At 71.1% G+C, this 55,419-nt stretch carries 54 protein-coding genes, 2 tRNA genes, 1 rRNA gene and 1 other RNA gene (1 of these 58 only partly in view); 25 read left to right on the top strand and 33 right to left on the bottom strand.

Annotated elements, in window-relative coordinates; all coding sequences use genetic code 11:
• Positions 1-96, bottom strand: partial view of a helix-turn-helix domain-containing protein gene (locus AB0A95_RS06105; RefSeq protein ID WP_357525148.1) — the 5' end (the start) only. 246 nt of this gene lie to the left of the window's left edge; only the first 96 of its 342 coding nucleotides appear in the window; the start codon lies at positions 94-96; its stop codon lies beyond the left edge, outside the window.
• A 206-nt stretch (positions 97-302) separates the two neighbouring features.
• Here AB0A95_RS06105 and AB0A95_RS06100 point away from each other — a divergent pair, with 206 nt between their 5' ends.
• A complete protein-coding gene (locus AB0A95_RS06100) occupies positions 303-1,712 on the top strand; it encodes a sensor domain-containing diguanylate cyclase (protein WP_357554553.1) in 1,410 nt (469 codons plus the stop codon).
• Between the two features lie 159 nt (positions 1,713-1,871).
• On the opposite strand, the gene AB0A95_RS06095 is transcribed toward AB0A95_RS06100, so the two are convergent.
• The gene (locus AB0A95_RS06095; RefSeq protein WP_357554552.1) at positions 1,872-2,933 is read right to left on the bottom strand and encodes an aspartate-semialdehyde dehydrogenase; all 1,062 of its coding nucleotides are present in this window, start codon (positions 2,931-2,933) and stop codon (positions 1,872-1,874) included.
• 5 nt (positions 2,934-2,938) lie between these two features.
• Positions 2,939-4,204 carry an aspartate kinase gene (locus tag AB0A95_RS06090; RefSeq protein ID WP_357075403.1) on the bottom strand — a complete coding sequence of 422 codons (1,266 nt, stop codon included), beginning with the start codon at positions 4,202-4,204 and terminating at the stop codon, positions 2,939-2,941.
• A gap of 258 nt (positions 4,205-4,462) precedes the next feature.
• Here AB0A95_RS06090 and AB0A95_RS06085 point away from each other — a divergent pair, with 258 nt between their 5' ends.
• Both AB0A95_RS06085 and AB0A95_RS06080 read left to right on the top strand, forming a co-directional pair.
• The gene (locus AB0A95_RS06085) at positions 4,463-5,251 is read left to right on the top strand and encodes a hypothetical protein (protein WP_357554551.1); all 789 of its coding nucleotides are present in this window, start codon (positions 4,463-4,465) and stop codon (positions 5,249-5,251) included.
• Between the two features lie 83 nt (positions 5,252-5,334).
• Positions 5,335-5,865, top strand: coding sequence for a nitroreductase family protein (locus tag AB0A95_RS06080; protein ID WP_357554550.1), 531 nt, complete (start codon positions 5,335-5,337; stop codon positions 5,863-5,865).
• Between the two features lie 12 nt (positions 5,866-5,877).
• On the opposite strand, the gene AB0A95_RS06075 is transcribed toward AB0A95_RS06080, so the two are convergent.
• Positions 5,878-6,861 carry an ArsR family transcriptional regulator gene (locus AB0A95_RS06075; protein ID WP_357554549.1) on the bottom strand — a complete coding sequence of 328 codons (984 nt, stop codon included), beginning with the start codon at positions 6,859-6,861 and terminating at the stop codon, positions 5,878-5,880.
• A gap of 77 nt (positions 6,862-6,938) precedes the next feature.
• Here AB0A95_RS06075 and AB0A95_RS06070 point away from each other — a divergent pair, with 77 nt between their 5' ends.
• Both AB0A95_RS06070 and leuA read left to right on the top strand, forming a co-directional pair.
• The gene (locus AB0A95_RS06070) at positions 6,939-8,210 is read left to right on the top strand and encodes an MFS transporter (protein ID WP_357554548.1); all 1,272 of its coding nucleotides are present in this window, start codon (positions 6,939-6,941) and stop codon (positions 8,208-8,210) included.
• Between the two features lie 237 nt (positions 8,211-8,447).
• A complete protein-coding gene (gene leuA / locus AB0A95_RS06065; RefSeq protein ID WP_357554547.1) occupies positions 8,448-10,199 on the top strand; it encodes a 2-isopropylmalate synthase in 1,752 nt (583 codons plus the stop codon).
• 30 nt (positions 10,200-10,229) lie between these two features.
• Here leuA and AB0A95_RS06060 read toward each other — a convergent pair whose 3' ends face one another.
• Positions 10,230-11,723 (bottom strand): MFS transporter, encoded by a 1,494-nt coding sequence (locus AB0A95_RS06060; RefSeq protein WP_357554546.1) that lies wholly within the window; start codon positions 11,721-11,723, stop codon positions 10,230-10,232.
• Between the two features lie 107 nt (positions 11,724-11,830).
• Between AB0A95_RS06060 and AB0A95_RS06055 the strand changes: the two genes are divergently transcribed.
• Both AB0A95_RS06055 and AB0A95_RS06050 read left to right on the top strand, forming a co-directional pair.
• Positions 11,831-12,487 (top strand): HNH endonuclease family protein, encoded by a 657-nt coding sequence (locus tag AB0A95_RS06055; RefSeq protein WP_357554545.1) that lies wholly within the window; start codon positions 11,831-11,833, stop codon positions 12,485-12,487.
• Entirely contained in the window at positions 12,484-12,852 is a 369-nt protein-coding gene (locus tag AB0A95_RS06050) for a hypothetical protein (RefSeq protein WP_357554544.1), read from the top strand. Before AB0A95_RS06055 ends, AB0A95_RS06050 begins: the two co-directional genes overlap by 4 nt.
• A 60-nt stretch (positions 12,853-12,912) precedes the next feature.
• On the opposite strand, the gene AB0A95_RS06045 is transcribed toward AB0A95_RS06050, so the two are convergent.
• From AB0A95_RS06045 to AB0A95_RS06015, 7 genes are all read right to left on the bottom strand, one after another.
• Entirely contained in the window at positions 12,913-14,013 is a 1,101-nt protein-coding gene (locus AB0A95_RS06045; RefSeq protein WP_357554543.1) for an oligopeptide/dipeptide ABC transporter ATP-binding protein, read from the bottom strand.
• On the bottom strand, positions 14,010-14,996 hold the full coding sequence (locus AB0A95_RS06040; RefSeq protein ID WP_357554542.1) for an ABC transporter ATP-binding protein: 987 nt from the start codon (positions 14,994-14,996) through the stop codon (positions 14,010-14,012). The genes AB0A95_RS06045 and AB0A95_RS06040 overlap by 4 nt, the downstream gene beginning before the upstream one ends.
• A gap of 55 nt (positions 14,997-15,051) precedes the next feature.
• Positions 15,052-16,011, bottom strand: coding sequence for an ABC transporter permease (locus AB0A95_RS06035; RefSeq protein ID WP_357554740.1), 960 nt, complete (start codon positions 16,009-16,011; stop codon positions 15,052-15,054).
• 74 nt (positions 16,012-16,085) lie between these two features.
• Positions 16,086-17,093 (bottom strand): ABC transporter permease, encoded by a 1,008-nt coding sequence (locus AB0A95_RS06030; RefSeq protein WP_357554541.1) that lies wholly within the window; start codon positions 17,091-17,093, stop codon positions 16,086-16,088.
• Positions 17,094-17,192: 99 nt separating this feature from the next.
• The gene (locus AB0A95_RS06025; RefSeq protein ID WP_357554540.1) at positions 17,193-18,866 is read right to left on the bottom strand and encodes an ABC transporter substrate-binding protein; all 1,674 of its coding nucleotides are present in this window, start codon (positions 18,864-18,866) and stop codon (positions 17,193-17,195) included.
• 244 nt (positions 18,867-19,110) lie between these two features.
• Positions 19,111-19,704 carry a recombination mediator RecR gene (gene recR, locus AB0A95_RS06020; protein WP_278149514.1) on the bottom strand — a complete coding sequence of 198 codons (594 nt, stop codon included), beginning with the start codon at positions 19,702-19,704 and terminating at the stop codon, positions 19,111-19,113.
• 8 nt (positions 19,705-19,712) lie between these two features.
• On the bottom strand, positions 19,713-20,021 hold the full coding sequence (locus AB0A95_RS06015; RefSeq protein WP_007466279.1) for a YbaB/EbfC family nucleoid-associated protein: 309 nt from the start codon (positions 20,019-20,021) through the stop codon (positions 19,713-19,715).
• Between the two features lie 201 nt (positions 20,022-20,222).
• On the opposite strand from AB0A95_RS06015, the gene AB0A95_RS06010 reads away from it, so the two are divergent.
• Positions 20,223-20,951 (top strand): DUF998 domain-containing protein, encoded by a 729-nt coding sequence (locus tag AB0A95_RS06010; protein WP_357554539.1) that lies wholly within the window; start codon positions 20,223-20,225, stop codon positions 20,949-20,951.
• 72 nt (positions 20,952-21,023) lie between these two features.
• Here AB0A95_RS06010 and AB0A95_RS06005 read toward each other — a convergent pair whose 3' ends face one another.
• Both AB0A95_RS06005 and ffs read right to left on the bottom strand, forming a co-directional pair.
• The gene (locus AB0A95_RS06005) at positions 21,024-24,245 is read right to left on the bottom strand and encodes a DNA polymerase III subunit gamma and tau (protein WP_357554538.1); all 3,222 of its coding nucleotides are present in this window, start codon (positions 24,243-24,245) and stop codon (positions 21,024-21,026) included.
• A 236-nt stretch (positions 24,246-24,481) separates the two neighbouring features.
• An RNA gene (ffs, locus tag AB0A95_RS06000) (signal recognition particle sRNA small type) lies at positions 24,482-24,571 on the bottom strand.
• A gap of 82 nt (positions 24,572-24,653) precedes the next feature.
• Here ffs and AB0A95_RS05995 point away from each other — a divergent pair.
• A tRNA-Ser gene (locus AB0A95_RS05995) sits at positions 24,654-24,738 on the top strand.
• 258 nt (positions 24,739-24,996) lie between these two features.
• Here AB0A95_RS05995 and AB0A95_RS05990 read toward each other — a convergent pair.
• Positions 24,997-25,434: a YbaB/EbfC family nucleoid-associated protein gene (locus AB0A95_RS05990; protein WP_357554537.1), complete on the bottom strand. Its 438-nt coding sequence runs from the start codon at positions 25,432-25,434 to the stop codon at positions 24,997-24,999.
• Between the two features lie 106 nt (positions 25,435-25,540).
• Here AB0A95_RS05990 and AB0A95_RS05985 point away from each other — a divergent pair, with 106 nt between their 5' ends.
• Entirely contained in the window at positions 25,541-26,377 is an 837-nt protein-coding gene (locus tag AB0A95_RS05985; RefSeq protein WP_357554536.1) for a class I SAM-dependent methyltransferase, read from the top strand.
• Between the two features lie 46 nt (positions 26,378-26,423).
• Here AB0A95_RS05985 and AB0A95_RS05980 read toward each other — a convergent pair whose 3' ends face one another.
• The gene (locus tag AB0A95_RS05980; RefSeq protein ID WP_357554535.1) at positions 26,424-26,666 is read right to left on the bottom strand and encodes a flavin reductase; all 243 of its coding nucleotides are present in this window, start codon (positions 26,664-26,666) and stop codon (positions 26,424-26,426) included.
• 200 nt (positions 26,667-26,866) lie between these two features.
• Here AB0A95_RS05980 and AB0A95_RS05975 point away from each other — a divergent pair, with 200 nt between their 5' ends.
• The 4 genes from AB0A95_RS05975 (at position 26,867) to AB0A95_RS05960 (ending at position 29,300) form a co-directional block, all read left to right on the top strand.
• Complete coding sequence (locus AB0A95_RS05975; protein ID WP_357554534.1) at positions 26,867-27,634, top strand: helix-turn-helix transcriptional regulator; 768 nt, start codon at positions 26,867-26,869, stop codon at positions 27,632-27,634.
• Positions 27,625-27,816: a DUF397 domain-containing protein gene (locus AB0A95_RS05970; RefSeq protein WP_357554533.1), complete on the top strand. Its 192-nt coding sequence runs from the start codon at positions 27,625-27,627 to the stop codon at positions 27,814-27,816. Before AB0A95_RS05975 ends, AB0A95_RS05970 begins: the two co-directional genes overlap by 10 nt.
• A gap of 139 nt (positions 27,817-27,955) precedes the next feature.
• Positions 27,956-28,651 (top strand): alpha/beta hydrolase, encoded by a 696-nt coding sequence (locus AB0A95_RS05965; RefSeq protein ID WP_357554532.1) that lies wholly within the window; start codon positions 27,956-27,958, stop codon positions 28,649-28,651.
• Positions 28,652-28,742: 91 nt separating this feature from the next.
• Positions 28,743-29,300: a hypothetical protein gene (locus tag AB0A95_RS05960; protein ID WP_357554531.1), complete on the top strand. Its 558-nt coding sequence runs from the start codon at positions 28,743-28,745 to the stop codon at positions 29,298-29,300.
• Here AB0A95_RS05960 and AB0A95_RS05955 read toward each other — a convergent pair whose 3' ends face one another.
• Entirely contained in the window at positions 29,301-30,182 is an 882-nt protein-coding gene (locus AB0A95_RS05955; RefSeq protein WP_357554530.1) for an SDR family NAD(P)-dependent oxidoreductase, read from the bottom strand.
• Between the two features lie 146 nt (positions 30,183-30,328).
• On the opposite strand from AB0A95_RS05955, the gene AB0A95_RS05950 reads away from it, so the two are divergent.
• Positions 30,329-30,928 (top strand): TetR family transcriptional regulator, encoded by a 600-nt coding sequence (locus AB0A95_RS05950; protein ID WP_357554529.1) that lies wholly within the window; start codon positions 30,329-30,331, stop codon positions 30,926-30,928.
• Between the two features lie 69 nt (positions 30,929-30,997).
• A complete protein-coding gene (locus tag AB0A95_RS05945; protein WP_357554528.1) occupies positions 30,998-31,492 on the top strand; it encodes a hypothetical protein in 495 nt (164 codons plus the stop codon).
• Positions 31,493-31,518: 26 nt separating this feature from the next.
• On the opposite strand, the gene AB0A95_RS05940 is transcribed toward AB0A95_RS05945, so the two are convergent.
• Positions 31,519-33,126, bottom strand: coding sequence for a carboxylesterase family protein (locus AB0A95_RS05940; RefSeq protein ID WP_357554527.1), 1,608 nt, complete (start codon positions 33,124-33,126; stop codon positions 31,519-31,521).
• A gap of 182 nt (positions 33,127-33,308) precedes the next feature.
• Here AB0A95_RS05940 and AB0A95_RS05935 point away from each other — a divergent pair, with 182 nt between their 5' ends.
• Positions 33,309-34,244 carry a TetR/AcrR family transcriptional regulator C-terminal domain-containing protein gene (locus tag AB0A95_RS05935; RefSeq protein ID WP_357554526.1) on the top strand — a complete coding sequence of 312 codons (936 nt, stop codon included), beginning with the start codon at positions 33,309-33,311 and terminating at the stop codon, positions 34,242-34,244.
• A gap of 79 nt (positions 34,245-34,323) precedes the next feature.
• Complete coding sequence (locus AB0A95_RS05930; protein WP_357554525.1) at positions 34,324-35,505, top strand: ice-binding family protein; 1,182 nt, start codon at positions 34,324-34,326, stop codon at positions 35,503-35,505.
• An 89-nt stretch (positions 35,506-35,594) separates the two neighbouring features.
• Here the strand turns inward: AB0A95_RS05930 and AB0A95_RS05925 are convergent.
• Positions 35,595-35,681 (bottom strand) — tRNA-Ser (locus AB0A95_RS05925).
• 75 nt (positions 35,682-35,756) lie between these two features.
• On the opposite strand from AB0A95_RS05925, the gene deoD reads away from it, so the two are divergent.
• Positions 35,757-36,464 carry a purine-nucleoside phosphorylase gene (gene deoD / locus AB0A95_RS05920; protein WP_357525095.1) on the top strand — a complete coding sequence of 236 codons (708 nt, stop codon included), beginning with the start codon at positions 35,757-35,759 and terminating at the stop codon, positions 36,462-36,464.
• A gap of 257 nt (positions 36,465-36,721) precedes the next feature.
• Here deoD and AB0A95_RS05915 read toward each other — a convergent pair whose 3' ends face one another.
• Genes AB0A95_RS05915 through AB0A95_RS05900 form a run of 4 tightly spaced genes read right to left on the bottom strand, consistent with a single transcriptional unit; the run spans position 36,722 to position 40,225 of the window.
• A complete protein-coding gene (locus tag AB0A95_RS05915) occupies positions 36,722-37,927 on the bottom strand; it encodes an ABC transporter permease (protein WP_357554524.1) in 1,206 nt (401 codons plus the stop codon).
• Positions 37,927-38,622 carry an ABC transporter ATP-binding protein gene (locus AB0A95_RS05910; RefSeq protein WP_357554523.1) on the bottom strand — a complete coding sequence of 232 codons (696 nt, stop codon included), beginning with the start codon at positions 38,620-38,622 and terminating at the stop codon, positions 37,927-37,929. Before AB0A95_RS05910 ends, AB0A95_RS05915 begins: the two co-directional genes overlap by 1 nt.
• On the bottom strand, positions 38,619-39,704 hold the full coding sequence (locus tag AB0A95_RS05905; RefSeq protein ID WP_357554522.1) for a peptidoglycan-binding protein: 1,086 nt from the start codon (positions 39,702-39,704) through the stop codon (positions 38,619-38,621). Before AB0A95_RS05905 ends, AB0A95_RS05910 begins: the two co-directional genes overlap by 4 nt.
• Positions 39,701-40,225: a hypothetical protein gene (locus AB0A95_RS05900; RefSeq protein ID WP_357554521.1), complete on the bottom strand. Its 525-nt coding sequence runs from the start codon at positions 40,223-40,225 to the stop codon at positions 39,701-39,703. Before AB0A95_RS05900 ends, AB0A95_RS05905 begins: the two co-directional genes overlap by 4 nt.
• Positions 40,226-40,356: 131 nt before the next feature.
• Here AB0A95_RS05900 and AB0A95_RS05895 point away from each other — a divergent pair, with 131 nt between their 5' ends.
• On the top strand, positions 40,357-41,013 hold the full coding sequence (locus AB0A95_RS05895) for a response regulator transcription factor (RefSeq protein ID WP_357554520.1): 657 nt from the start codon (positions 40,357-40,359) through the stop codon (positions 41,011-41,013).
• Positions 41,010-42,167 (top strand): ATP-binding protein, encoded by a 1,158-nt coding sequence (locus AB0A95_RS05890; RefSeq protein WP_357554519.1) that lies wholly within the window; start codon positions 41,010-41,012, stop codon positions 42,165-42,167. The genes AB0A95_RS05895 and AB0A95_RS05890 overlap by 4 nt, the downstream gene beginning before the upstream one ends.
• A gap of 45 nt (positions 42,168-42,212) precedes the next feature.
• On the opposite strand, the gene AB0A95_RS05885 is transcribed toward AB0A95_RS05890, so the two are convergent.
• From AB0A95_RS05885 to AB0A95_RS05870, 4 genes are all read right to left on the bottom strand, one after another.
• On the bottom strand, positions 42,213-42,659 hold the full coding sequence (locus AB0A95_RS05885; RefSeq protein WP_357554739.1) for a nucleoside deaminase: 447 nt from the start codon (positions 42,657-42,659) through the stop codon (positions 42,213-42,215).
• A 145-nt stretch (positions 42,660-42,804) separates the two neighbouring features.
• Positions 42,805-43,332, bottom strand: coding sequence for a tRNA adenosine deaminase-associated protein (locus AB0A95_RS05880; protein ID WP_357525093.1), 528 nt, complete (start codon positions 43,330-43,332; stop codon positions 42,805-42,807).
• A gap of 117 nt (positions 43,333-43,449) precedes the next feature.
• Entirely contained in the window at positions 43,450-43,617 is a 168-nt protein-coding gene (locus tag AB0A95_RS05875; RefSeq protein WP_165435851.1) for a hypothetical protein, read from the bottom strand.
• A 111-nt stretch (positions 43,618-43,728) separates the two neighbouring features.
• Complete coding sequence (locus AB0A95_RS05870) at positions 43,729-44,115, bottom strand: hypothetical protein (protein ID WP_357554738.1); 387 nt, start codon at positions 44,113-44,115, stop codon at positions 43,729-43,731.
• A 69-nt stretch (positions 44,116-44,184) separates the two neighbouring features.
• Here AB0A95_RS05870 and AB0A95_RS05865 point away from each other — a divergent pair, with 69 nt between their 5' ends.
• Entirely contained in the window at positions 44,185-44,955 is a 771-nt protein-coding gene (locus AB0A95_RS05865; protein WP_357554518.1) for a peptidoglycan DD-metalloendopeptidase family protein, read from the top strand.
• Between the two features lies 1 nt (position 44,956).
• Entirely contained in the window at positions 44,957-46,030 is a 1,074-nt protein-coding gene (locus AB0A95_RS05860) for a PHP domain-containing protein (RefSeq protein WP_357554517.1), read from the top strand.
• Positions 46,031-46,199: 169 nt separating this feature from the next.
• On the opposite strand, the gene AB0A95_RS05855 is transcribed toward AB0A95_RS05860, so the two are convergent.
• The gene (locus AB0A95_RS05855) at positions 46,200-47,363 is read right to left on the bottom strand and encodes a DMT family transporter (protein WP_357554516.1); all 1,164 of its coding nucleotides are present in this window, start codon (positions 47,361-47,363) and stop codon (positions 46,200-46,202) included.
• Positions 47,364-47,494: 131 nt separating this feature from the next.
• On the opposite strand from AB0A95_RS05855, the gene AB0A95_RS05850 reads away from it, so the two are divergent.
• Positions 47,495-49,165: a DUF885 domain-containing protein gene (locus AB0A95_RS05850; protein WP_357554515.1), complete on the top strand. Its 1,671-nt coding sequence runs from the start codon at positions 47,495-47,497 to the stop codon at positions 49,163-49,165.
• A 55-nt stretch (positions 49,166-49,220) separates the two neighbouring features.
• Here the strand turns inward: AB0A95_RS05850 and AB0A95_RS05845 are convergent, their stop codons facing one another.
• From AB0A95_RS05845 to nudC, 3 genes are all read right to left on the bottom strand, one after another.
• Entirely contained in the window at positions 49,221-50,801 is a 1,581-nt protein-coding gene (locus AB0A95_RS05845; RefSeq protein WP_357554514.1) for a DUF6114 domain-containing protein, read from the bottom strand.
• 77 nt (positions 50,802-50,878) lie between these two features.
• Positions 50,879-51,502, bottom strand: a complete 624-nt coding sequence (locus AB0A95_RS05840) for a DUF6230 family protein (protein WP_357554513.1) — start codon at positions 51,500-51,502, stop codon at positions 50,879-50,881.
• 327 nt (positions 51,503-51,829) lie between these two features.
• A complete protein-coding gene (nudC, locus tag AB0A95_RS05835; protein WP_357554512.1) occupies positions 51,830-52,750 on the bottom strand; it encodes an NAD(+) diphosphatase in 921 nt (306 codons plus the stop codon).
• A gap of 204 nt (positions 52,751-52,954) precedes the next feature.
• Here nudC and AB0A95_RS05830 point away from each other — a divergent pair, with 204 nt between their 5' ends.
• Positions 52,955-54,769, top strand: a complete 1,815-nt coding sequence (locus AB0A95_RS05830; protein ID WP_357554511.1) for a VanW family protein — start codon at positions 52,955-52,957, stop codon at positions 54,767-54,769.
• 18 nt (positions 54,770-54,787) lie between these two features.
• Here the strand turns inward: AB0A95_RS05830 and AB0A95_RS05825 are convergent, their stop codons facing one another.
• Both AB0A95_RS05825 and rrf read right to left on the bottom strand, forming a co-directional pair.
• Positions 54,788-55,039, bottom strand: a complete 252-nt coding sequence (locus tag AB0A95_RS05825) for a hypothetical protein (RefSeq protein WP_357554510.1) — start codon at positions 55,037-55,039, stop codon at positions 54,788-54,790.
• Positions 55,040-55,330: 291 nt separating this feature from the next.
• A 5S ribosomal RNA gene (gene rrf, locus AB0A95_RS05820) occupies positions 55,331-55,419 on the bottom strand; the annotation flags it as partial.

Below are 55,419 nucleotides of genomic sequence, written 5' to 3'. Positions count from 1 at the left end.
ACGTCCGCCGGTCAGCGCGGCGAGCACCCGCAGTCGGTGCGGGCTGGCCAGCGCGGCGAGGACCTCGACCAGCCGATCACCGCTCAGCTCACCCATAGCTCACCTTGGCTCATGCCAACCATTATTGGCAGGCGCAAAGACAATCGTCAACTGCGGCGCCCGATGATGCCGCCCACAGGCTGTGTCCACAGCCTGTGGATAGCACGTGTGTACGAAGTCCAGCCGCTCCCGCCACCGTGAGTACGCTTGATCGCGCGGTTCGGCGCCGGCCGGGCCCCTCCCCTACCTGGAACGACGTGCGAGTGGATCATCAGCGAGTCGTCCGTGACGTCACCGTCCACCTCCCGATGGCGTCGAGCGTGGCGGAAGCCTGTCGGTGGACGGTCACCGCGCTGTCCCGCCACACCCCCGCGACCATCTCCGTGCTGCTCGCGGTCCACGACCGCCTGCGGTGCGTCGCGGCGACCGGGGCGTGGCAGGTCTTCGCGACAGTGCCGGCGCGAAGCGGCATCGTCGGGCGGGTGTACGCCACCGGCAGCCCCGCCGTCGTTCCGGACGTGACAGTCGACCCGGACTACCTCCCGGTACGCCCCGACGTGACCACCGAGCTGTGCGTACCGGTGCTGGACCCGACGGGCCGGGCGATCGGCGTGCTCGACCTGCAATGGAGTGCGCCCACCGACCTGGAGCTGTGGCGCGAGACGACGCAGCGGCTGGCCGACCGGCTCGGCGCGCGGATCACCGCACTCGGCGGTCCGCCCGCGGAGAGCCGCAGCGAGAAGCTGCTCCGGCACACCTCCGCACTCGCCACCGCGCTCAGCGAGGGAGAGCTGATGGGCGCGGCGGCAAGCGCCGCCCGGGAGGTCTCCACCCTCTCCACCGCGGTGCTCCTGCTCGCCGGCCAACTCGGCCCACCTCCGGTGACGCCCGACGACCTGGAGACCCGGATCCGCGCCGAGCTGACCGAGGCCGGGCCGGCGGCCCTGCACCGGATGGTCGACCGGGCACACCGGTACGGGGCCGGGTACACGCTGGGCGAGGCGGGGCACCCCCCGACCGAGGACTACCGGCCGCTGACCCGGGCGGGGGCGCAGACGCTTGTCGCCGTACCGGTCGGGCCCCCGGAGGCCGGCGGGGTGCTGCTGGTCGCCGACGAACGCGCCCTCCGCCCGGACCCGACCACTGTCAGCCTGATGGAACTGCTCGCCGGGCAGGCCTGGACGAACCTCGACCGGCTCCGCACGCTGGCCCGACTACGGGAGCAGGCCAGCTCCGACCCGCTGACCGGGTTGCGGCACACCGGCCCGTTCGGGCAGCGGATCGCGGCGGCGACCCCGGGGCGTACGGCGCTGCTGGCGATCGACGTGGACGGCTTCAAGATCGTCAACGACACGTACGGCCACCAGGCCGGCGACCGGGTGCTTGTCGGGTTGGCCCGCGCTCTGGAGGAGGCGCTCCGGCACGGCGACGAGCTGTACCGGATCGGCGGTGACGAGTTCGTCGCGGTGATCGAGGTGAGCCGCCCCGAGGAGGCGGTCCGGATCGCCGAACGGCTGACCGAGGCGGCCCGACGCATCGGCCGCACGATCAGCGTGGGCGTGGCACTACCCCGTCCCGGCGAAACCCCCGACCGCACCCTGAGAAGAGCCGACCAGGCCCTGTACGCGGTGAAACGCCAAGGCCGAGACGGAGTCCTCCTCTCCGCCGCCTAACCCCACCCCACACCCCCGCCCCCGCCGCCCCCGCCGCCCCCGCCGGCGTCGATCAAGGAGTTGTGGTGCCCCGCAAAAGGCTTAGAGCTGGATAATTCGCCCACCACAACTCCATGATCGACCGCGATAGCGGGGCGGGGCGGGGCGGGGCGGGGCGGGTTAGGGGGTTCTTAGTTCTTTTGCTACTAGTTCGGCTATTTGGGCTGTGTTGAGGGCTGCGCCCTTGCGGAGGTTGTCGCCGGTGACGAAGAAGTCGAGGGCGCGGGGGTCGTCCAGGGCTCGGCGGATCCGGCCGACCCAGGACGGATCGGTGCCGACCGCGTCGATCGGCATCGGGAACTCCCCGGCGGCGGGATCGTCGACCAGGATCACCCCTGGCGCGTTGCGCAGTGCCTCGCGGGCGCCCTCGGCGTCCACCTCGGTGCCGAAGACGGCGTGCACGGCCACCGAGTGGCCGGTGACCACCGGCACCCGGACGCAGGTGGCGGACACCTTGAGGTCGGGCAGGCCGAGGATCTTCCGCGACTCGTTGCGGATCTTCATCTCCTCCGACGACCAGCCGTCGTCGGCCGGCGAGCCGGCCCAGGGCACCACGTTGAGCGCCAGCGGGGCCGGGAACGGGCCGAGGTCGTCGCCGACCGCCTGACGGACGTCGCCGGTGCGCGAGCCGAGCGCGCGATCCCCGGCGACCTTGGTGAGCTGGTCGTGCAGGATGTCCACACCGGCCTTTCCGGCACCGGAGACCGCCTGGTAGGAGGCGAGCACCAGCTCCCGCAGGCCGTACTCGCGGTGCAGGGGCGCCACCGCGACGATCATCGCGAGGGTGGTGCAGTTGGCGTTCGCGATGATGCCCCGGGGCCGGTCGCGGACCTGCTCGGGATTGATCTCCGGAACGACGAGCGGGACGTCCCGGTCCATCCGGAACGCGCCGGAGTTGTCGACGGCGATCGCTCCGCGGTCGACGGCGGTCGGCGCCCACTCGGCGGAGACCTCGTCGGGCACGTCGAACATCGCCACGTCGACGCCGTCGAACGCCTCCGGGGTCAGCGCCTGGACGACGACGTCCTCACCCCGGCAGCGCACCCGCTTTCCGACCGAGCGTGCGGAGGCGATGAGCCGGATCTCACCCCAGACGTTGCGACGCCCGCTGAGCAGCTCACACATCACGGTGCCGACGGCACCTGTCGCTCCGACCACGGCGAGGGTGGGCAGCGCCGTCATCGGCGCTACCTACCTGTCCCCGCGTAGACCACGGCTTCGGTATCGCCACCCAGCTCGAACGCGTCGTGGATGGCGCGGACGGCGGCGTCGAGGTCGGTGTCCCGGCAGACCACGGAGACCCGGATCTCGGAGGTGGAGATCATTTCGATGTTGACCCCGGCAGCGCCGAGCGCGGCGAAGAAGCCGGCGGCCACACCGGGGTGCGAGCGCATGCCGGCGCCGATCAGGGAGACCTTGCCGACGTGGTCGTCGTAGAGCAGGCCCTTGAACTTGACCGGCTCCTGGATCTTGCTGAGCGCGGCCATCGCGGTCGGACCGTCGGCCTTGGGCAGGGTGAACGAGATGTCCGTGCGGCCGGTGCCCTCGGTGGAGACGTTCTGCACGATCATGTCGATGTTGATCTCGGCGCCGGCGACGGTGTCGAAGATCCGCGCGGCGGCACCCGGCTCGTCGGGCACCCCGACAATCGTGATCTTTGCCTCGCTGCGGTCGTGTGCGACCCCGGTGATCAGTGCCTGCTCCACGGAAGGGTCCTCCATCGATCCGGTGACCATCGTGCCGGTGTTGGTCGAGTATGACGAACGCACGTGGATCGGCAACCCCGCCCGCCGGGCATACTCCACGCTACGCAGGTGCAGCACCTTCGCACCGCACGCGGCCAGCTCCAGCGTCTCCTCGTAGGTGATCTGCCGGATGTGCCGGGCGTTGGGCACGATCCGTGGGTCGGCGGTGAAGATGCCGTCCACGTCGGTGTAGATCTCGCACACGTCGGCGTGCAGGGCTGCGGCGAGCGCCACCGCTGTGGTGTCCGAGCCGCCGCGGCCCAGCGTGGTGACGTCCTTGGTGTCCTGCGAGACACCCTGGAAGCCGGCCACGATGACCACCGACCCCTCGTCGAGCGCGCCCTTGAGCCGCCCGGGGGTGACGTCGATGATCCGTGCGCGGCCGTGCACCGAGGTGGTGATCACGCCGGCCTGCGAGCCGGTGAACGAGCGGGCTTCGTACCCCAGGTTGTGGATGGCCATGGCGAGCAACGCCATGGAGATCCGCTCCCCGGCGGTGAGCAGCATGTCCAGCTCGCGGCCCGGCGGCAGCGGGCTGACCTGGTTGGCCAGATCCAGCAGCTCGTCGGTGGTGTCCCCCATCGCGGAGACCACCACCACCACGTCGTCGCCGGCCTTGCGGGCGTCGACGATGCGCTCGGCCACCCGCTTGATCCGCTCGGCGTTGGCGACGGAGGACCCGCCGTACTTCTGCACCACGAGTGCCACGACTGTGCACTCCCTCCCAGCGACCCTGAGCGTGCCGACGCCGCCGGAACCGGGGCCGGCGGCGCGTGTCAGACCCCTTGAGGGTATCCGGCGGGTAACGACCCCGGGTCAGGTGATCCCACCATCCGGCCCGCGCGGGGCCGGCCGGGCCGGTCCCACCAGGTCCGGCGGTACGCCGAAACGGACGCGCCCGACACGCCGGCACGAACCCGTACACGCAGCTCCCCGCCGACCGCCCGCACCCACCAGAATGGGCCGGTGCCCGTCCTCTCCCGCTCGACCGGCCGCGTGCTCGGGCCGCTCGTGTTCGCCCTGCCCGCTCTGCTGCTCGCCTGCACCGACGCGCAGCCGCCGAGCCCGCCGCCCGCCGATCCGGGGCCGGTAGCGGTGGACGCCGCGCGCGACGAGCTGGCCATGCTTGCCGCGGCAGCGCAGGATCGCCACCTGGTGGCGCAGTACGTCTACGCCGAGACGGGCAAGCCGGACCGCACCATCGCGTTCACCAGCGCGAACGACGGCAGCTGGCGGGTCGACGTGCCGGGCGGCGCGTTGGGTGGCGCCGCCGACATCTCGATGGCCGCCACGAGCGACGGGTTGTTCCAGTGCGCCCTGCCCTCGGCCGGCCGACCGGAGCCGGCGAGTTGCGTACGCCTCGGTGAGCGCGACGACGCGATCCCGCGCCGGGCGGACCCCCGGGTCCAGCATCCGCTCACCGACTGGCTGGACGTGCTGACCGACCGCCGCTCACCGCTGGCGGTGGCGTCCGCCAACCCGCCCGAGGGCCTCACCGGCACCTGTTACTCGGTGGACTCCACCTCGGCGTCGCTCAACGCCCCGCTGGACGTGGGCATCTACTGCTACGACCGGGACGGCACACCGACCGGCGTGCGGACCGAGACCGGGATGCTGAGACTCGCCGCACCGCCGGGCGCGGCACCGGCAACCGTGCAGTTGGCGGGGCCGGTGGTCGTCGACCGGGACCCGCTCGACATCGCGGCGCCCCCGACCCCCGACCCGTCGGACAGTCCCAGTACGGGAACGCCCTGATCTTCATCCCGTTACGGGTGGCCTTGCCCACATTTGACCGAGGTGACCAAGGGGGCGAACCGCCCATCGGGAACACTCTCCCCATGGCCGATCTCACGCCGCTGCTCGCCTTCCGCTGGAGCCCCCGCGCCTTCGACCCGAGCGCCGAGTTGACCCCGGCCGAGGCTGCCTCACTGCTGGAGGCCGCGCGCTGGGCGCCGTCGGCGGACAACGAACAGCCCTGGCGGTTCGCTCTCGGCCACCGGGACGACGACACCTGGAAGCGGATCCTGATCAATCTTCCGGCCGGCGACCAGGGCTGGGTCCGACACGCCGCGACCCTTGTGGTCGGCGCGCACACCGGCGGCGACGCGGAGCGGGCCGCGTACGACCTTGGTCAGGCGATGGCCCACCTGACCCTCCAGGCCACCGCCCTCGGCCTGCACGTGCGTCAACTGACCCGCTTCGACCAGACCGGCCTCGGCACCGAACTCGACCTGCCCGGGGGCGTTCGTCCGCTGGTGGTCGCCGCCGTCGGCCGGCTCGGGGACCCGTTCGCCCTGCCGGCCGATCTGCGGGCCAGGGAGACCGGCCTGCGGCACCGCCGCCCGGTCGCCGATCTGCTGCTGCGCTGACCGACCGCCGGCTCACCCGCCGCTGGCCCGCAGCAGGACCCGCGCGGCGTCGGTGTTGCGGTAGAGAACGTGTCGGCCCTGTCGGGACCGGGTGACCAGGCCCGCGGCGTGCAACGCGGCCAGGTGCTGGGAGACGTTTCCGGCGGACATCGCGGCCAGGCGGGCGAGGTCGGTGGTGGTTGTCGCCGTGTCGAGCAGGTGCAGCAACGCGGCCCGGCCGGGGCCGATCACCCGGGCCAGCGGGTCGCCGGGCGGTGGCCCGGCCGCCTCCCAGAGCGTCCCGACCGCCCGGACCGGGTACACGCCGGCCGGCAGCGAGTCTTCCAGCAGGTTCCACAGCACCCGCCGGTCGGTGAACACGCCCGGATTCAGCGCCAACCCGCGACCACGAAGATCGAAGTCCCGCTCGAACGGGTCGTCGCTGACCACCCGGTCGCCGAGCCAGCGCAGGCTCGGGTGGAGCTGCTCGAACAGCCGACCGGCACCGCCCTCGGCGAGCTGCGCGGCCCGGTACGCCACGTCCGCGTCGAGCAGCGCGCGCATGCGTGGCCAGTCCGGGGCGATCGCCTCGTCGTGCCACACCCGCACCGCGTCGACGAGCCGCGGCAGCAATCCGACGGGGTCGGTGAGCAGCGCCCGCCCGAACGGACCCAGCGGCCCACGCGGAGTGGTCGCCAGCAGGTCCTGCACCACCACGGCCGGCGGCGTCGCGGCGATCTGGTCGAGCTGCTCGGTCATCCGCGCGTTCGGCCGGGCCGCCGGGGTGAGGAAGTCGGGCAACCACCGACGGGGCAGGGTCAGCTCCACGAGCGGTCGGACCCGGGTGGCCACCTCGGGGCGACGCAGCGTCGCCCGGGCCCGGTCGATCCAGGGCAGGTGTACCGCGTAGCGGACCGGGTCGGCGAGCGCCCACATGCTCATGACCGTCTCGTTGGCCGGCGACACGGCGAGCCGCACTCCCGCCACGTCGGCCAGGCAGAACCGCAACTCGGACACGCGCACCCCCGACGCAGGATTCGGTCCAGCCTAAAAGAATCGACCGACCTCGTGGGTGCCCGGTTCACTTCCTGACCATGGGGGCCAGAGACACCATCCGCACCGCCGTCCGAAACGTCGTACCGCCGGCCGGGCTGACCCGCGCCCTGGCCGTACAGGCGATGGTCAACGCCGTCGGCAGCGGCCTGTTCCACGCCGGCAGCGCCGTCTTCTTCACCCGGGCGCTCGGGCTCAGCGCCGCACAGGTCGGGCTGGGGCTGTCCATCGCGGCGGGGGTGTCGCTGCTGGGGACCGTGCCGCTGGGCGGTCTCACCGACCGGTACGGACCGCAGCGGGTCTGGGTGGTCGGAATGGTGCTGGACGCGGCGCTGTTCGCCAGCTACCCGCTCGTGGGCGGCTTCGCCAGTTTCCTCGCCGTGGTGGTGGCGCTGGCCGCCGTGGAGGCCTCGACCGGCGTGGCCCAGCAGGTCTACTCGATCAACGCGCTGCCCCCGGCCGAACGGGTGACGGCGATGGCGTACCAGCGTTCGTCGCTGAACGTCGGATTCGGGCTGGGCGCGGTGATCAGTGGCCTGGTGCTGGCGGTGGACACGATCGAGGCGTACCGGGGAATGGTCTGGTTCATCTCGGCGGTCTTCCTGGTGACGGCGCTCTTCGTGCGGCGACTGCCCCGGCTGCCGCAGGTGACCCGGCCGACGGAGCCGATGAGCCGGCTCGCCGTGTTGCGCGACCGCCCGTTCCTGGCGGTGACCCTGCTGTCCGGGCTGCTCACCGCGCACCAGACGCTCTACCTGACGGTGCTGCCGCTGTGGATCCTCAGCCACACCGACGCCCCGAAGACGGTGATCGCCGGCCTGGTGCTGCTCAACACGGTCCTGATCGTGCTGCTCCAGGTACGCGTCAGCCGGGGCGCCGACACCGCGCCGGGCGCGGCGCGGGCCTCCCGGCGGGGCGGCCTGCTGATCGCCCTGTTCTGTCTGGTCCTGCCGATCTCCGGGGTCACCCGGGGCCCGCTCACCGTTGTGGTGCTGGTGGCCGCCGCGACGTTGCTGATCCTGGCCGAGTTGATCGAGTCGGCGGGCTCCTGGGGGCTCACCGCCACCCTGCCGCCGGCCGCCCAGCGCGGCGCGTACGTGGGGGCGTTCCGGCTCGGCAAGCAGATGCAGTACCTGGTCGCCCCGGCCGCGCTGACCGCGCTCGGGGTGAGCACGGGCGGGTGGGGCTGGTTACCGACAGCAGCGATCTTCGTGCTGATCGGAGTGGCTGTCGTACCCGTGGTGGCCTGGGCCGACCGGACGCCACGGCTGGGTGCCGAGGCCCCGGAGCCGATCGGAACCCGAGTCCCATAGTCCGGACGAGCCTTTCCACCCTCCGTTCCATCACGTAGGGTGACTTGGTCATGTGGCAGGCGCTTCTCCTCCTTAGCCGCCGCGACGAGGCCTGACCGGCCGGCACCTCGTCGCGGAGTCGCATCGCGCCGTCCAGCACATCCGATTTTCTCCTCGGCACCGCCGTGCATCGTCGCCCGGCTGCGCGCCGACACCTTCCGATCTGCTGACGCCACATGTTCCAGGGAGCACTCTGAGATGGCTCAACCTGTCACGGTCGCCGAGACCGATCCGATCGCCCGGCAACGCCCGAGCCGGATGCCGTACCACCGCTACCAGCCGTACCGGGAGCAGTTCCGGGTCGAGCTGCCGGACCGCACCTGGCCCACCCGCGCCGTCGACGCCGCCCCCCGCTGGTGCGCTGTCGATCTGCGCGACGGCAACCAGGCACTGATCGACCCGATGTCGCCCGAACGCAAGCGCCGGATGTTCCAACTGCTCGTCCAGATGGGCTACAAGGAGATCGAGGTCGGCTTCCCGTCGGCCAGCCAGACCGACTTCGACTTCGTCCGGCAGCTCATCGAACAGGACATGATCCCGGACGACGTCACCATCCAGGTGCTCACCCAGTGCCGGGAGCACCTGATCGACAGGACGTTCGAGTCGCTGCGTGGCGCGAAGCGGGCCATCGTGCACTTCTACAACTCGACGTCCACCCTCCAACGGCGGGTGGTCTTCGGGCTGGACCGCGACGGCATCGCCGACATCGCCACCAGCGGGGCGCGGCTCTGCCAGAAGTACGCCGAGATCCACACGCCGGACACCGAGATCTTCTACGAGTACTCGCCGGAGTCGTACACGGGCACCGAGCTGGAGTACGCGCTGGAGGTCTGCTCCCGGGTGATCGACGTGATCGACCCGACCCCCGACCGGCCGCTGATCATCAACCTGCCGGCCACCGTCGAGATGGCCACGCCGAACGTGTACGCCGACTCGATCGAGTGGATGCACCGGCACCTGCCGCGCCGGGACAGCGTGGTGCTCAGCCTGCACCCGCACAACGACCGGGGCACCGGGGTCGCCGCCGCCGAGCTGGGCCTGCTCGCCGGTGCGGACCGCATCGAGGGCTGCCTGTTCGGCAACGGCGAGCGCACCGGCAACGTGGACCTGGTGACGCTGGGGCTCAACCTGTTCTCCCAGGGCATCGACCCGATGATCGACTTCTCGAACATCGACGAGATCCGGCGAGCTGTCGAATACTGCAACCAACTGCCGGTGCACGAGCGCCACCCGTACGCGGGCGACCTGGTCTACACCGCCTTCTCCGGCTCCCACCAGGACGCCATCAAGAAGGGGTTCGACGCCCTCGCCGCCGACGCCGAGGCCGCCGGTGTGCCGATGGACGAGCACACCTGGGCCGTGCCGTACCTGCCGATCGACCCGAAGGACCTGGGCCGCACCTACGAGGCGGTCATCCGGGTCAACTCGCAGTCCGGCAAGGGCGGCATCGCGTACATCATGAAGAGCGAGCACCAACTGGACCTGCCGCGCCGGCTCCAGATCGAGTTCTCCGGGGTGGTGCAGCACGTCACCGACCACGACGGTGGCGAGGTCGACCCGGGCGCGATGTGGGAGATCTTCGCGACGCACTACCTGCTCGACCACCAGCCCGACCCGGCGGTCCGGCTGAGCGACTACACGATCAGCACCACCGACGGCAAGGTCGAGATCGACGCCCAGGTCGTCGTGGGCGCCGAGCAGCGCTCGCTCGTCGCGGTCGGCAACGGCCCGATCGACGCGTACGTGAACGCGCTCCAGCCGGTCGGGGTGGGCGTACGGGTGCTCGACTACCACGAGCACGCGCTGTCCTCCGGTGGGGACGCGCAGGCCGCCGCGTACGTGGAGTGCGAGGTCGACGGTCGGACGGTCTGGGGTGTCGGCACCGACGCCAACATCGTCACCGCCTCGATCAAGGCGGTCACCAGCGCCGTGAACCGCGCCCGCTCCTGACGACCCGGGCCGCGTCCCCGAGGTGGTTTCCTACCTCGGGGGCGTGGCCGCGGGCAGCGAGTGGCAGGGCTGCGACGGTGGGGCCGCGCGGGGCGGCCGGTGCACCAGCACGAGGGCCAGCACCGCCCCGGCCAACAACAGGCCCGCACACCAGAGCAGGGCACCCCGGAACGCGTCGGTCAGCTCGGCCTTCTGCGCGTAGCCGCTGCCGGACAGACCGACGAACAGCGGCAGCGCCGCCACCGCGAGCAGGCCACCGGCCCGGGACGCGGCGTTGTTGAAGCCGCTTGCCACCCCGGAGAACCGGTCCTGCACGGCGGCCAGCACCGACGCGGTCAGCGGTGCCACCACCAGGGTCAACCCGATGCCGAAGAGCAGCACCCCGGGCAGCACGTCGGTCCAGTACGACGCGCCCGGCCCGACGCCGCGCAGCAGCAGCAGACCGACCGCGGCGATCACCGGCCCGACGGTCAGCGGCAGCCGGGGGCCGATCCGCGCCGACAGCGCGCCCGCCCGGGCCGACCCGGCCAACAGCAGCAGGGTCATCGGCAGCAACGAGATGCCGGTGCGGAAGGCCGACCACTCGACCACGTTCTGTAGGTAGACGGCGAAGAAGAAGGTGAAACCGCCGAGCGCCGCGTAGACGACCACTGTGAAGATATTCAGCACCGAGAAGAGCCGACTGCCGAACAGCCCGGTGGGCAGCATCGCGGCGTCGCCGCGCCGCCGTTCCAGCAGCACGAAGGCCACCGCGGACAGCACCCCGACGAGCGCCGCGATCAGCACCGGGGCCGAGTCGAAGCCCCGAGCCGGAGCGTCGACAAGGGCGTACGTGACGCCGGCGAGCGCGAGCGCGCCGAGCAGGGCTCCCCCGATGTCGAACCGCCGACGCGTCCGTCCCGGCCCCGCCGTCCGGGAGGCGCTCTCGTCCCGGCTCTCCGGCACCCACCGCGTCGTGGCCAGCACCACCAGCACGGCGATGGGCAGGTTGAGGAAGAAGATCCAGCGCCAGGACAGCGCGTCGATCAGCCAGCCCCCGATGAAGGGGCCCAGCGCGGTGGACACCCCGGACAGCCCGGCCCAGGCGCCGATCGCGCGGCCCCGGTCGTCCGGGTGGAAGCTGGCCTGGAGCACCGACAGTGAGCCGGGCGTGAGCAGCGCGCCCCCGGCACCCTGGAGGAACCGGGCCGCGATCAGCCAACCGGTGCCCTGGGCCAGCCCGCACAGCACCGAGGCGGCGGTGAACCAGACCACCCCGATGAGGAAGACGCGTCGCCGACCGAAGCGGTCCCCGAGTGCGCCGCCGAGCAACACGAACGCCGCGAGCATCAGTAGGTAGCCGTTGACGGTCCACTGAAGATCTGCCACGTTCGCGCCGAGGTCCTGCCCGAGCTTGGGCAGCGCCACGTTGACGACCGTACTGTCGAGGAAGACCATGCCGGAGGCGAGAACGGCGGCGAGCAGCGTCCCCCGTCCGGCGGAGGTGCCCATCCGGAGGGCGGACGCCGGTAAGGGTGTGGTCATTCCACCAATCTGCCTTGCATCATGTGGGAGACGCCACGAAACGCCGAAACCATATCCGGGTACTGTGCGCAATCGCCGGGAGACCGCAAGCTGGAGAGGTGTCGTCTGTGCGTACCAGATCAGGACCGCGAGTGGCGGCGACCGCGCTCGCCGCGGCGCTGGTGCTCGGCGTGGCCGGTTGTGTCCCACCGGACGAGCCGGACGTCGCGCCACCGAGCGGCGGTGGCAACGCCGCGCAGCAGCTCGGCCAGCTCACCGTCGCCACCGCAGGGTCGATGAAGGGCTACAGCCGGGACCACTTCCCGCACTGGCGGGACACGGGCAAGAACTGCGACGTGCGCGACAGCATCCTCCAGCGCGACGGCAAGGACGTGAAGCTCTCCGGCTGCAACGTGGTCGGTGGGCGCTGGGAGAGCGTGTACGACGGCCGCAGCGCCGCCGATCCCGCCGATGTGGACATCGACCACATGGTGCCGTTGGCCAACGCGTGGCGCTCGGGTGCCGACGAGTGGGACGACCAGAAGCGCGGCGACTTCGCCAACGACACGACACGTCCGCAGCTTCTCGCGGTTTCCGCGTCCTCCAATCGGGCAAAGGGTGACCAGGACCCGTCCCAGTGGAAGCCGGCGAACCGCGAGTACTGGTGCAAGTACGCCGAGAGCTGGGTGACGGTCAAGCACTACTGGCGGCTCACTGTGACCAGCGCCGAGAAGGCCGCCCTGACCGACATGTTGGAGGGCTGCTCAGTGGGAGGCGATTCGTGACCGCCGCCGAGGCGGGCGGTCCGGCGGCAGCCGGCATGACCGCGGACGGCGCCGCCGAGGCTGCCGCCGCCGTGCCGGGCGCCGGCATGGTCGCGGATTCCGGCGGCGCGGCCGGCCCGCAGAGCCGTACCAGCGACATCGTGCCCGGCCCCGGTGGCGTGATGACCGACGAGGTCGGCGTCGTCACCGGCGACCTGACGCTGCGCACCGAGTACGCGGACGGCACTGTCACCCTGCGGGTGCAGTACAAGGACGCGGACGAGTGGTACGTGGTGACCGGCACGTCTGTCGCGCTTGCCGACCCGGCGTGGCTGGACGCGGTGCACGGCGTCGCGGTGGGCCTGCTGCACCGCCCCGAGGGCTGAGCCACCCGAATCACCTACCCGTCCCAGGGGCCGTCCGTTTCCGGACGGCCCCTGGCGGCATCACGGGGTGGGGATCAGCTCGCCCGGCGGGTCGACGGGGCCGGTGCCCTCGCTCGGGCGGACCAGTTCCACCTCGACCTCGTGCGGCCGGATCCGGCCGGCGGCGATGTCCTCGGCGAAGTGGCAGGCGACCCGGTGGCCACCGACCACGTCGCGCAGTTCCGGCCGCTCGTCGGCGCACCGGGTCGGCTGCGCCCACGGGCACCGGGTGTGGAAGCGGCAGCCCGACGGCGGGTTGGTCGGCGACGGCAGGTCACCGGCGAGCAGGATCCGCTCCCGGCGGTCCTCCACGAGCGGGTCGGGCACCGGCACCGCGGACATCAGCGCCCGGGTGTACGGGTGCATCGGCTCGCGGTAGAGGTCGTCGCTGGACGCCTCCTCCACCAGCCCGCCCAGATACATGACGCCCACCGTGTCGGCGATGTGCCGCACCACCGCCAGGTCGTGCGCGATGATCAGGTAGGTCAGGCCCCGCTCGTTCTGGAGGTCCTCCAGCAGGTTGAGCACCTGGGCCTGGATCGACACGTCGAGCGCGGAGACCGGCTCGTCGGCGACGATCAGGTCCGGGTTGAGCACCAGGGCGCGGGCGATGCCGATCCGCTGGCGCTGGCCGCCGGAGAACTCGTGCGGGTACTTGCTGAGGGCCGACGCGGGCAGGCCGACCGCCTCCAGCGTCTCGCGCAGCTTCCGGTTGGTCTCGGCCTTGTCGCCGGCCAGCCCGTGCGCCTTGAGCCCCTCCACCAACAGCGACTCCACCGACTGTCGGGGGTCGAGGCTGGAGAGCGGGTCCTGGAAGATCATCTGCATCCGGCGGCGGGCCTTGCGCATCGCCTCGCCCTTGAGCGCGCGGACGTCGGTGCCGTCGAAGACGATCTCGCCCTCGGTCGGCTCGACGAGCCGCAGCAGGCCGCGACCCAGCGTCGACTTGCCGCAGCCCGACTCGCCGACCAGGCCGTACGTCTCGCCCTTGCGGATGCTCAGCGACACCCCGTCCACGGCGTAGACGTACCCGATGGTGCGATCGAAGAGCAGGCCACTCTTGATCGGGAAGTGGACCTTGACGTCGCGCAGCTCGATCAGGGGTTCGGTCTGTTCGGTCATCGGACCGCCACCTCCTCGGAGACGGGGTTGTTGCAGCGGAGGTCGCCGCCGGTGGCGGTGGGTTCGAGCGGCGGCGGCCCTTCCAGACACGCGTCCACAACGTTGTCGCAGCGCGGCGCGAACGCGCACCCCTCGGCCCACGGGATGTTGTCGGCGACCGACCCGCGGATCGCGTGCAGTCGCTCACCGCGCGGTGAGTCCAGCCGGGGCACCGAGTTGAGCAGCCCGTGCGTGTACGGGTGCCGGGCGTGCCCGAACAGCTCGTGCCGTCGGTTGCGCTCGACCACCTTGCCGCCGTAGAGGACGTTGACGGTGTCGCACAGCCCGGCCACCACGCCCAGATCGTGCGTGATCATGACCAGTGCGGTGCCGGTCTCGTCGACCAACTGCTTGAGCAGGGTGAGGATCTGCGCCTGGATTGTCACGTCGAGCGCGGTGGTCGGCTCGTCGGCGATCAGCAGCCGAGGTTTGCAGGCCAGCGCGATGGCGATGAGGGCGCGCTGGCGCATCCCGCCGGAGATCTGGTGCGGGTACTCGCTGAGCCGCCGCTGCGGGTCGGGGATGCCGACCGCGTCCAGCAGGTCCCGCGACTCGCGCAGCGCCTGCTTGCGGTCCCGGCCCTGGTGGCGCTCCAACACCTCGGCCACCTGGACCCCGATCGGGATGACGGGGTTCAGCGAGGACAGCGGGTCCTGGAAGATCATGCTGATCTCCCGGCCACGGCGGTCACGCATGTCGTCCGGCCGCAGCTTCAGCAGGTCGGTGCCGTCGAAGAGCACCTCCCCGGTGACCTTGTTGCCGCGTTTGGGCAGCAGGCCCATGATGGCCAGGCTGGTCACGCTCTTGCCGCAGCCGGACTCGCCGACCAGGCCGACCGTCTGCCCCGGCTCCACCGTGAAGCTGACCTTGTCGACGGCGGTGAAGGGCCGCTCGCCGCGCCGCTGGAACACCACGCTCAGGTCACGGACGTCGAGCAGGCTCATCGAGTCACTTCCTCTCGCCGACTCACGCCGGCCGTGCTGATTGCGCGCACCGTGCTCACCGCCGGTTCTTCGGGTCGATCGCCTCGCGCATCGCCTCACCCAGCAGGGTGAAGCCGAGCGCCACCACGATGATCGCGAGCGCGGGGTAGTACGCCAACTCCGGACGGACCTCGAAGTAGCGCTGGCCGTCCACACCGAGCATCAGGCCCCACTCGGCCCGGTTGATGTCCGGGTCGCCGAGGCCCAGGAAGGAGAGCGCTGCGGCGTCCAGGATGGCCACCGCGAAGGTCAGGGTGGCCTGCACGATCACGGCGGTCAGCGAGTTGGGCAGCATGTGCCGCAGCACGATGTTGCGCTCCTTGACGCCGAGCGCGCGGGCGGCGAGCACGTGGTCGCTCTCCCGCTGGGCCAGCATCGAGCCGCGCAGCAGCCGGGCGAAGATCGGCACGCTCACGATGGCCACCGCGAAGATGACGGTCCACTGGCTCGACCGGCTGGCCATCGCGACAAGGGTGATCGCGAGCAGCAGGCTGGGCAGGGCCAGCATCACGTCGGTGAGTCGCATCAGGACCACGTCGACCCAGCCGCCGAAGGCGCCGGCGATCGCGCCGATCAGCACCCCGAGCGCGAGACCGATGAGGGTCGCCAGGACGCCCACGAAGAGCGTCTGCCGGGCGCCGTAGATCATGCGGGACAGGAAGTCCCGGCCGAGCGGGTCGGAGCCGAACGGGAACCCGCTGCTGGCCCCGGGGATGGTGTCCACGGTGAGGCCCTTGGTCAGCTCGTCGAAGCGCTGCACCGGGTCGTGCGGTGCGATCAGCGGGGCGAAGATCGCCACCAGGACGAAGAGCCCCACGATCGCGGCACCGACGATGGCGACCGGGTTGCGCCGCAGCCGGCGCAGGGCGTCGCGGACGAGGCTGATTCCGCCCCGGTCGGAGGCGCTCGCCTGGGCCAGCTCGTCGAGCCGGGCCTTCTTGCGGTCGCCGAGCAGGCCGATGCTGCGCTCGCTCATGCCGGGACGCGGCTTGTCGTTCTCGGGGTTCCCCGGACGGGGAGCCGGCGTGCCAGCCTGGGTGGTCGGGTCACTCATCGCACACGCACCCTCGGGTCGATGAAGGCGTAGGAGAGGTCGACAAGCAGGTTGACCACCACGAAGACCAGCGCGGCGAGCAGGATGATCGCCTGGAGCACCGGGTAGTCCCGGCCGCCGCTGATGGAGTCGGTGATCAGCGTGCCGATGCCGCCCCAGTTGTAGACCTTCTCGGTGAGCACCGCGCCGGAGAGCAGCGCACCGGTTTGCAGGCCGATGGTCGTGACCACGGGCAGCAGCGCGTTGCGCAGGATGTGCCGCCCACGGATGGTGCGGTGTCGCAGGCCCTTCGCCTCGGCGGTCCGTACGTAGTCCTCGTTCAGGACGTCGAGCACGCTGGCCCGGGTGATCCGCACGATCACCGCCAACGGGATGGTGGCGAGCGTGATCGCCGGCAGGATCAGGTGCCACAGGGCGTCCGCGCTCGCGTCGAACTCCCGGGTGAGCAGGCCGTCGAGCACGAAGAAGCCTGTGACGTTCGTGTTGTCCAGACCCGTGGTGAGCCGCCCGGACGGCGGGAACCAGTGGATGTTCTGGGTGAAGACGTCCTTGAGCAGATAGCCCAGGAAGAAGATCGGGATGGAGATGCCGAGCAGGGTGCCGGCGATGGTGAGGTTGTCCGGCCAGCGTCCGCGCCAGCGGGCGGCGAGGTAGCCGAGCGGCACACCGAGGCCGATGGCAATGATCATCGCGGCGAGGGCCAGCTCGACGGTGGCCGGGAAGGCGCGGCTGATGATCTCGGTGACCGGGTCACCGGTCCGGATCGAGTTGCCGAAGTCGCCGGTGACGACCCGCTGCATGAACTTGCCGTACTGCACCAGGATCGGCTGGTCGTAGCCGAGCGCCTTGGTCAGCAGCACGCGGCTCTCGGGCGTGGCCCGCTCGCCGAGCAGTGCCTCGACCGGCCCTCCGGGCAGGTTCCGCAGCCAGACGAAGATCAGCGCCGACAGCGCTATGAGGGTCACCACCAGCTGCAACAGGCGGCGGATTATGACTCGCAACATCTCTCACACACCAGACTCTCAAAGATCGCGGATCGGCCCGGGCCGGGAGGAACACCCCGGACCCGGGCCGATCACGCCTACGGCCTCAGCCGAGGGACGTCACTTGCTGATGCTGACCGTGTTGAATCGCTCGTCGGTCAACGGGCTGGCCACCAGGCCCTTGACGTCCTTGGTGACGACGATGGCCGGCGGGGCGTGCCAGAGCGGGACGGCCGGCAGCCACTTGGCGGCGATGTCCCGGTTGACCTGCTCCCAGGCCGCCTTCTTGCCCGCGTCGTCGACGGTGCCGTCGGCCTTGGTGATGGCCTCGAACATCTCGGTCATCGCCTGGTCGCCGAACTCGGCCTTGCCCCGGCCGAAGAACGTGCCGACGAAGTTGCCCGGGTCGTTGTAGTCACCCGTCCAGCCGAGGATGTGCAGGTCGTGCTTGCCGAACTGCTGCACGTCGTCCTTGAAGCCACCGTTCCACGGACGAGGCACACCGTTGACCTTGATGCCGACGGCCTGGAGGTCGTTGGCGAGGACGGTGAAGATCTCCTGCGGGTTCGGCATGTACGGCCGGGTGACGTCCGGCGGGTAGTAGAAGTTGAGCGTCAGACCCTCGGCGCCAGCGTCCTTGAGGAGCTGCTTGGCCTTCTCCGGGTTGTAGTCGTACTTCTGCACGTCCGGGGCGTAGCCGAGCACGGTGTCCGGCAGGAACTCGTCGGCGACCTTCGCGCCACCCGGGCCCTTGGTCTGCACGAGCTGCTGGCGGTTGAGGGCGTAGGCGATCGCCTGACGCACCCGCAGGTCCTTCAGCTTCGGGTTCTTCTGGTTGAGGCCGAGGTAGAGGACGTTGAACGCCGGGCGGTTGATGACCTGGAAGCCCTCACCCTCGAGCGCCTTGCGGTCGGCCGGGGCCGGGAAGTCGATGCCCTGCACGGTGCCGGCACGAAGCTCCTGCTTGCGGGTGCTCTCGTCCTTGATGATCTTGATGATCATCTTGTCCACCTTGGCCTTGTCGCCAAAGTAGTCCGGGTTGCGGTTCAGGGTGATCTCGTTCTTGGCCTTGTCCCAGCCACCGAAGGTGAACGGGCCGGTGCCGACCGGGTTGGTGGTGGCGAAGGCGCTGTACTCGAACGAGTCGCCGTTCTGCTTCACCGTGTTGGCGTCGTACTTCTTCAGCGCCTCCGGGCTCGCGATCGACAGCGAGGTCAGCGCGAAGGCACCCGGGAAGGCGCCCTTGTACTGGTTCAGCGTGACGACAGCGGTGCCGTCGCCCTGCGCCTCACACTTGTTGTAGACCGGCTTGCCGGCGGACTCGCTCTCGTTCTTGGCGAAGCCCCCGAAGACGTCCATGTAGTAGATCATCTGGGACTGGGCGGCAGCGCCCTTCATGTTGTACCAGCGGTCGAAGTTGAAGCAGACCGCTGCGGCGTTGAACGGCGTACCGTCGTGGAACTTCACGCCCTGACGGAGCTTGAACGTCCAGACCTTGCCCTCCGGGTCGTGCTCCCAGCTCTCCGCCAGGCCACCCTGAAGCTCCGCGGTGCCCGGCTTGTGGCTCACCAGGGTGTCGAACATCTGCCGGACCGGCCGGAACGACTCACCGTCATCGTTGAAGATCGGATCGAAGTTCTTCGGGTCACCGGCACCCGCGAAGATGAAGGTGCCGCCAGTCTTGGCCTCGCCACTGTCGCCGTCGCGCTCGCTCTTCGCGCAGCCGGCCGCGCCGACCGCCAGAGCGGCAACGGCCGCGATGGCCACGGCCGTTTTAAGCCTTCTCGCCTGCATCTCTCACCTCTGTCATGCGCATGACCACGCCGAGCTGTGGCTCGGTCCGTGTGCGGGAGGCTATGACATGTCACACGCGAAGCGGAACGGGCGTTAGGCAATCGCTACCAAGCCGACACCTTGGGCCGGGGTCTGACAGTCGACGCCACGGTGAACACATGTGGCGACACATCGATCCGTGTCGGGCCGGACACCGAAACGGGGGCGGCACCGTCGGTGACGGCACCACCCCCGCGGGTACGACTCAAACCGCGCGACGACCCTCGAAGGCCCGACCGAGGGTGATCTCGTCGGCGTACTCCAGGTCGCCGCCGACCGGCAGCCCGCTGGCCAGCCGAGTCACCGAGATCCCCATCGGCTTCACCATCAACGCCAGGTAGGTGGCTGTCGCCTCGCCCTCGGTGTTCGGGTCGGTGGCCAGGATCAACTCCCGGACACCGCCTCCGCCGAGCCGGATCAGCAACTCCCGGATGCGCAGATTGTCCGGACCGATCCCCTCCAGCGGATTGATCGCGCCGCCCAGCACGTGGTAGCGACCGCGGAACTCACCGGTCCGCTCGATGGCGACCACGTCCTTGGGCTCCTCCACCACGCACAGCACCTCGTCGGTGCGGCGCGGGTCGCGGCAGATCCGGCACTGCTCGGACTCGGCCACGTTGTAGCAGGTCGTGCAGAACCGCACCAGCTCCTTGACCTTGCGCAGCGCGCCGGCCAGCCGGTTGACGTCGGCCGGATCCGCCGACAGGACGTGGAACGCGATCCGCTGGGCGCTCTTCGGACCCACGCCCGGCAGCCGGCCCAACTCGTCGATCAGATCCTGGATGGCACCTTCGTACATCTGCCGGCTCAGAAACCGGGCAGGCCGAGGCCGCCCATGCCACCGGCGACCGGGCCCATCTTGCGCTCGGTCAGCTCCCGTGCGGCCTCGGCGGCGTTGTGCACTGCCGCGACGACCAGGTCCTCAAGCGTCTCCACGTCGTCCGGGTCGACGGCCTTCGGGTCGATCTTGATGGCCTTCAGCTCGCCGGATCCGGAGACGGTCGCGGTGACCAGCCCACCGCCGGCGGTGCCGGTCAGCTCGGCCTCGGCCAACTCGGCCTGGGCGGCGGCGATCTGCTGCTGCATCTTCTGCGCCTGCTTCAGCATCTGCTGCATGTTCGGCTGTCCACCTGGGCGCACGGATGGCTCCTTCTCGCACTCGTCTGCTCGGCCGCCGCCCAGCCTATCCGCTGGGACCGACCACACCCCGCCCGGTGCGCGCCCCACGCCGAGCCCTCCGGGTACGGCTATCACTACCCCGAACCGGCAGGCTGCGCGTAGTGCCCCGAGACCCGTCGCGGTGGTGTGCTCGACGGCATGAACCTCAACCGCACCGGCCGGGTCGGCGCGCTGTGCTGGGTCGCGGCCGCACCGATCTTCCTCGTCGCCAGCCTGATCACCGGCCTGCGCTGGCGCCAGCCGACCTACAGCTGGGCCATCCACAACATCAGCGATCTCGGCAACGCCCACTGCGGCATGTGGGACACCACCAGGCTTCGCTACGTCTGCTCGCCGTGGCACCCCTTCATGAACTCCGCGATGCTGGTCACCGCCGTCCTGCTCGCAGCCGGCCTCCTGCTGACCTGGCGGCTCCTCGGTCGCGGCATCGTCGTGCGCTGCGCGCAGTCCCTCCTGCTGCTGGCCACCGGCGGGTACGCGCTGACAGCCCTCTATCCGGCCGACGTCAACGAGAACCTGCACGTCCTCGGCGCATTCCTGATCATGGGGCCGGGCAACGTCGGCCTGCTCCTGGCCGGCTTCGCACCGGAAACCACGCCGCTCGGCCGGTGGCGAGGTCTCACCGTCACCGCCGGGATCGTCGCGCTGATCGGAACTGTGCTGTTCTTCAGTCAGCAGGCCGTCGGAATCGGCGTAGGCGGCATGGAACGCGTCGCCGTACTCCCCTTCCCCCTCTGGGCCTGCGCCCTAGGCGTCCTACAAGCCGAAACCCCCGCCCAGCCCCCGTCCACCCCCGCCCCAACCCCCGCCCCAACCCCCGCCCCGACCCCCGTCACCGTCGATCAAGGAGTTGTGGTGCCTGAATAGGTCAGCAACGGGTGGTTTGTCACCCACCACAACTCCATGATCGACGAGAGCGGGGGCCGAGCGGGGGCGGGCTTAGCGGGCGTCTACTTCGTTGATCTTTTCGGCGCCGAAGGTTTCCCGGAGCAGCCGTACCGCCTGTTCCTCGCTGGACTCCCGGGCCGTCTTCTCGTCGATGACCTCGTCCAACGGCTCGTCGCCCGGGTCGAACCCCTCAAGGGCCGGCGTCGCCGCTGGCGCAGCGCCACCCGGCCGGCCACCACGTGACGGGCCGTCGAAGTCCGGGTCGTAGGGCGGTTCGCCGGCCCATTCGGCGTCCGCGATGGGCCGGGCTGCCGCTCCGGTACGCGCACCGCGCCCCGCCGCCGCCGCGCGAGCCGCGGCGATGGCGCTGCTCACCGGTGCACCACCGGCTGTCGCCGGCTGCCGGGCCGCCGGTGTCGGGTTACCCCGCCCGCCCGGGTTGCCGCCGCTCGCCGAGCCGCGGCGACCTGAACCGCCCGGTCCGCCACCGCTGGTGCTAGCGCCATTCGGCCCGCCACCGTTCGAGACACCACCGTTCGGCCCGCCGCCGTTCGGGAAGCCGCCGTTCGGAGCGCCACCGTTCGCGCCGCTGTCGTTGGGGCCGCCGTTCGGGCCGGTCGGGGTGGGTGCCGAGCCGGGGCCGCCCGATGCGGCGGCAGAGCCTGGTTCATTCCCGGCCGACGCGCCGCCCGGACGGGCGGCCTCCGGCCAGTCCTCGTCAGCTGTCGCCTCGGCCGCGGGAGCGCCACCTCCGGGGCGGGCCGCCTCCGGCCAGTCGTCCTCGTCATCCGCCGACTCGACGGGCTGCGCCGCGCCCTGCCGACCCGAAGCGCGACCATCCGCCGGCCCGGCAGGCTGCGTTCCGCCCTGCCGACCCGAGCCGGGACCACCTGCCGACGCGGCAGGCTGCGCCGCGCCCTGTCGGCCCGAACCGTAACCATCTGCCGACCCGGCTGGCTGCGTTACGCCCTGCCGAGCCGAACCGGGACCGCCGAAGCCTTCGCCGCTCTCATCGGCACGCGCACCCGGGCCGCCAGGCACGCCACCATGGGCACCCGGACCGGCAGCGCCGCTCGGGTTCGCCGCGGCGGGCGGCCCACCCGGCAGACCCGCCGCGCCACTCGGATTCGGTGCGGCGGGCGGTGCGCTCGTCGGGCCGGCGGCGGCGCTCTCGCGTGGGGCGGCAGTCGGAGTCGACGCGGGGGCGGCGGGTCGGGCCGGTGCGGCGGATTGCGAACGCTGCGGACCGGACAGCGACACGCCACCGCGCTCACCGGCGACCTCGCAACGGATCTGCCAGCGCCCGCCCAACTCCTCGTAGAGCGCGTCGGTGAGCACCGCCGCGTGATCGGCCATCATCTTGGCCAGCACTGTGGACTTCACAGTCAGCACCAGCATGTCGCCGTCGAGTTCACGGACCACGGCGTCGCGCATCAGCGCGGCGATCCGCTTGTTGGTCCGGTTGACCTTGCCGATCACGTCGGGCCAGACGCGGCGGACCGCGACGGCGTCCAGCGCGGCGGCCGGCGCACCCGGCCGGGGCGGCTGTGGGGTGGCCGGGTCGGGGAGCACCGCCGACGGTGGTACCACGCGACGGGGGGCCGGGCCGGCGGGCGAGACGGGTGCGGACCCGGCAACGGCCGACGCACCGGGTGACGCCGGGATCGGCGAGTCGGCAGCCGAGACGTGCGAGGCCGGCACACCCGAGCCCGAAGCGTGCGAAGCCGGCACACCCGAGCCCGACACACCAGAGGCCGGCACACCCGAGGCCGGAGCGGGCGAGGCCGGAGCGCCCCAGGCCCGAGCGGGCGAGGCCGGTGCGCCTGAGGCCGACACACCAGAGGCCGGCACACCCGAGGGCTGTGCACCCGAGTTCGGAGCCGGTGCGCCCGGGACCTGACCGGACGAGGCAGGCGCTCCGGAGACCGCGGGAGCACCCGAGCCCGCGCCGCTCTGGGTGGGGGACACTGCCGGGTCGACAGCCCACGGCGGCGCGGAGGTCGGGGCGTTGACGGGTGCGGGGCTTGCGGCAGCCGGGACCGGGGTGCCCGGCTGTGGGCGTACTCCTGGGTGGGTGGCCGGCGCGAAGCCGGCGGCGGCGTCGGTGCCGACCAGGGTGAGTCGGCGTTCCATCCGTTCGAGGCGCTGGAGGAGGCCGACCGCGGAGTCGTCCACGCCGGGCAGCAGCATCCGGGCGCAGATCAGCTCCAGCAGGAGGCGAGGCGCTGTGGTGCCGCGCATCTCCACCAGGCCGTCGTGCACGATGTCGGCGCAGCGGGAGAGCGTGGCCGGGCCGAGTTGCGAAGCCTGGGCGGCCATCCGCTCGATCTGGTCGGCGGGGCCGTCGATGAGGCCCTTCGCGGCGGCGTCCGGCACCTGCTGGATGACGATGAGGTCGCGGAGCCGTTCGAGCAGGTCGGAGGCGAACCGGCGCGGGTCGTGCCCGGCCTCGGCGACCCGGTCGACGGTGGCGTAGGCGGCGGCGCCGTCACCGGCGGCCAGCGCGTCGCACATCTCGTCGATCAACGCGGCGTCAGTGACCCCGAGCAGCGCGGCGGCCCGCGCGTAGCTGACGCCCTCCGGGCCGGCGCCGGCGATGAGCTGGTCGAGCACGGAGAGGCTGTCCCGGGCGCTGCCGCCGCCGGCACGGACCACCAGCGGGAAGACCGCCGGCTCGACGGCGACGCCCTCGGCCTGGGTGAGTTGCTCCAGGTACGGGCGGAGGACCTTCGGCGGGATCAGCCGGAACGGGTAGTGGTGGGTGCGCGACCGGATGGTGCCGAGGACCTTCTCCGGTTCGGTGGTGGCGAAGATGAACTTGACGTACTCCGGAGGCTCCTCGACAAGCTTGAGCAGGGCGTTGAAGCCCTGGGTCGAGACCATGTGCGCCTCGTCGATCACGTAGATCTTGAAGCGGCTGCTGGCCGGCGCGAAGAACGCGCGTTCGCGCAGCTCACGGGCGTCGTCGACACCGCCGTGGCTGGCCGCGTCGATCTCGATCACGTCGATGGAGCCGGCACCGTCGGTGGCCAGCGAGCGACAGGACTCACACTTGCCGCACGGCTCGGGGGTGGGGCCCTGCGCACAGTTGAGCGAGCGGGCCAGGATCCGCGCGCTGGAGGTCTTGCCGCAGCCGCGCGGGCCGGAGAAGAGGTAGGCGTGGTTGAGCCGCCCGCTGCGCAGCGCCTGCGACAGCGGCTCGGTCACGTGCTCCTGGCCGATGACCTCAGCGAAGGTACGCGGCCGGTACTTGCGGTAGAGCGCCAGCGTCACTCGTCCCGCCTCCTCTCGACCGAGCCATTCTGCGCCGGTCAGGCGCGGGTGACCACCCACCACCCCGGGGCGTCGGGGCCTGCGGGCTCGACTTCCCGGCCGCCGGCCTCGACTTACTGGCTGCCGGGCTCGGCATCCGGCCTTGATCGACTCGGCTTCCTGAAAACCGCGGTGTCCGCGTGGCCGGGACACCGCGACATCATGAATGTCGAGTGGATCAACCGGCCCACAGACAAAAAGGCCTCCCGTGCACCCGGCAGAGCTCGCTTATCCTTGCTGCCTTCCGGCCCTGGGGAGGTTCACGAGATACCGCCGCACGGGAGGTGCCGCCAAGCCTACCCGACCGCCGGTCGATCTTCGGGGGGTGGTGGGGTGGCCCGGCCGGCGGGGGCCTGTATCCTGGCTCGCGGAGGATTCGCCTAGAGGCCTAGGGCGCACGCTTGGAAAGCGTGTTGGGTTTACACCCTCACGAGTTCGAATCTCGTATCCTCCGCTCGCCTGAGCTGCACGAACGACAGGGTCGGCCCCAACGGGACCGACCCTGAGTCGTCTCTGCGCCGGCGTCAGCCGAATGTCAGGCGCTTGCGACCTTGACCTCGCCGAATCATCGGCGCACACCGCGTTGATGTAGCGCGTGCTGGCGGTCGGTAGTGCTCCCCCCGATACCTGTAGAGCTGCCCCAGATACGGGGCGGCTCTACCGACCCGGCCCGCGCTGCTGGGCGTCGACCTCGAACCCGCTGTTCAGCGGGTCACCACCGGGCGTGCTGCTCGCCCGGATCGTCCACCGCGGGGTTGGCGTCGCGCAGTTGCTGCCCGACGCGTTCGGCGATGGCCCGCGCCGCGGGCGAATCGGTCCCCAGGGTGTCGCCGATGATCTCCTGCGCGCGGTCGGCAAGTTGCCGCTTGGCCAGACCGATCGTGTTCATGATCGTCCGGGCGACGACATCGGGCGCGACCCGTTGGACCCGCTGGCCGAGTTGTAGATCGACGAGCGCCCCCGCCGAGTCGACGGTGACCTCCACCAGCCCGTTGCCGTCGGCGACCGTCACCCGTAGCTCCTGGATCCGGTCACTCATCGCGTCGGTGGCGCTCGCCAACTGGTCCAGGCGCCCCTTCCACTCCGCCAGCCGATCCATGGCGCCGTCCGGGTCCAGGAGCCCGCCCGCGTGTGGAACCTCGGCAGTCATGTGTCCCCTCGGTCGCTCAAGGTGATCATGGTGAGCGGAGGGAGATTAACATGAACCGGCGTTTATCTGAGGCGTCACAACCCCGCCCCGTGGTCTCATCGACGTCGTGACCGAGGCGACGTGGCAGTGGGACGAAACCTTGTACGCGGGCAGCGCCCGCCACTACAGCGTCGGACGGCTGCCCTACCCACCCGGTCTCGCCGAGGCCGTCAGCAGCGCGCTCGACCTCGACGGCACCGGTCGACTCCTCGACGTGGGCTGCGGGCCCGGATCGCTGACGCTGCTACTCGCTCCCCTGTTCGAGACGGCGGTGGGCGTCGACGCCGACCGGGACATGCTCGCGGAGGGGCGACGCCGGGCCGACGGTGTCGGGGTGACGAATGTCGAGTGGCGACACCTTCGTGCCGAGGACCTGCCGGCCAGCCTGGGTACGTTCCGGGTGGCCACGTTCGCCCAGTCGTTCCACTGGATGGATCGCCCGCTGGTGGCTCGTCGCGTCCGCGACATGCTCACGCCCGACGGGGCCTGGGTCCACGTCGGCGCCATCACGCATCAGGGCATGGCCGGGGACGACGTGCTGCCCCACCCCCGAGCACCCTGGCAGCAGATCAATGACCTGGTGGCGAGCTACCTGGGGCCGGTCCGCCGGGCCGGCCAGGGGTTGTTGCCAGCGGGCACTCCCTCTGGTGAGGGCGCGATCATGCGCGCGGCGGGCTTCGCCGGCCCCACCCTGCTCGCCGTCGAACAGGGGGTCGTCGTGGAACGCACAGTGGACGAGGTCACCTCTGCGGTGTTCTCGCTGTCCAGCTCGGCACCACACCTGTTCGCCGACCGGCTCCCGGCCTTCGAGGCGGATCTGCGCCAGCTCTTGACGACTGCCGCACGCGACGGCCGCTTCGCCGAGCGGCGAGGCGACATCGAGGTGGCGATCTGGCGCCCCTGACCTCCGGGGCCGCCACGGGGCGCACCCCCAGGATGCGGCAGCTCGGTCAGGCACGGGCGCGGGCCCAGGAGAGGAAGCGTTCGCGCAGGCGGGCCGGGTCGACGTCGGTGAGGTGTTCACCGGCCTCGGCCTGAAGTGTCGCCAGGTAGACGGTCAACGCCAGTCGATCGTGCCGGTACTCGCCGAGTAGCCGCAGCTTCGCCGCCGAGCACGGCCAGGCGATGCCGCACGCCGCGCAGCGCCAGGTGGGGCGGGTCGGCAGGTGGTCCCGGTGGCGACGGCGGGGCATGGGCGGGCCTCCTTGGGCGCTGGAAGGGTGCCGCCCCGCCCTCCCCGCCGGGGCGGCACCCGAACTGACGCCGACCACCGGGCTCCTGCGCCTCCACCGGCCACGCCGTCTTCTATGAATCACCCTCTGGCGCGTCACCAGACAACTACACCGCGTATCGATATGGTTTCCAGATATCAGAGACATCCGATGGAGGAGCCGTGAACGACGCGTTGCGGGTGGCGCTCAGCGACACCGGGCACACCACCGAATCCCTCGCCGAGACCGTCGGCGTCGACCCGAAGACCGTGGGGCGTTGGTTGGCCGAGGGGCGCATCCCCCATCCCCGGCACCGCCTGGCGGCAGCTAAGGCCCTGGATAAGGACGTGAAGGACATCTGGCCGGACACTTCGAGACGTCGTGACCCCATCTGGTTCCGTCCGTGGCAGGAGATCGAGCGGGAGGCGGTGGCACTGCGGTGGTACGAATCGACGGTTCTGCCGGGGTTGCTGCAAACCGAGGCGTACGCCCGGGCGGTGCTGAGCGGCGCGGGCCTGATCCCTCGGGGCGAGATCGAGCGGCATCTCGCGGTCCGAATGAGCCGCCAGGGCGTGCTCAAGCGGGACGACCCGCCGCAGTTCACGGCGGTCATCGACGAGGCGGTCATCCGTCGGCAGGTGGGCAGCCGGTCGATCATGCGCGAGCAACTGCTGGCCGTGGTGGCGGCCTGCGCCGAGCCGCACATCCGGGTGCACGTGGTGCCCAGTACGGTCGGCGCCTATGCCGGTCTCAACGGGCCGTTCGTGATCGCGCACAGCCATGACCACCGGGTCGCCGGCTACCTCGACAACCAGCTCCAGGGACAAGTCGTTAGCGACCCCGACGACATCGCGACCATAATGGCGGCATGGGAGAACGTGCGCGGGGAGGCGCTGTCCCACCGGCAGTCGGTCGATCTCATCAGGGAAGTGGCGGAGTCATGGAGCTGAACGGCGCCCGGTGGCGCAAGAGCAGCCGCAGCAGCGGCAACGGCGGCGCGTGTGTGGAGGTCGCCGACAACCTGGCCGATGTGGTCGGCGTACGGGATTCCAAGGACCCGACCGGCCCGGCGCTCGCCTTCGCGCCGACGGCCTGGCGCGCGTTCGTCAACCAGCTCGCCCGGCGGGCCTGAACGGCCCGACGACTCGGTAACCCCTCCGACTGACGCGACCCAGCGAGATCGTGGACAGTTCCCGACGTCCGGCCATCCCGAGGACCACCGTGGCCAGCACATCCCCCGGGGATGACTGTCGAAGCGTAGGGAGACGGCGATGAGAGTGGTCTTCGTGCACGGTGCCTGCGTCCGCGGCGGGGAGTGGTGGTGGTCGCGGGTCGCGGACGCACTGGGAGCCGACGGGCTGGACAGCGTCGCCGTCCGGCTGCCGAGCTGCGGGGAGGTGGCGGGTGCCGCGTCCGACTTCGCGGGGGACGTCGCGGAGACTCGACGGGTGCTGCGCGAGGTCGGCCCGGCGGTGCTGGTGGGGCACTCCTACGGCGGGGTGGTCGCGACCGAGGCCGCCGACGCCGGCGAGGTCACCCATCTGGTGTACGTCAGCTCGTTCCTGCCGGACGTCGGGCAGGCGCTGGCTGACCTCGGCCCCACCGAACCGGCCCCCTACCTGGACTTCGCCCCGGACGGCACATTCGGCGTACGTCGCGAGTCGGTGCGCGAACTGTTTCTCCAGGACTGCGACGAGCAGGCGGTCGAGGGCGCGGTCGCCCGCCTGACCCGGCAGGACGCTTCGGTGCTCGCCGCCCCGGTCCGGCACGCGGGTTGGCGTCACCTGCCGTCGACGGCGGTCGTCTGCGCCGAGGACCGGGCCACACCTCCCGCTCTCCAACGGTCCCAGGCCGCCCGCGCGACCCGAACCGTCGAACTGCCCGCCGGCCATCACCCGATGCTGTCCCATCCGCGCCTGCTCGCCGACACGGTGCGGGCCGTAGCGGTGCCGCCGGGGCGGGCCTGACCACCAGACGGGTACGGTGCCAGGCACCGACGGACCGCAACCCCCGTCGTACACATGTTCTATCCACAGGCTGTGGACGGCGGAGGGATCGATGGGTTACCAGCTCAGCGCGGTGGTCGCGGACGCCGAACTGCTCCGGGAGCAGACCGCCGAGCTGGATCACGCCGTCCTCGGCGAGTTGCGCCAGGACTTCGCGCTGCTGCCGGTCACCCCGCAGTTGATCGTCGAGCTGACCGGGTCACTGCCGGATTACGCGGCGGACGATCCCAGCGCCGGGCAGCCGTTCGGGCTGGTGCTGTCGCCGCCGCTCGTCGAGTTGTTGTCGGCCTGGTCCATGTCGGGGCCCGTGGCGTACCTGGAGGCGGAGTTCTTCGGCGGCGACGGCTACCAGTCGGCGGCGGTGTGGCTGGGCGGGACGCTGTCGTGGGGCCCACACTTCGACGATGTCCTCGACGCTCCGCGTGACAGGTGGCCGATCAACTCGGCGCTGACGCGGCTCGGTGTGGAGCCGGGGACGTGGATCGACCCGTTCGCCGAACTGGGGTTGCACCTGGAACGGAACACCGACGGCTGGTTGGCGCACGGGCGGCGTCGGCTCAGCGCCGACTACTGGGACGAGCTGGTCGAGCAGTGGGAGGAAGACCGCTGACTACGCGGCCTGGCCGGCGAGCTTCTCGCAGAGCGCCCAGATGGTGTCACGGTTGTGCTTGTCGAGGACCGCGTCGGGCCATGGGGTGCGCTGGGACCGGCTGTTGACGTAGGTCCGGTGTATGCCCTGCGCCTGCGGGCTGGAGGCGAGGTAGATGCTCGATGTCGACGCCTTGACCACCGCTCGGTGGCCGTACAGGACCGGCAACGCCAGACGGAGCAGCGGGACGACGGGCCGCGCCAGCGTCGGGTAGGTGTTGATGGTCAGGCCCCGGTTCATCGACGTGTACGCGTGGCCGGGGTAGGCCACGTTGAGGGTCACGCCGGTGCCGGTCAGGCGTTCGGCGAACGTGTAGCTCATCGCCATCAGCGCCAGCTTGGTCTGGTTGTAGAACGACAACCCGACGTAGGACTTCTCGCCCTGCAGGTTGTCGAGGTCGATTCGTCCTCGCGGAATGCCGCCGGTGATGTTGATGACCCGGGCTGCGGGGACACGTTTCAGCGTCGGCAGCAGCAGGTGGGTCAGCAGGTACGGGGCGATGACGTTGGCGGCGAAGGCGGTCTCGATGCCGTCCTCGGTCAGTTCGCGTCGTTCCCTGGTCACACCGACGTTGTTGATCAGCACGTCCAGGCTGCCGTACCGCGCGGTCACCTGGTCGGCCAGTCGGCGCAGATCGCGTCGCCGGGTCAGATCGGCGGTGAGCGTGTCGATGTTGCAGTTGCCGGTGTCGCGGTGGAGCTCCACTGCCGCAGCGGCTGCCCGACCAGGGTCACGCCCGACGAGGACGACACGGGCGTCGAGCCGAGCCAGGCCGCGGGCGGTCTCCTTGCCGATTCCGCCAGTGCCGCCGGTCACCAGGACGGTCTTGCCGTTCAGCGTCATCGCCGTCGCCTCCCTCTGCTCAGGTCGAATCAATATACGACACCGAGTGACAGGCTCGACATCTGATGTTGTGAAGTAGACTTCGGTGCGTGGCTGATGGACTACGTGAGCGGACGCGGCGCGCGGTTCGCGCGGAGCTGGGCCGGGTGGCGCTGGACCTGTTCACGGCACGCGGGTTCGACGAGACGACTGTCGACGAGATCGCCCAGGCCGCCGGGCTGACCAAACGGAGCTTCTTCCGCTACTTCCCGGCGAAGGAGGACGCCGTGTTCGGCGGGGTGGACGTCACCGGCCAAGAGGTCGTCGAGGCCATCCGCGCCCGGCCCGCCGACGAGGACCCGTGGGAGTCCCTGCACCAGGTGCTGCGCCAGTGGGAACGGCAGATCCACACGTCCGAGCAGACGCTTGCCAGCCTTCGTTTGATCGAATCGACTCCGTCGCTGCATGCCCGCCTGCACCAGAAGCGGGCACAGTGGCGCCGACAGGTCAGCGACGCGCTGCGCGATCGACCGGGCGTGCGGCTCGACCCGTTCGACGCGGCGCTCCTCACCAACGCCGCAGCCGCGATCCTCGACACGGTTTCGCAGGAATGGCTGCGTTCCGACGGCACCGCCGACCGAGCTGCCCTACTTGACCGCGCCTTCGCATTCCTGCACCCGGCAGCCACCATCCGCGGACACAGCGACGGTCCTTTCACGACGCCCACCGCAGGCCGCGCAGAAATACGGAGACCGGCAGCAACCTGAACGCTTCCGTCCCGTTGGGGACTGGGGGATTCCATGAAATTGCGACAATTTGCGTTTATTGCCACGCTGATGACGGCTGCCTTGATCGCTGGCAGCGGAGTGCCGCCGACCGGGCCGATCCCGGACGGCCAACCCGCCAGCAGCGTGGAGATCATCGACCTGAACGGCCTGCGCAACATCGAGTTCGGTGCCAGCGAGGAAGAGCTGACCCGACGCGGCATCCTGCTGACCAACATGGATGCGTGCGGGCCGACGCTCGCCGGCCACGAGACGGTCAGCCCGGTCTTCATGGAAGACAGGTTGGTGCTGCTCTGGGTCGGTGCGCCGATGCGGACACCGGAGGGCATCACCGCCGGGTCGCCCATCGACCAGGTCTGGGCCCGTTATCCGCTGGTCACCCGACTGCACGCTCCGCACGGGACGCACCGCCTGGACGGGCTACTCGCCCGCAGCGGCGACCGCGCATACCTCTTCCTGCACAACGGACGCACGGTCCAGAAAACCATCGCCGGGTACGCGGACTGGGCCCGCCGCCTCTTCGAGGAGGGTGCGGGCCCATGCTGACCGTCACATCCGGCCGGGCGACGACATCAGCGTAGCGACCGCCAGAAGTCGTACGAGTGGGCTGCGGCGAAGGCAGTGGTGCCCGATTCCCCGCCACCGGCGAACACCCGCACGTACGGGGCGGCACCGCGCAGTCGAGGCCAACTGGCCCGACCCGTCCGGGCGAAGTCGCTCCAGACCCGGACCATCTCGTCGGATAGCCGCTGCTGGGCAGGCGTGAACGCCTCGGCGTAGTCGACAGTGAACAGGTACGGCAGTTCGGCGCAGTGGTACGCCCCGGTGGGGAAGCTCGGCTCGGGCCCCTTGGTGAAGAACGGCGCGTCGTCGTCGGCGAACTCGTACAGGTACGTCGGCACCCGCCGCGCGAACGCCAACGCGGCGGAGTAGATCGGCTCGGCGTAGTCGCTGTCGGTCCACACGGCGCCCAGCGTCTCGCTGGCGACCTGCTCGTCGTTGCGGGGATAGCGGGCCAGCACCTGCTCCGCCCGGTCGCCGAACATTGCGCGTACCCGATCCCGGTACTGGTCGTCGGTGAGTGGGCACGACTCGGCCTCATCTCCCGGCTGCGGCTCCGGGCAGTTCAGTCCGCTGTGCTCCATGCCCCACACCACGAGGCGGGACTCGTCGCGATTCATTCCGGTCAACACCGGCACCTGGTGCAGTTTCCCGGTGGCCAGCGCGTGGGCCGGGTCCACCGGCAACGTCCGGCCGTCGACGACCGGGCCGAGGTCGACACCCGCCCCCGGGTAGCCGGCCGTTTCGACCAACTGGGCCGGGTCACGCCCGCGCAGGCAGGCGGCGACAGTACCCACGTCGGCGCAGCCGATGTTCCGGGCGAACTCCTCGGCGGCCCGGGCCGCCTCCACCCGGGTCTGCACCGGGTTGACGCACGAGTTGCTTTGCAGGATCGCGCGGTGGAACAGGCCGGCGGAGCCCGGCGCGGCGAGGTGCGCGCAGACGCTTGTCGCCCCGGCGGACTGGCCGAACGCTGTCACGTTGCCCGGGTCGCCCCCGAAGGCCGCCGCGTTGCGCCGCACCCAGCGCAGCGCGGCCTGCTGATCCTGCAACCCGAAGTTGCCGGTGCCCCCACCCGGGCCGGCCAGCGCCGGATGCGCCAGGAACCCCAGCGCGCCGAGCCGGTAGTTCACAGTGACGACGACGACGTCCCCGCCGGCCGCCAGCCGCTGCCCGTCGTACACGTCTGCCCTGCCGAACCGGAAGTCACCGCCGTGCAGCCAGACCATGACGGGTCGGGGTGTCCGTGCGGCGGTGCGCGGGGTCGTGACGTTCAGGTGGAGGCAGTCCTCGGAGTCCGCGGCATGGTCCATCGGGAGCCCTTGAAGTTGGGCGCAGGCGGCACCCGGCTTCGTCGCGTCTCGGACGCCGGCCCAGACCGGCCCGGGCTGCGGTGGTGCCCAGCGCAGCGCGCCCAGCGGCGGGCGGGCGTACGGAATGCCCTGGAACGACAGGTGGTCCGCCGAGACGCTGCCGCGTACCGTGCCCTGGTCGGTGCGGACGACTGCCGCGCCGCGGCGGTCGTCGGCCGCCGCGGCCGGGCCGACGGCCATCGCCGGCGCGAGGAGCGCGACGACGCCCAGCACGACGGCCCAGCGGGGGTACGGAATCCTGGTCATGACTCTCCTCATTCGGCAAATCCGGTACGGCGTACGCACCGCGTTGTGGTGAGCATGCCGGTCCGTCAATCGTTCGCCCAGACAGCTCTAGTACGCCGTGCCGTGCGACAGGCGAGCATCGACGGGGCGACCGTTGGCGCTCTAGTGCGCTACTGTCATTTCCGACCGCCGGGAGGGGCATCGTGACCGAGTTCGACGACTCCACTCCTCCCTATCTGCGCATCGTCGGGGAGTTGCGGCGCCGCATCACGGTGGGCGAGCTGATCCCCGGCGACCGGGTTCCGTCCACCCGCCAGATCGTTCGGGAGTGGGGGGTCGCCATGGCGACCGCCAGCCGGGCGCTCACAGTGCTCCGCCAGGAGGAACTGGTCCGGGCGGTGCCCGGAGTGGGCATGGTGGTGACCGGTCCCGGGTCGACGCCGGCCGGTCGGTCCGCGCGGGGCGACGCGCGTCAGCGGCCGGCGCGCGGGATGAGCCGCGACCAGGTGGTACGAACCGCCACCGAGATCGCCGACGCCGAGGGTTTGGCCGGGCTGAGCATGCGGCGCATCGCCACCGAGCTGGACGTGCCGACCATGTCGTTGTATCGGCAGGTCCGGGGCAAGGAGCAGCTTCTGCTGCTGATGGCGGACGCCGCCTTCGCGGCCCAGCGTCTGCCCCGCACGTTCCCGGCCGGGTGGCGAGCCCAGTTGGAGCTGCTCTGCCGGCTCCAGTGGTCGATCTACCGTCGGCATCCCTGGCTGGCCCAGGTGATCTCGGTGACCCGTCCGCTGCTGGCGCCGCACGCCGTCGCGCACACCGAATGGGCTCTACGCGCACTCGCCGGGCACGGCCTGGACCACCACACCCAGCTCCATCTGGTGGCGACTCTCGCCAACCACGTACGCGGCACGGCGGTGAACCTGCAACAGGGGGCCGAGGCGGAACAGGACACCGGTCTGACCGACGACGAGTGGATGGTGACCCAGGCCGAGGTGTTGGCCGGCCTGTTCACCGCTGGCGAGTTCCCGCACCTGGCGCGGCTGTCCCGAACGGAGATCGATCTCAACGTGGACAGCCTCTTCGAGTTCGGCCTGCGACGTCTGCTCGCCGGGGTGGCGGAGCTTCTGGAACCTTGACGGATCAAGTCCGTTTTGTGTGCTGCTGTGCCAGCATGGGGCGTTAAGAGGCTTCTCACATCAAGCGTCCCGAGGAAACATGGCGATCTTCAGCAGCACGGACGTGTCCCGCCGGATCACCGGGATGTCCCGGGTGGCTTCTGCCCTGACCCTGGTGGGCGCGATCACCGCCTTGGCCGTGCTGGCCGTCCCCCGTAGCGCGAGTGCTGCCGAGTTGCCGGTGCCGCTGGGCGCCGCCGCCAACTTCGCGGTCCTCGCCGGCACGACGGTCACCAGCACCGGGCTCAGCACGGTCAACGGCGACATCGGCGTGAGCCCGGGCACGGCGGTGACCGGCTTCCCTCCGGGCCAGCTCAACGGATCACTGCACGCCAACGACGCCGCCGCCGTCGCCGGCCAGAGCGATCTGACCATCGCCTACAACGACGCCGTCGGGCGAACGACCACCGAGGTCGTCTCGGACCAGCTCGGTGGGACCACCAAGACCACCGGGGTGTACGAATCCGTGGCGGGCACCTTCGACATCACCGGTGACCTGACCCTCGACGCGGAGGGCGACCCGAACGCGGTGTTCATCTTCAAGACCACCACCACGCTCATCACCGGCGCGTCGAGCACTGTGAACCTGGCCAACGGCGCCCAGGCCTGCAACGTCTTCTGGCAGGTCGGCAGCTCCGCCACGCTCGGCGCCAACTCCACGCTGCGCGGCAACCTGCTGGCCTTCACCTCGATCACAGTGGGCGCGGCGCTCGAGGTGGACGGCCGCACCCTCGCCATGAACGGCGCGGTCACCATGGACACCGCCACGATCACCCAATCGACCTGCGCGGTACCCGGGGACCTGTCGGTCAGCGCACCGACGACAGCCGACCTGGGCAGCGCCGACCTCGGCGGAGTCGTGTCGGGCAACCTGGGCCCGGTCACGGTGACCGACGAGCGCCTGCTGTCCGCGCCGACCTGGATCGCCACCGTCGTCGCGACGGACTTCGTCACCGGCGGCACCCCGGTGCACACGATCTCCAACACCAACGTCTCGTGCTGGTCCGGGCCCGCCACGGCCACCAGCGGGATCGGCACCTTCACCTCGGGCCAGCCTACCGCCAACGACGCGGAGATCATCAACGTCGAACGGACAGCGTTCACCCTCACCAACGGCATCGGCAACAACTCGGCGACCTGGGACCCCGTCGTCTCGGTCCAGATCCCGCCGACCGCCGTCGCGGGCGCCTACTCCGGCACCGTCACCTTCTCGGTCGCCTGACAGTGCCGCAGCCGGGGAACGCCACCGGCACCTACCGAGAACGCCCGGCCGATCCTCGCGGATCAACCGGGCGTTCTCGCATTTCAGAGCGGTGGCGGAGGGATTTGAACCCTCGGAGGGCGTTAACCCTCACACGCTTTCGAGGCGTGCTCCTTAGGCCGCTCGGACACGCCACCGCCGACGAGGGTACAGGACCGCCGGTTCCGACGCCGAACCGGTATCGCCCACGCCGGCCTGGCAGGATCTTTGCCATGAGTACGCACATCGGCGCGAAGCCGGGCGAGATCGCCGAGCGGGTCCTGATGCCGGGCGACCCGCTGCGGGCCAAGTGGATCGCGGAGACCTACCTCGAGGGCGCTACCTGCTACTCGACGGTCCGGGGCATGCTGGGCTTCACCGGCCGCTGGAACGGTGTCGACGTTTCCGTCCAGGGCTCCGGCATGGGCATGCCGTCCGCCTCCATCTACGCCCACGAGTTGATCAACGAGTACGGCGTGAAGACGCTGATCCGGGTCGGCTCCTGCGGCGCCCTCAGCACCGACCTGCAACTGCGGGACGTGGTGGCCGCCATCGGGTCGTCCACCGACTCGAACATGAACCGGATGCGCTTCGACGGGTTGATCGACTACGCCCCGGTGGCCGATTTCGGACTGCTGCGTACCTCGGTGGAGGTGGCCGAGCGGCGCGGCATCAGCATGCACGTCGGGCCGATCCTGGCGGCGGACGCCTTCTACACCGACCGGCCGGACCTCTACGACACCCTCGCCGACTACGGCGTGCTGGCGGTGGAGATGGAGTCCGCGGCGCTCTACACGATCGCCGCCCGGTTCAAGGCCCGCGCGCTGACAGTGCTGACCGTCAGTGACCACATCAAGACCGGCGAGAAGACCACCTCGGAGGAGCGGGAGCAGACCTTCAGCCAGATGGTCGAGATCGCCCTCGACACGATCATCGCCTGACCGTCGGGCACCTGTCACCGCGAAGAGCGTGATGACTGTGCGGCATCAAAATGCCTCACAGTCATCACGCTCTTCCGCATGTAGCCGGCCCGCGCCGGCCAACCGCTACGACAGCCCAGCCCGCACCACACCACGCCAGCCCGAACCGCGCACCGCCCCGGCCCGCCCCGGCCCGACCGCAACGCCGGCCCGGAACAACCGCAACGCCGGCCCGGCACGACCGCACGCCGGCCCGGCACGCTAAGCCGGCACGCCGGTCAGACGGCCGCCAGCGCCTCCGTGGGCGCGAGGCGGGCGGCGCGCACCGCCGGGTAGAGGCCCGCGAACCCGCCGATGACAAGGGTCGCGCCCACCCCGCCGAGCATCGCCCAGGCCGGCACCACTGTCGGCCAGTCCTGGGATAACGCGTACCCCGAGGTGACCAGGACACCCAGCAGCACGCCGCCGATGCCGCCGAGCGCGGAAAGCAGCAGCGACTCGGCGAGGAACTGGGTCCGCACCTGACCGCGGGTCGCGCCGAGCGAGCGACGCAGGCCGATCTCGGCCCGCCGCTCCAACACCGAGATCACCATGGTGTTCGCCACACCGACCCCACCGACCAGCAGGGCGACCGCGCCCAAGCCCAGCAACAGCCCGGTGAACGCGTCGTCGGTCGCCTCGGCGGCGGCCAGCGCGTCCGAGGGGCGGGACACCTCGACCTCGTTCGGCGCCGCCGGGTTTGCGGTCGCGCCGAGCACCGACCGGACCGCCTCGACCTGCGACTCACGAGCCCGGGTGTAGACGGTGGTCGGGTGCCCGTCGAAGCCCAGGTAGTCGCCCGCCGCCGGCCAGCCGACAAGCGCCGAGGTGTCCAACTCCGGGGCGAGTGGTGCGGCGGCGAGGATGCCGACCACGGTGAACGCCCGTCCACCCAGCCACACCTGCACCTGCGGGTCGGCCACGGTGATCCCGAGCCGTTGCGCCGCGGTGGCACCGAGCACCACCGCCGGATAGTGGGCGGTCGCCTCGTTGAGCCAGGTGCCGCTGGTCAGCTCGGCCCCGACGGTGCCGAGCAGGTCCAGCCGGGCGGCACGGGTGGCGATGCCGCCGGTCTCCGCTGCCGGGATCCGATCCGAACGGTAGACCTTGGCGTCGGGGACCTGCCCCGTCGCGGACACCTCGGTCACCGGGCCGATCCGCCCGATCATCGCGATCGACTCCTCGGGCAGTTGGGCGTCCGCCCCGAACAGGGTGCTGCCCGGCTCGACGGTGAGCAGGTTGGTGCCGAGCGCGTCGAGCGCCCGGTCCAGCTCCGCGCGGGACGACGAGGAGATCCCGACGACCGCGATCATCGCGGCGATACCGATGGCGATGCCCAGCGCGGAGAGGAACGCCCGGAGCGGACGGGTGCGCAGCCCCACCCCACCGACCCGCAGGATGTCACCCGGTCCCAGCCGGGCCGGAGTGAGAGTCGACGTGGCCATCAGCCGACCCCGCCCGGCGTGCGGGCCGAGTCGTGCCGCACCGCGCCGTCGCGCATCCGCACCTGCCGGGGCAGACCCGCCGCGATCTCCCGGTCATGGGTGATCACCACCACTGTGGTGCCGGCCCGGTGCAGCTCGCGCAGCAGCTCCAGCACGCCGGCACCGGACGCGGAGTCCAGGTTGCCGGTCGGCTCGTCGGCCAGCAGCACCGCCGGTTCGCCGACCACCGCCCGCGCCACGGCCACCCGCTGCCGTTCCCCGCCGGAAAGCTCGTGCGGCCGGTGCCCGAGCCGGTGGCCCAGCCCTACCCGGACCAGCGCGGCCTGGGCGCGTTCGCGCCGCCTCCGCAGGGGTACGCCGGAGTAGAGCAGGCCGTCGGCCACGTTGTCCACGATCGGGACGCCGGGGGCCAGGTGGAACTGCTGGAAGACGAAGCCGATCCGGCTGGCCCGCAGGGCGGACAGCTCCCGGTCGGTCAGCTTCGCCGCGTCGTACCCGTCGACGAGCACGCTGCCCGACGACGGCCGGTCCAGGGTGCCGATCAGGTGCAGCATCGTCGACTTGCCCGACCCGGACGGGCCGACGATCGCCACCAGCTCGCCGTAGCCGATCCGTAGCGACACGTCGTCCAACGCGACGACGTCGCCGGCGTACCGTTTGCTGACCCGGTCGAGCACTATCACCTCGCCGGTCATGTCGGCACCACCACTGTCGTGCCCTCGGTGATGTCCGCGCCGGTGACCTCCACCCGGCCATCGGCGAACAGCCCCGTGGTCACGGCGACGACGCGGCTCACCTCCCCGTCGGCGACCTGGACGCCGTAGCCGCCCTCGGCGAGCGCGAGAAGCGCCGCCACCGGCACGGTGAGGACGTCCCGGCGCTCCGCGGCGGTGAACACGACGTCGACGCTGGCCTGGTCGAAGCCCGCGAGAGCCTTCGGATCGGCGACCGCGACCGTCACCTCGATCTTCGTCTCGGCGTCGCCGGACTGACCGTTGGCCCCGGCGGCACCGGCCTGGATGACTGTCTCGATCGTGCTGATCGTGCCCGCCACGGCCCCGCCGTCCGGCAGCTTGACGCTGACCTTCGCGTCGCGCTTGGCCAGCCGCTGGTCGTCCACGTCCAACTCGACGGTGACCAGGCGGCTGGTGCCGGTGTAGGCGAGCACCGCCTGGCCCGGTTTCGTGAGATCACCGATGTCCGCCTGGTGGCTCTCCACCCGGACCTCCCGGTCGGCGTAGACGATCCGCCCCGGCTCGACCCGACCGGTCTCGGCCAGGCCGAGGTCCTCCTGCCAGTCCCGCACCGCGTCCCCGGTGGCGTCGGTGTACTCGTCGTCGACGGTGAAGCCGGTGTAGCCCAGCGCCTTGAGGTTCCGTTCGAACTGTGCGACGTCGGCACCGTCCACCCCGGGGGCGAGGGTCCGGTACGCGGGCAACCCGCCGTAGAGGAGCACCACCTCCTCGTTGTCGACCGAGTAGAGCGCCTGGCCTCGGCGCACCGTCGACCCGGTCGCCGGCAACGCGGTGACAGTGCCGCTGAGCTTCGCCGTGGCGGTACGCGTCGCGCCGTACCCCAGCTCACCGTCGGCGGTCTCCGAGTCGGCGAGGGTCTGCCGGCTGACGGTCGCGGTGGCCGGCGGCGCGTCGCCGGCCTCGGCGCGGTCTCCGCCGCCGCCGAAGCCCACCGCGGCGCTCACGCCCACGGCGGCGACAAGCAGGACGACGCCACCGATGACGGCGGCGCGCAGCCGTGCGCGTCGGATGACGCCGGTCACCGGCCACCCCCGAACTGCGGTGCGTGCTGCCGGCACTTCTCCAACGCCGCCTTCATGGCCGGGTCGCCGATGTTGATCGCGTTGCCGCCCGCCCCGATCCGGACCCGTCCGTCGGCGTCCGGGTCCGGGAAGTCCGGCACCCCGTTCTCCCGCATGCACTTCGCCAGTGCGCGCATCTGCTCGGCCTGCTCGGGGTTGAGCTGCGGTCCCTGCCCGCCGTTGGGCAGCTTGTCCTGGCACCTCTCCATGGCCGCCTGGACCTTCTGCCGGTCCACGTCCGCGCCGAAGCGGAAGCCCGGACGGCCGCCGGCCTCCGGGTCGGGCATGTCCACCCCGTTCTCCCGCATGCACCTGGCGAAGGCGAGCTGCCGGTCCGAATCGCTGACCGGCACACCGCTGGCCGTGGCGCTTGTCGTCGCCCCACCGGCGGTCGCGACACCGCCGCCGTCGTCGCCTCCCGCGCCGCACCCGCCCAGCGCCAGGGCGAGCAGGACGGGTATCGCGAGAATCTGTCGTCGCATGGTGTCCACCTCCGCTGTGGGTCCGGCGTGACTCGTCGGACGTCGGCACCCAGTGCACGGCAGCGGGCGTATCCCCGGCGTTACCGTCGGCGGTTATGCCGCCGTTACCGCACCCCGGGGACGATGGAGGGGTGAGAGTGCTGGTGGTCGAGGACGAGACCGTGTTGGCGGACGCCATCGCCGAGTGGCTGCGGCGGGAGTCGTTCGCTGTCGACGTGGCGTACGACGGTGACGCCGCCCTGGAGCGGCTCGGTGTCAACGAGTACGCGGTGGTGGTCCTGGACCGGGACCTGCCGGTGGTGCACGGCGACGACGTGTGCCGGGCGATAGTTGACGCGGGCGGGGAGACCCGGGTGCTGATGTTGACCGCGGCGGCGGCGGTCCGGGAGCGGGTGGCGGGGTTGGCGCTCGGTGCGGACGACTACCTGACCAAGCCGTTCGCCCTGGTCGAGCTGTCGGCCCGGGTGCACGCGCTGACCCGGCGGGCCCGCCCGGCGGCCCCGCCGACGCTGCGTCGCGCCGGCATCCAGCTCGACCCGGCCCGCCACGAGGTACGCCGCGACGACAGGCACGTGGCGCTGTCCCGCAAGGAGTTCGCGGTGCTCGCCGAGCTGCTGCGCGCCGACGGTGCGGTGGTCTCCGCCGAGGAGCTGCTGGAACGCGCCTGGGACGAGCACATCGACCCGTTCACCAACGTCGTCCGGGTCACCATGATGAAGCTGCGCCGCAAGCTCGGCGACCCGCCGGTGATCGAGACGGTGCCCGGTGCGGGGTACCAGATCCGATGAAACGCCTCACGATCCGTGCCCGCCTCACCCTCATCTACGGTGGGCTCTTCCTGCTGGCCGGGGTGGTCCTGCTGGCCGTCACGTACGTGCTCGTGGATCAGCGGATGCCGCAGCCGTTCGGGGTGAGCCTGCGGGACCTGCCGAAGACCAGCCCCACGACGCCCAGCGGGCAGAACGTCGACAACCTGCGCACCCTGATCCAGCAGGCGCAGGACGAGGCCAAACGCAACGCCCTGGAGTCGCTGCTCACCCAGGGCGGCATCGCGTTGATCCTGGTGTCGGCGGTGGCGATCGCCTTCGGCTGGCTGCTCGCCGGCCGGGCGTTGCAGCCGCTGCACCAGGTCACCGACACGGCCCGGCGGATCGCCGGCGCGGACACCGCCGGCCGGGGCCTGCACGAGCGGATCGCGCTCACCGGCCCCCGCGACGAGGTACGCGAACTCGCCGACACGTTCGACGAGATGCTGGAACGGTTGGACCGCTCCTTCGACGGGCAGCGCCGGTTCGTGGCGAACGCCTCGCACGAGCTGCGTACCCCGCTGGCGCTCAACCGGGCCCTGGTGGAGTTGGCGGTCAGCCGGCCGGAGGCGTCGGCGGAGACGCGTCGACTGGGCGAGTCGCTGCTGGCGATCAACGAGCGGCACGAGCGGCTGATCGACGGCCTGCTGACCCTGGCCGACTCGGAGAACGAGCTGACCGAGCGTACGCCGATCGACCTGGCCGAGGTCTGCGCGCACGTCCTCGACCAGACCGGGAGGCAGGCACCGGACGTCCTGGTGCGTCGGTCGCTCGCGCCGGCCCCGGTCAGCGGCGACCCGGTGCTCGTGGAGCGGCTCACCGTCAACCTGGTGGAGAACGCGGTGCGGCACAACCTGCCCGCCGACGGCTGGGTCGAGGTGCGCACCGGCCTGTCCGACGACGGCCGGGCCACCCTGACGGTGACCAACACCGGCCCGGCGATCGCCGGCTACGACATCGAGACGATGTTCCAGCCGTTCCGCCGGCTGTCGCGGGAGCGGGTCGCCGGGGCCCGGGGCTTCGGGCTGGGCTTGTCGATCGTCCGCGCGGTGGCCCGCGCGCATGGTGGCACCGTCGACGCGCAGCCCCGCCCGGCGGGCGGCCTGATCGTCACGGTCACCCTGCCGGTGGCCTGACCGCGCCGCGACATCTCGCCCGCCAGACCGGCGGGCCGATCGACCTCAGCGGAAGAAGGCGCGCAGGACGGCGGCGGTCTCGGCCTCCAGCACGCCGCCGTAGACCTCGGGTCGATGGTTGAGCCGGCGGTCGCGGAGCACGTCCCAGAGTGATCCGGCCGCGCCCGTCTTGGGCTCCCACGCGCCGAAGACGACTGTGGAGACCCGGGCCAGCACCAGCGCCCCCGCGCACATGGTGCACGGTTCCAGGGTGACCACCAGGGTGCAGCCGTCCAGCCGCCACCGGCCGGCCCGCTCGGCGCCCCGGCGCAGGGCCAGCACCTCGGCGTGGGCGGTGGGGTCGCCGGTCAGCTCCCGTTCGTTGCGCCCGGTGGCCAACTCGGTCCCGTCCGGCCCGTAGAGCACCGCACCCACCGGCACGTCGTCCACGTCGGTAGCGCCCGTCGCGGCGTGGTCAGCGCCGGTGACGGCGATCTCCAGGGCGCGGCGCATCCACAGCTCGTGGCGCTGCCGACGGCCGACCGCACCCGGGTCGGCCAGGCCCTCGGACGCGCCCGGTCCGGCACGCCCCACCGCACCGGGAGTCGGCTGTCCCGGTCGGATCGTCTCCAGAGCCGGGTCGGTCGCGTCGGCCGGCTCAGACCTCACGCAACTCCTCGACCTCGTCGGCACAGCCGAGCACCTGGCAGATCTCGGCGGTGACGTCCGCCGGCAGCATTCCCTCGTGGGTGCACAGGGTCAGCAGCTTCTGCGCGGAGATGCCCAGGTTGGCCAGCAGGTCGGCCTCACCCACCGGATCGGCCTCCGGATCGACGACGGGCTGCTCGCTCTCCTCGTCACCGGTGGTCACCGGGCGCGGCTCGTCGTCGCCGTCGAGCCCGGTGACCGAGGTCTTCAGGTCACCGACCAGTAGCGCGCCCAGCGGCGACTCCTCGGCGTACGCGGAGTCCGAACCGAACACCCGCAGATCCTCGCCCTCGTCGAGACGCAGGATCACCAGGTACGCGTCATCGGCCTCGACGAAGAGCAGCGACACGTCGGCCTCCTGGTCGACGTCACGCAGCCGCTCGGCAACCTCGTCGATGTCGGTGGCGCCACGCAGGCTGACCTCGGCGGCGGTCCAGCCACTGTCGTCACGCACCACGGCCGCAGCGAAGTACGACACGGTCCCCCCAATAGCCCTCGACACAGCGTCGACTCGTTACGCGTGCACGTTAGCCGGTCGGGTCGGCAGGCGACTCGTCAACGCCCCGAAGGGTCGGTCATTCCTGACAAAGTCGGATCAGCTGGCGACGCGACGGCGGGTAGCGATGAGCTGGCGCAGACGCTCGGTGCGCTGCCGCTGTGGTCGGCTGCGCTGTCGGACCGCGCGGGCGCCCGCCAACTCGGCCAGCAACTGCAGGCGGCGGCGACTGCGATCCGGGTCCTGTCGCGGGGTGGTCCAGGCCATAGTGCCGAGCGTGCCGAGTCTCGGCGGCCACGTCAAGACGGCGTTCGCTACGCAGCCAACCGGGCACGCGGCGCAGTCATCCGCGGTCGCCAATTCATCGCCGCCGCCCGATCACCACAACGGCCAGTCACCGCTGGTGGCCCAGCGGACCGTCACCACGGCGGCGGCGATGCTCCAGCCACCCGCCGTGACGATGGCCACCCCGGTGGCAACCCCCCGGTCGCCGTAGCGGATCAGCACCAGCGCGGTCAGCCACGCCAGCAGGCCCGCCAGCACCGTCCACCACGCGTAACTTGTCACATCGGTGCCGAGCAGGCCGAACAGCAGCAGCCAGGTGGTCGCCGCGGCACCGCCGGCGGCGACGCCGCCACCGGTCACCGGGTGCGGCTCGCGGTAGGTGGGGCGGGGCGGCGGCCCGGCGGGGAAGAGCCCCGAGGGGGTACGCGCCACCTGCTGCGCGGCGACACCCGGGTCCGGGCCGGGATCGGGTCGGGCAATGGTCACCGTCGCTGCCCTCCTCACGCGTGCCGCTCGTGCTCACGGTACCGGCTCTGCCAGGATGACCTGATGCCCTCGCCGACGATCAGCCGCCGCGCGCGTCCGGCGTACCCGATCCTGCTGCTTCTCGCCCCGGTGCTGGCCGCCGGCTGCGCGACCACCCGGCCGGGGGTGCCGGCCGACGGCGCCCGGCCGACGCCGTCGGCGGTCTGGGCGACAGCCGATCAGCCGGTGTCGCCGTCGGCCCCGCCGACGCCGTCGGCGACCGGCCCGGCCCGCCCGGCGCCGTCGTCGGCCAAGCCGTCGGCGACGGCACCCCGCACCGGGCTGAAGCACGTCTTCCCGGTACGCGCCGACAACGTGGACTACCACCCGACGCACGGGGCGTACCCGGCCACGGACCTGTTCGCCGACTGCGGTGAGCCGTTCGTGGCGGTGACCGACGGGAAGGTGCTGGAGGTGAGTCGCGTCGACAGGTACACAAAAGGTGGGCCGCAGGGCCCGGACAACGGCGGCCTGTCGGTGTCCCTGCTCGGCGACGACGGGGTGCGTTACTACGGCTCGCACCTGAGCGTCGTGTCCAGCGGCGTCGACGCCGGTGTGCGGGTCCGCGCCGGGCAGCAGCTCGGCAAGGTGGGGCGCACCGGCAACGCCAACAACGTCTGCCACGTGCACTTCGGCATCTCGCCGCCGTGCACCGGCAAGGACGGCTGGTGGATTCGGCGCGGTGTGCTCTGGCCGGCTCGTTACCTGGATTCCTGGCGGGGTGGCGGCAATCGGGAGCCGGCCCCCGAGGTCGTCGCGTGGCAGCGCGAACACGGCTGCCCGAAGGCGCCCTGACATGGCTGACCCCAGGGATCCCATCGCCGACCTGCGGCGCATCGCGTTCCTGCTCGAACGCGCGAACGAGGCCACGTACCGGGTACGGGCGTTCCGGTCGGCGGCGAAGGCGTTGGCGGGTCTGCCGGCGACCGAGGTTGCCGCACGGGCCGCCAACGGCACGCTCACCGAGTTGACGGGTGTCGGCGACGTGACGGCCCGCTGCGTGGCGGAGTCGCTGGCCGGCGAGGAGCCGGTCTACCTGCGCCGGCTGGTGGCGACCGAGGGCAGCGACCTGGATGCCGAGGCCACGGCGCTGCGCGCCGCCCTCAGGGGCGACTGCCACACCCACTCGGACTGGTCCGACGGCGGCTCGCCGATCGAGGAGATGGCACTGGCCGCTGTGGAGTTGGGCCACGAATACCTGGTGTTGACCGACCACTCGCCCCGGCTGACGGTGGCCCGGGGGCTGACCGCGGACCGCCTGCGCCGGCAGCTCGACCACGTGGCGCAGGTCAACGCCGCACTGCCGGAGGGGTTCCGGATCCTCACCGGCATCGAGGTGGACATCCTCGCCGACGGCTCACTCGACCAGGACGACGAGCTGCTGGCCCGGCTGGACGTGGTGGTCGGCTCGGTGCACAGCGGTCTGAAGGACGAGCGGTCGAAGATGACCCGGCGCATGCTGGCCGCGGTCGCCAACCCGCACCTCGACATCCTCGGTCACGTCACCGGCCGGATGGTGTCGTCCCGCCCGGCCGGGGTGACCGGTCCGGGTGACCGGGGGCACCGCGCCCGCACCCGGGCGGAGAGCGACTTCGACGCGGACGCCGTCTTCGCCGCCTGCGCCGAGCACGACACCGCCGTCGAGATCAACTCCCGGCCGGAGCGGCAGGATCCGCCGAAGCGTCTGATCCGTCGCGCCCTGGAGGCCGGCTGCCGGTTCGCCATCAACACCGACGCGCACGCGCCCGGCCAGCTCGACTGGCAGCGGTTCGGCTGCGAGCGGGCCGCCCTCTGCGGCGTCCCCGCCGACTCGGTGGTCAACACCTGGCCAGCGGAGCAGCTGGTCGCCTGGACGCGCAAGCGCTCCTAACCAGCGGCCCCGACCGGCGGCCCCGACCAGCGGCCAGCGGCCAGCGGCCTTGACCAGCGGCCTTGATCGACTCGGCTTTCTTGAAATCGGCCTGTCCCACTGCCTTGGACACCGCGACTTCATGAAAGCCGAGTCGATCAAGCGCTGAATCGAGTCGCCGCAGCGGCCCTCAGCGGCGTGCGGGCTCGACGGCCGCCGAATCTACGGCCGCAGGCTCGACGGCCGCGGACTCGACGGTGGAGACAGCGGGCTCGGCGGCAAACGCGCGCCCGGCCGCGGACTTGGGGCGGGCCGCGGACCCGAAACCGGCCGCGGACCCGGGACCGGCCGCGGACCCGGGACCGGCCGCGGACCCGGGACCGGCCGCGAACTCGGCGGGCTCGGCGGGAGCGTTGACGTCGACCACCGGGCGGGGCTTCCGGCGGCCGAGCACACCCTGCGCTACCGCGACTCCCAGCAGCACGATGAGCGCGCCGACCGGTTGGTGCCAGTTGAGCCGCTCGCCGAGCGCCACGGCTCCGATCAGCACCGCGAAGATCGGGATCAGGTACGTGACAGTGGACGCGGTGCTCGCGCCGGCCACCCGGATGTTGCGCATGTTGATGACGAAGGCGAGCCCGGTGCCGAGCGCACCGAGGGTCAGCACGCTGGCGACCACTCCCGCCGACAGTTCGGTGGGCAGCGGCGGCAGGCCGGCGACGAACGGCGTGACGATGGCAAGTTGCCCGGCCGCGAGCAGCAACTGCGCGGCGGACAGCGACAGGCCGGAGTAGGAGCTGCCGGCGACGAACCGCTTCTGGTAGGGGATGGCCACGCCGTAGCAGGCGGCCGCACCGAAGCACATCAACTGCCCGGTGAAGTGTGCCCCGCCGATGCCCTCCCAGACCCCCAGCACCACCAGCACGCCGAGGAAGCCGAGCCCGAGCCCGATCGCGCGGCGCACGGTCAGCCGCTCGGTGCGGAAGACCAGCACCGCCAGTGGCAGCACGATCAGGGGTGTGGTCGCGTTCCAGATGCCGGCCAGCATCGACTCGACCCGTTGCTCGCCGTAGCCGAAGAGGGTGAACGGCACGGCCACGCCGAACGCGGCGACGACGGTGAGATGCCCCCAGACCCGAGGGTCGCGGGGCAGCCTGTCGCGCAGCACGGCGAGGACGACCAGCAGGGTTACCGCGCCGGCGACGACCCGGTAGAAAGTGAGCTGGACCGGGTGCAACTCGGCCACCCCGACCTTGATGAACAGAAAGCTGGAACCCCAGATCGCGGCGAGGGCGACGAAGCCCGGCAGCCAGGTGCGAACCGGCGCCTTGTCAGGAGTGATATCGGCAGTCACCCCTGACACTCTGCCGGAACCCACCGACAAAGTCGCGCGCCTTTCGGTCGTTGCGCCGCTCGTCACGCCAGCGGCCTGAACACGACAAACGTCATCGACACGGGGGTGGGTTGGTCACGTAGGGTCGCAGCGTGGGACGAATCGATGAAATCGCCAACCGTTACGTGGCAGAGTGGGCGCCGTTGAGCCCCACCGGCGCCACATTCGTCGGCATCGCCGGCCATGATGACCAGCTCGACGACCTCTCGCCGGAGGGTTACCAGGCGCGCGCGGACCTCACCCGCCGGACGCTCACCGAGCTTGAGGTGACCGAGCCACAGACCGAGTCCGAGCGGATCGCCAAGGAGGCCATGCAGGAACGACTCGGCCTGGACCTGGCCCGGTACGAAGCGGGCGAGACGACAAGCGGCATCAGCGTGATCGAGAGCGGGCTGCACGAGATCCGCATGGTGTTCGACCTGATGCCGACCGCGACCAGCGACGAGCAGGCCAACATCGCCGCCCGACTCAACGGTTTCGCCGGCGCGCTGGACAACTACAAGGTGACCCTCCGTACGGCCCTCGCCGCCGGTCAGGTCAGCTCGAAGGTGCAGCTGGTCGAGGTCGCCAAGCAGTGCGACATCTGGGTCGACCCGACTCAGGACAACTTTTTCCACGGGTTGGTCGAGCGGCTGGGCGCTGAGGGCTCACTCGGCGCGGAGCTGCGTCGGGGCGCGGCGGCGGCGACCGCGGCGACCGCCGAGTTCGGCCAGTTCCTGCGTACCGAGTTGGCCCCGCACGGGCGGGACAAGCAGGCCGCCGGGCGGGAGCGCTACGAGCTCGCCTCGCAGTACTTCCTCGGCGCAAAGGTCGACCTGGACGAGACGTACGCCTGGGGTTTTGCGGAGTTGGCCCGTCTGGAGGCGGAGATGCGCGTCGTCGCGGGGCGCATCGCCGGTTCCGGTGCCACAGTCGACGAGGCCGTGGCCAAGCTGGACGCCGACCCGGCCCGGACCATCCAGGGCAAGGAGGCGTTCCGGGACTGGATGCAGGCGCTGGCCGACAAGGCGATCGCCGAGCTGCACGGCACCCACTTCGACATTCCGGAGCAGGTCCGCCACATCGAGTGCTGCCTCGCCCCGACCAGCGACGGCGCCATCTACTACACCGGCCCGAGTGAGGACTTCTCCCGTCCGGGCCGGATGTGGTGGGCGGTGCCGCAGGGCATCAGCGACTTCTCCACCTGGCGGGAGGTGACCACGGTCTACCACGAGGGCGTGCCAGGTCACCATCTCCAGGTGGGGCAGACCGCTGTCCGGGCCGACCTGCTCAACCGCTGGCAGCGACTGCTCTGCTGGGTGTCCGGGCACGGCGAGGGTTGGGCGCTCTACTCGGAGCGGCTGATGGACGAGCTGGGCTACCTGGAGGACCCGGGCGACAAACTGGGCATGCTCGACGCCCAGGCGATGCGTGCCGCACGGGTGATCGTCGACATCGGCATGCACCTGGAGCTGGAGATTCCGAAGGACAACCCCTTCGGGTTCCACCCGGGCGAGCGGTGGACGCCCGAGCTGGGCTGGGAGTTCATGCGGGCGCACTGCCGCGTTCCGGACGAGAACCTGCGCTTCGAGCTGAACCGCTACCTGGGCTGGCCGGGGCAGGCGCCGTCGTACAAGGTGGGTGAGCGGATCTGGCTCCAGGCCCGCGAGGACGCCAAGGCCCGCAAGGGCGCCGACTTCGACCTGCGGGAGTTCCACCGGCAGGCGTTGGACCTGGGTGCGCTGGGTCTCGACCCGCTGCGCCGGGCGCTGGCCCGGCTCTGAGCCAGTAACGGTTACCGGCGTCGGCGGTACGATGTGCCGCCGGCGCCGTGCCCATTCAGCCGAGGGTCAGCGCCAGCGCGGGTCGGGCGGTCAGCGTGTCACTTGTGACGTACGCCAGGTCGATGACCGGATCGGTGAACGTGATCGGGATGGGCGAGGTGATCGGGATTCCATCCGGCAGTGGCAGATCCGGAGTCAGTGTGATCTTGATGCCGAGTAGCCGCCCGACGAACCGGGTGGCGTAGAAGGCCACGTTTCCGCTGACTGTCAGCCGGTCGGTCGCGTACCGCTGGTTGCGCCCCTGCGGGCCGTCGGCGCGGAGCAGGAAGTCGTCGGTGACCGCCTCACGCATGCTGAACTTCAGCACCTTGAGGTCGCCTTGCACCGTGTGCAGGTCGGTGACTCCATCGAATCGCAGCCCGGTCATCCGGACCGACGTGCCGGTGAGCTTGGACGGCGTCTGCGCCACTTTCGGCAGGGCTGGATCGGCGGCGATGCGCGGCAGCGGCTTTCCCGGCTTCACCACGCCCGGCTTGTCCGGAGTGCCCGACGCGTCGGAGGCCGGCGTGCCCGGCTTGGCGGGGGTCGACGTGCCGGGCCCGCCCGGGACCGGCGGAGGGCAGGTGCCGGGGCGGTTGGTCGGCGTGCCGGTTGGTCGCGTCGTGGGCGTGGCGTCCGGGCTGGTCGACGCCGTCGGGGTCTCTCCACGGCGTCCGCCGCCGAGCAGATCGCCGACTCCGTCCAGGATGTCGGTGAGCAGGTTGCCATCCCGGACCGGACTCGGGGTCGGCGTGGCCGGGCTGGCGCTGGGCGACGTGCTGGCATCCCGGGACGGGGTGGGACAGGCGATCGTCGCCGGCCGGCTCGGAGCCGCCCGCACCGCTCGCGGTTGCACGGCCAGCCCACCGGCTGCCAAACCGAGCACCACGAGGATGATGCCAAAGGCTTGCCGAGGGTCAGCGGAACGTCCGGGCCACTCGGGCGGCGGACCCTCGTCGGACCCCGGCGCCGCCGTCGGGCGATCAGACCCCGCAACGTCGGCCTGCTCGACGTCCGCCCGCGCCACGTCGGCCCGCGCCACGTCAGGAAGCGCCACGTCAGCCCGCGCCACGTCGGCCCGCGCCACGTCAGGAAGCGCCACGTCAGGAAGCGCCGCGTCAGGAAGCGCCGCGTCAGACCGCGTCGTGGCGGACTGCGTCGTGGCGGGCTGCTCGACGTCGGGCTGCGGGGTGGTGGGCGGTGCTGGGCTGGTCGGCGTCCAGGCGAAGGCGAGGGCGCTGCCCACGATGCCGAGCAGCAGTCCGACGAAGAAGCCGCCGAGGTTGAGCCCGATCAGCGAGTAGACCGCGGTGACCGCCGCGACGATCGAATAGAACAGGCGCTGCGCCGGGGTGAACCAGAGCAGCAGACCGCAGGTCACCAGAATGATCGGGATCAGCAGCGAGAGCAGGCCGCTCGCCCCGCTGTGGAAGCTGAGGCCGTTGAGGGTCATCCGGGTGGACGCAAACATCTCCAGCCCGGCCAGGGCGGTGAGCAGGCCGCCGGTGAACGGTCGGCTGCGCCGCCAGCGGCGGAAGAGCCGCCACGCCTGAGCCGGACCGCCGGGCCGGGCGTGCGACGGGTTCGCGGTTGTCACGTACTCCTCCTGGCCGCGCGGGGACGGGGACACCGGCCGGACCCGCGGCGGTGGCGCACCGCGGGCCTCGGCTCACCTCAGAAGCACTCCTTGCCCTTGGCGTCCTCGCCCACGTTGACCTTCAGCCGGAGCCCGACCAGGTTGAACGTCGCCGCCGTGGTGTAGCGGGACACCTGTTGCAGGTTGGTGATGGTGACGTGGTCGGAGTTCTGACCGAACGAGCCGGCCTGTGCCGTCGGGTTCAGGTCGGTGGCGTCCCGACCGATCCTGATGTTGGTGAAGGTGGCGTTGCCGTTCAACGAGTCCATCGCGATCAGCAGGTCCTTGGCCCGCGCGGGCTCCTTGCCCTCACCGGCGTTGATGGTGAGCACCACCGGCAGGCCCGGCAGGTCGGCGCGGACGGACTGGCAGAGGCTGTACAGCTCGGCGCTGCTGATCTCGGAGAGCGCGATCGGGTGGACCTGGCCGGCCTTCCCGTCCTTGCCCTTCTCGCGGACGATGCCGCCGTACTGCTTGAAGCCGTCGCCCTCAAGGCGCTCGGCACCGATCTTGAAGGTCTGGCCGGAGACCGTGATGTCGGACGCGATGGCACCTGTCGACATTCCGAACAGGATGGCGCCCGCGGCGGCCGTGGCGGGCACCGCCATGGCGGCGAAGCGCCGCCACCGGGTACGACCCTGATTGTCCAACCGATCCTGCACGGGTTCCTCCTGAGGTGGATGCGCACGGCTCACCGGTGACGAACTGGCGGCTCTGCGTCGGGGCCCGTCATCTGTTACCGGCGGGTAATGATCGGGCTTGATGGTGCACCTATGAGGCGCAGCTCACAACCCCCCAGCTACTCGTCGGTAACAGTCGATCGGTACGGGGGCAGCGCTGTGTCACGGCGAGGGCGAGAAAGCCACAGAGAGAAGCCGGCAAAAGCCACGAAAAGCTGGCACAGCCAACGGGGTTGGCTGCGGAAAGTAATGAGGCATTGACCGATTACAATAACGTAACGAAGGTAAGGCAGCGGTCAGCCCCGCCGATCAGGACTCCGCGACCAGCCAGTCCTCGAGAAGGCGGTGGTCGATCGCGTCCACCCGCCCGAGCGTACGACCGGAAGCCACCCGCTCCCGCAGCTCCGCCCGGGTGAACCAGCGCGCCTCCAGCAACTCCTCGCCGTCGACGCGTACCTCGTCGGAGCCGGCGGTGGCCCGGAAGCCCACCATCAGGCCAGCGGGGAACGGCCACGCCTGCGACCCCTGGTAGGTCACATCGGTGACCGTCACGCCCGCCTCCTCGGCCATCTCTCGACGGACCGCGTCCTCCAGGCTCTCGCCGACCTCGACGAAGCCGGCCAGCGTCGAGAACGCGTCCTCGGCCGCACCCGCGTGCCGGGCCAGCAGGCAGCGTCCCGGCCGGCCGGGTGCCTCGACCAGCACGATGATCGCCGGCTCGATCCGGGGAAAGAGGAGCCGACCGCACTCCGCGCCCGTGCAGGTGCGCATGTGCCCACCGCCATCGGCGACGGCCGGCGCGCCGCACGTCCCGCAGAATCGCTGCTGCCGGTGCCAGTGCAACAAACCCCTGGCGTACGCCTGGACGGCCGCGTCGCCCGGTTCGAGCCGCCCGACAAGTGCCCGTACGTCGACGGACCGCGCCGCCCCGGCCATCTCGGTGGCGGCGCGTTCGGGCAGTGCGGACAGGTCCACGGCGAACACGGCGACGTCCCCGTCGAGCCCCAGGAAGACCGTCTCACTCGCGGCGGACCGGACGAGAGACGCCCGCTCGGCGGTGAGCCGGACCGGCCCGTCCGCGTCGACGAGACACCGGTCCCGCCACAACGCCAGCACCACGGTTGTCGACTCGGCGAGCAACGCGCTCAACCGGGTCGGATCGGTGCGCAGGGGGCCCGCCCGGTCCAGCCAACCGCCGCCGTACGCCAACACCCGCTCCGCAGTGTCCACCCGGCCACCGTGCCACGTCCGCGGTCCGTGGCCAGCACCGCCCCCGTACCTCGGTGGGTGGTCCGTCACCGTGCTCCGCCGACACACCGGGCGACACGCGGTAGCGGCACCTGGCCGGCACAGCCGAAGGACGGCCGGGCATTCGTTACCGTAGGTGCCTCCGGGAGGGCGTACCTCCCGTGCACCCTGGCGATCGAGGTTGCAGTGACGCTCTACGGCGAAAAGGGTCCGCCCGCCGACGACCGGCCCACAGTGCAGGTCACCGCCGTCACCTGGCCGGACGACGGACCGGTGACGGTGCCCGTCCCCAGCGAGCCGGAGGGCGTCCCGAGTCGCCCCCGGAGGGTGCGGATGCTGCTCGCCGCCAGCGTCAGCGGCGGTGTCCTCGCCGCCGTGGCGGGTGTCGGAGCCTGGGCGTACGCCGGTGACGTTCCCCGCGGCACCAGCGTGCTCGGCACCGAGCTGGGTGGCCGGAGCCGCGCCGAGGCCGATCGGGAGTTGCGGGCGGAGCTGGACCGGCGGGCGGCGGCCCTCGCCGGCCCGTTGCGGGTCACCGTCGACGGGCGGACCGCCGAGATCAACCCGACGGACGTGGGGTTGGCCGTCGACGTGCCGGCGACCGTCGCGGCGGCAGCCGCGGCCGACGCGCACCCGGTCAGCCGCCTGGTCGGCTCCCGCACTGTCGATCCGGTGGTCACCGTCGACGTGGACAGGTTGGACGACGCGCTGCGTAGGGTGCTCGGCGACCAGGCCCAGGGGATGACGATGCCGGCGATCACCTACCAGGGCGTCACACCGAAGATCGTCCAGCCCAAGCCGGGGCTGGCCCTGGAGCCCCAGCGCTCGGCCGAGGTGGTCCGCGCCGGCTGGCTGGCCGGTACCCCGGTCACCGTGCCACTTGTGGAGCGCCACCCGGCGACCACGCCGGAGGAGTTGGACCGGCTGGTCACCGAGCTGGCCAAGCCGGCGGTCGCCGCACCGGTCACCCTGCGCACCGAAAAGGGTTCGGTGCTGGTCCCACCCGCCGCCATCGCGAGAAGCCTGCGGTTCACCGCCGACAAGACCGGCAAGCTGACCCCTTCGGTGGACGTGAAGCGGCTGCGTGCGGCGCTCGGCGACGACCTGGCGGCCATCGAGGTGCCGCCGAAGAACGCCACGATGACCATCTCCGGTGGTCGTCCCACCACCACCGACGGGCGGCCCGGTCTGCGACTGGACATGACGAACCTGGGTCCGGGCCTGCTGGCGGTACTGCCGAAGTCCGACGGCCGCGAGGTGACCGGTGAGCTGAAGCCGACGCCTCCGGAGCTGACCGCGGAGAAGCTGACCGGCCTGGGCATCAAGGAACGGGTGTCCACCTTCACCACCCGCTTCACCGGCGGACTGACCATGCCCCGCAACCGGAACATCGCGACCATCGCGAGGCAGGTGGACGGCACCGTCGTCCTGCCCGGGAAGACGTTCTCGTTGAACGGTCACACCGGTGAACGCGGCTACGCCCAGGGCTACCTTGACGCACCGGTCATCCTCGACGGCAAGTTGGTGCCGGGCGTCGGCGGCGGCATCTCACAGTTCACCACCACGCTGTTCAACGCGACGTACTACGCCGGGCTGGAGGACGTCCAGCACAAGCCGCACTCGTACTGGTTCGACAGGTACCCGGCAGTCATCGAGTCGACGATCATCTGGCCGAACCTGGACTTCAAATTCCGAAACAACACCGAGTACGGCGTACTCATCGACACCTCGTACACGTCCAGCACGATCACCGTGTCGATCTGGAGCACGAAGATCTACGACAGTGTGAAGACGGAGTACGGTCCACGCCGCAACATCACCGCGCCGAAGCTGATCCACCTCGAACCCGGCCCCTCGTGCATCGCGACAAACGGCATCAACGGCTTTACCCAGGACGCCTTCCGAGTCATCAAGAAGGGCGGCACTGTGGTCAAGCGGGAGAAGTTCAGCTGGCGCTACGACGCGGAACCCCGCTACGTCTGCGGGCCGAAGCCCTCCTGAGGTCGCACCACTCGGAGGTCAGCCCGCGGCGTCACCGCTGCCCCGTCCACTGGGCCGGCCGCCCTGGGGAGGCGTCGGCAGCATGCGCGCCTCCTGCACACGAATCTCGGCCCGGAACCGATGCGCCGCCGGATGCCACATCTCCTCGAACGGGCCCATGACGTCCGCACCCACGCCGCGCCGACGCACACGGGCTCCCAGCCACCAGACGATGCCCAGGATCGCGGCCACGCAGCCGGCGAACGCCAGCAGTATCAGAACGTCAGCCACACCCCGAACCTAACCCGAGGTCGGCGAGAACGGGTCGACGGCCGACGGGCCGCCGGACCTGGCTGGTGACCGACGGGGGCCGCAGCCCGTGCCCTCCACAAGGACATGCCGCCTTGGACCCACCCCACGGTTGATCGACTCGGGTTTGTTGAATCGCGGTGTCCCGCACTCGCGGATAGCGCGATTTCACGAAAGTCGAGTCGATCAACCGGTGCGCAGGTTGCGGTCGTGCCCTAGAACGGGAACGCAGAATGGGCCACCCCGTATCGGGGTGGCCCATTCTGGAAGATTGTCCGGCGGCGTCCTACTCTCCCACACCCTCACGAGTGCAGTACCATCGGCGCTGGAGGGCTTAGCTTCCGGGTTCGGAATGTAACCGG

The sequence above is a fragment of the Micromonospora sp. NPDC049230 genome, from assembly GCF_040647875.1.
Taxonomy (GTDB): domain Bacteria; phylum Actinomycetota; class Actinomycetes; order Mycobacteriales; family Micromonosporaceae; genus Micromonospora.
Note: the sequence above shows the minus strand (reverse complement) of the source record. Positions and strands in the feature narration are given on the sequence as shown.

Coding starts and splice junctions, on each gene's coding strand:
- AB0A95_RS06025 (WP_357554540.1), bottom strand. CDS start 18,866: ATGCAGGCGAGAAGGCTTAAAACGGCCGTGGCCATCGCGGCCGTTGCC.
- AB0A95_RS05955 (WP_357554530.1), bottom strand. CDS start 30,182: ATGACGCTGAACGGCAAGACCGTCCTGGTGACCGGCGGCACTGGCGGA.
- AB0A95_RS05875 (WP_165435851.1), bottom strand. CDS start 43,617: ATGGCCTGGACCACCCCGCGACAGGACCCGGATCGCAGTCGCCGCCGC.
- AB0A95_RS06080 (WP_357554550.1), top strand. CDS start 5,335: ATGGCCGATCTCACGCCGCTGCTCGCCTTCCGCTGGAGCCCCCGCGCC.
- AB0A95_RS05915 (WP_357554524.1), bottom strand. CDS start 37,927: ATGGCCACGTCGACTCTCACTCCGGCCCGGCTGGGACCGGGTGACATC.
- AB0A95_RS06010 (WP_357554539.1), top strand. CDS start 20,223: ATGAACCTCAACCGCACCGGCCGGGTCGGCGCGCTGTGCTGGGTCGCG.
- AB0A95_RS05940 (WP_357554527.1), bottom strand. CDS start 33,126: ATGACCAGGATTCCGTACCCCCGCTGGGCCGTCGTGCTGGGCGTCGTC.
- AB0A95_RS05865 (WP_357554518.1), top strand. CDS start 44,185: ATGCCCTCGCCGACGATCAGCCGCCGCGCGCGTCCGGCGTACCCGATC.
- deoD (WP_357525095.1), top strand. CDS start 35,757: ATGAGTACGCACATCGGCGCGAAGCCGGGCGAGATCGCCGAGCGGGTC.
- AB0A95_RS06045 (WP_357554543.1), bottom strand. CDS start 14,013: ATGACCGAACAGACCGAACCCCTGATCGAGCTGCGCGACGTCAAGGTC.
- AB0A95_RS06095 (WP_357554552.1), bottom strand. CDS start 2,933: ATGACGGCGCTGCCCACCCTCGCCGTGGTCGGAGCGACAGGTGCCGTC.
- AB0A95_RS06030 (WP_357554541.1), bottom strand. CDS start 17,093: ATGTTGCGAGTCATAATCCGCCGCCTGTTGCAGCTGGTGGTGACCCTC.
- AB0A95_RS05900 (WP_357554521.1), bottom strand. CDS start 40,225: ATGCGACGACAGATTCTCGCGATACCCGTCCTGCTCGCCCTGGCGCTG.
- AB0A95_RS06035 (WP_357554740.1), bottom strand. CDS start 16,011: ATGAGCGAGCGCAGCATCGGCCTGCTCGGCGACCGCAAGAAGGCCCGG.
- AB0A95_RS05965 (WP_357554532.1), top strand. CDS start 27,956: ATGAGAGTGGTCTTCGTGCACGGTGCCTGCGTCCGCGGCGGGGAGTGG.
- AB0A95_RS06060 (WP_357554546.1), bottom strand. CDS start 11,723: ATGACCACACCCTTACCGGCGTCCGCCCTCCGGATGGGCACCTCCGCC.
- AB0A95_RS05860 (WP_357554517.1), top strand. CDS start 44,957: ATGGCTGACCCCAGGGATCCCATCGCCGACCTGCGGCGCATCGCGTTC.
- AB0A95_RS06015 (WP_007466279.1), bottom strand. CDS start 20,021: ATGCAGCAGATGCTGAAGCAGGCGCAGAAGATGCAGCAGCAGATCGCC.
- AB0A95_RS05960 (WP_357554531.1), top strand. CDS start 28,743: ATGGGTTACCAGCTCAGCGCGGTGGTCGCGGACGCCGAACTGCTCCGG.
- AB0A95_RS05930 (WP_357554525.1), top strand. CDS start 34,324: ATGGCGATCTTCAGCAGCACGGACGTGTCCCGCCGGATCACCGGGATG.
- AB0A95_RS06070 (WP_357554548.1), top strand. CDS start 6,939: ATGGGGGCCAGAGACACCATCCGCACCGCCGTCCGAAACGTCGTACCG.
- AB0A95_RS05980 (WP_357554535.1), bottom strand. CDS start 26,666: ATGCCCCGCCGTCGCCACCGGGACCACCTGCCGACCCGCCCCACCTGG.
- AB0A95_RS06040 (WP_357554542.1), bottom strand. CDS start 14,996: ATGAGCCTGCTCGACGTCCGTGACCTGAGCGTGGTGTTCCAGCGGCGC.
- AB0A95_RS05990 (WP_357554537.1), bottom strand. CDS start 25,434: ATGACTGCCGAGGTTCCACACGCGGGCGGGCTCCTGGACCCGGACGGC.
- AB0A95_RS05945 (WP_357554528.1), top strand. CDS start 30,998: ATGACGGCTGCCTTGATCGCTGGCAGCGGAGTGCCGCCGACCGGGCCG.
- AB0A95_RS05885 (WP_357554739.1), bottom strand. CDS start 42,659: ATGCGCCGCGCCCTGGAGATCGCCGTCACCGGCGCTGACCACGCCGCG.
- AB0A95_RS05910 (WP_357554523.1), bottom strand. CDS start 38,622: ATGACCGGCGAGGTGATAGTGCTCGACCGGGTCAGCAAACGGTACGCC.
- recR (WP_278149514.1), bottom strand. CDS start 19,704: ATGTACGAAGGTGCCATCCAGGATCTGATCGACGAGTTGGGCCGGCTG.
- AB0A95_RS05890 (WP_357554519.1), top strand. CDS start 41,010: ATGAAACGCCTCACGATCCGTGCCCGCCTCACCCTCATCTACGGTGGG.
- AB0A95_RS05970 (WP_357554533.1), top strand. CDS start 27,625: ATGGAGCTGAACGGCGCCCGGTGGCGCAAGAGCAGCCGCAGCAGCGGC.
- leuA (WP_357554547.1), top strand. CDS start 8,448: ATGGCTCAACCTGTCACGGTCGCCGAGACCGATCCGATCGCCCGGCAA.